The organism is Streptomyces sp. NPDC001532 (genome assembly GCF_040298625.1).
Lineage (GTDB): Bacteria > Actinomycetota > Actinomycetes > Streptomycetales > Streptomycetaceae > Streptomyces.
The window spans coordinates 227,858-285,528 of the sequence record NZ_JBEPAL010000001.1; the positions used below are offsets into that span (position 1 = coordinate 227,858).

Genomic DNA, 57,671 nt, shown 5'->3' on the forward strand with positions numbered 1-57,671 from the left:
GGCGACGGGGTGTGGCTGGTGGACGGGCGGGGGCGGCCGGTGCGGGCGGCGGTGTCCTGGATGGACGGGCGGGCGCACGAACTGCTCGACGGGTGGCTGGCGGACGGCACCTTCGAGACGGTGTTCCGGCGCACCGGCGGCGCCATGTTCCCGGGCAGCCCGGGCCCGCTGCTGGCCTGGCTGGACCGGCACGAACCCGCCGTGCTCGACGCGGCGGCCACCGCCCTGTACTGCAAGGACATGGTCTTCCGGCGGCTGACGGGGGCGGCGGCCGCGACGGATGTGTCGGACGCGTCGATGCCGTTCCTGGACCCGCGCACCCGGACCTACGACAACCGGGTCGTGGAGCTGCTGGGCCTCACCCGCCGGCGGCGGCTGCTGCCGGCGGTGAGCGATCCGGTGGCGACCGCCGAGTCGCTCGGCGAGGGCCTGCCGGCCGGCACCCCGATCGCCGACGGCCCCTACGACCTGCCCGCCTGCGCGCTGGGCGCGGGCGTCACCCGGCCCGGGGACGGCCTGCTGATCGTCGGGACCTGTCTGGCCGGCCTGGTCGTCACCACCGAGGTGGACCTGACCGGCGAACCGGCGGGCCTGTACATCTGCACCGACCGCCCCGGCCACTGGCTGCGCGCGATGCCCGCGATGGCCGGCACGGCCGCCCTGGACTGGGTGCTCGCCACCACCGGCGTCCGGCACGAGGAGGTGGACGGCCTGCTCGCCGACACCCCGCCGGGTGCGCGCGGCGTCCGGGTGCTGCCGTACTTCGCGCCGTCCGGTGAACGGGCGCCCTTCGTGGAGCCCCGGCTGCGCGCCGAACTCAGCGGGGTGTCCCTGGAGACGACCCGTGCCGACCTGGTCCGCGCCACCTGCGAGGGCATCGGCTACGCGGCCCGGCACTGTCTGGAGGCGGCGGGGCTGACCGGTGCGCTCGCGGTGTGCGGCGGCGGCACCCGCTCCTCCGCCTGGACGCGGCTGCTCGCCGACGTCCTCGGCCGGCCGCTGCGGTTCGCCGAGGGCGAGGTGGGCGCGCGGGGCGCGGTGCTCGCGGCGGCCGGGCGGTTCGGGGTGGCGCTGGACGCGGCGGCGTGGTCGGAGCCGACGGCGGTCGTCGAGCCGGACCCGGAGCGGGCCGCGTTCTACGCGAAGGGCTATGAGGAGCATCTGACCCGGCTCGCCGAGGCACGGGCCCGGGCGCGTTCGTGAACGGCACCGCGGACGAGCGTTCGTGAACGGCGTCGGGACGAGCACTCGTGAACAGCATCGCGACGAGAGGGAGACACCGTCATGCCGATAGGGCGCCGATCCGTCCTGTTCGCGGCCGCCGCCACCCCGGCGGCCGCCGCCGTGCCCGCGGCCGCGGCCGACGCCGGGTCGTCCCGGCCGCGCCGGCCGCTGGTCATCGGCCACCGGGGCGCCGCGGGCTGGCGGCCCGAGCACACGGCCGCCTCGTACACGTACGCCGTCCAGACCGGCGCCGACTGGATCGAGCCGGATCTGGTCCCGACCCGGGACCATGTGCTGGTGGTCCGGCACGAGAACGAGATCTCGCAGACCACGGACGTGGCCCGGCATCCGGAGTTCGCGGACCGGCGGACCACGAAGACGGTGGACGGGCGGCCGGTGACCGGCTGGTTCACGGAGGACTTCACGCTCGCGGAGCTGCGGACGCTACGGGCGGTCGAACGCCTCCCGCTGGTCCGCAACCGCAACACGGTCTTCGACGGCCGCGAGCCGGTGCTGACCTTCCAGGAGGTCGTGGACCTCGCGCGGCGGCTGTCGAAGACCTACGGCCGGACGATCGCCGTCTTCCCGGAGACCAAGCACCCGACGTACTTCCGCGGCCTCGGTCTGCCGCTGGAGCCGCAGCTCGCGCGGCTGGTGCGCCGCAACCGGCTGGGTCCGCGGGAGTGTGTCGTGCAGTCCTTCGAGCCGACCAGCCTGCGGCGGATCGCCGAGGAGGACCTGGGCGTGCCGCTGTGGCAGGCGCTGGGCACCACCGGCGGGCCCTGGGACCTGGTCTCGGCCGGGGACGCGACGACGTACCGGGACATGACGACCCCGGCGGGGCTGGCCCGGATCGCCCGGTACGCGCGGTGGATCGGCCCGGACAAGTCCGCGATCGTGCCGGTGCTCCCGGGCGGCGGCACGGGCGCCCCCACCTCGCTGGTGGCGGACGCCCATGCGGCGGGCCTCAAGGTCGGCCCGTACACCTTCCGCGCCGAGAACCAGTACCTGCCGCCGGCCCTGCGCCGGGGCACCGCGGCGACCGACTTCGGCGACGCGTTCGCGGAGTACGCGCTGCACTACGGGCTGGGCGTGGACGCGGTGGTGACGGACTTCCCGGACCTCGCGCGGGCCGCCGCCGGGTAGCGGCCCACTGCCGGTAGACGGTCGGCGGTCGGCGGTCGGTCAGAGGTTGCTGAAGTCCGGGCCCTTGGTGCGGGTGCGCTTGATCTCGTAGAAGCCCGGCACGGAGGCGACGGCGAGGGTGCCGTCCCACAGCCGGGCGGCGTCCTCGCCCTTCGGGGCCGGGGTGACGACCGGGCCGAAGAAGGCGAGCTGCTCGCCGTCGGCGCCGGGCACGGCGATCACCGGGGTGCCGACCTCCTGGCCGACCTTCTCGATGCCCTCCTTGTGCGAGGCGCGCAGCTGCTCCTCGTACGGGGTGTCGTCCCAGTGGTCCAGCAGCGACGCGGGCAGGCCGGCGTCATCCAGGGCGGCGGCGACGGCGTCCTTGCCCGGGCCCATGCCCTGGTTGTGGATGCGGGTGCCGAGCGCGGTGTAGAGGTCACCGAGCACCTCGGGGCCGTGCTCCTCCTGCGCGGCGATGACGACCCGGACGGGGCCCCACGCCGTGGTCTCCAGCATCTCGCGGTACTCCTCGGGCAGCTGGTCGAGCTTGTCCTCGTTCAGCACGGCGAGGCTCATCACATGCCAGCGGACCTCGATGTCGCGGACCTTCTCCACCTCCAGCACCCACCGGGAGGTCATCCAGGCCCAGGGGCACAGCGGGTCGAACCAGAAGTCGACGGGGGTCTTCTCCGACATGTCTCTCCTCGTGAACGGCTGAGCGGCGGGTCGCTCGGGCGGCCCAACGCCCGGAACAACACCGGCGCGTTCCCCGCTCATTCCCCGGTGTGCCGTGTCAGGGGCACATGGGAGGATCGGTCCTGTTCAGCCGTAGTTCTTGACGCACGAAGGAGTGCCGCCCGTGCCCGGTGAGAATCTGTCCCGCGACGAGGCCCGGGAGCGGGCCGCACTGCTGTCGGTCGACGGGTACGAGGTGTCCCTCGACGTGCGCTCCGCCGTCGGCGACCACGCGGGCGACGGCCCGCGCACCTTCCGCTCGGTCACCACGATCCGCTTCCGCTGCGCCGAGCCGGGCGCCCGGAGCTTCGCCGACCTGATCGCGCCGAGCGTCACCGCGGTCTCCCTCAACGGCCGCGACCTCGACCCCGGCGAGGTCTTCGACGGCTCCCGGATCCTGCTGGAGGACCTGGCCGCCGACAACGAGCTGATCGTCGACGCGCAGTGCGCCTACTCCCGCACCGGCGAGGGCCTGCACCGCTTCGTCGACCCCGAGGACGGCGAGATCTACCTCTACACGCAGTACGAGCCGGCCGACTCGCGGCGGGTCTTCGCCAATTTCGAGCAGCCCGACCTCAAGGCCCCGTTCCGCTTCGAGGTGCGCGCGCCCGAGGAGTGGACGGTGTGGAGCAACGGCGTCGGCGAGCGGTCCGACGGCGTGTGGCGGTTCGCGGAGACCAAGCCGATCTCGACGTACATCACCTGTGTGGTCGCGGGGCCGTACCACCATGTGACGGACCGCTACGAGCGGACCTTCGAGGACGGCACCCGTCTGGAGATCCCGCTCGGCGCCCTGTGCCGCAAGGGCCTCGCGCCCTACTTCGACGCCGACGACGTCTTCCTGGTCACCAAGCAGGGCCTGGACTTCTTCCACGACCACTTCGACTTCCCGTACCCGTTCGGCAAGTACGACCAGGCGTTCGTGCCCGAGTACAACCTCGGTGCGATGGAGAACCCGGGCCTGGTGACCTTCCGGGAGGAGTTCATCTTCCGCGGCAAGGTGACGCAGGCGTCGTACGAGGGCCGAGCCAACGTCGTCCTGCACGAGATGGCGCACATGTGGTTCGGCGACCTGGTCACCATGGTGTGGTGGGACGACCTGTGGCTGAAGGAGTCCTTCGCGGACTTCATGGGCACCTTCGCCAACGTCGGCGCGACCCGCTTCACCGACGCCTGGATCACCTTCGCCAACCGCCGCAAGGCCTGGGCCTACCGCGCCGACCAGCTGCCGTCCACGCACCCGATCACGGCCGACATCCGCGACCTCCAGGACGCCAAGCTCAACTTCGACGGCATCACCTACGCCAAGGGCGCCTCCGTCCTCAAGCAGCTGGTGGCGTACGTCGGGCAGGACGCCTTCCTGGAGGGCGCCCGGCGCTACTTCAAGCGGCACGCGTACGGCAACACGCGCCTCGGCGACCTGCTGTCGGTGCTGGAGGAGACCAGCGGCCGGGACATGGCCGCGTGGTCGCGCTCCTGGCTGGAGACGGCCGGGGTCAACTCGCTGACGCCGCAGGTGCTGCTGGCCGCGGACGGCCGGATCGACGAGCTGGCGGTGGTGCAGGAGGCCGCCGAGTCGCACCCGGAGCTCAGGCCGCACCGGGTCGCCGTCGGCCTGTACCGGCGCACCGCGGACGGGGCGCTGGAGCGGTACGCGCGCGCCGAGGCGGACGTCGACGGACCGCGCACGGTGGTGGCGGAGCTGGCGGGCGCCGAGGCGCCGGAGCTGGTCCTGGTCAACGACGACGACCTGACGTACTGCAAGATCCGCTTCGACACGACCTCGCTGGAGACGCTGCGGGCCCACCTCGGGGACCTCACCGATCCGCTGGCGCGCGCCCTGTGCTGGTCGGCGCTGTGGAACCTGACCCGCGACGCGCTGCTGCCGGCCCGTGACTTCGTGGACCTGGTGCTGCGGTTCGCGGGCCGCGAGTCGGACATCGGCGTGCTCCAGATGCTGCACGCCTGGGCGAACTCGGCGCTGGTGCACTACGTGTCGCCGGCCTGGCGCGCGGAGGGCGAGCGGCTGCTGGCGGAGGGCGCCCTGCGGGAGCTGCGGGCGGCGGAGCCGGGCAGCGAGCACCAGCTGGCGTGGGCGCGGTTCTTCGCCGCGACGGCCACCGGCGGCGACGGTCTCCAGCTGCTGAGGGGCCTGCTGGAGGGCACCGAGAAGATCGACGGGCTGGACGTGGACCAGGAGCTGCGCTGGGTGTTCCTGGAGCCGCTGGCGGCGCACGGGGTCGCCGACGAGCAGCTGCTGGCGGCGGAGCTGGCCCGGGACGACACCGCGTCCGGCAAGCGCCACCAGGTGCGCTGCCTCGCGGCGCGTCCGTCGGAGGCGGTGAAGGCGCAGGCGTGGGCGCAGGTGGTGGAGTCCGACGCGCTGTCCAACGCGCTGGTGGAGGCGACCATCGCGGGCTTCGCGCAGCCTTCGCAGCGGCGGCTGCTGGCGCCGTACGCGGAGAAGTACTTCGCGGTGATCGAGCGGGTGTGGGCGGAGCGGTCCATCCAGATCGGCATGGACGTGGTGCGGGGCCTGTTCCCGTCCTTCCAGGACTCGCCACAGACGCTGGCGGCGACGGACGCCTGGCTCGCGGCGCACGAGGACGCCCCGCCGGCGCTGCGCCGTCTCGTGCTGGAGGCGCGGGACGACCTGGCGCGGGCGCTGCGCGGGCAGGAGCGGGACGCGGCTGCGGCACGCTGACCTTCGGCCTGACCGTTGGCCTGAGCTTGGGCCGTAGGTGACCGTTACGAAATTCAGGCAAGAACGACCGTAACCCCTGGTCCAGCCCATTCGGACCAGGGGTTTTCGGCGCCTACTCGGCATCCGAACACCCGTCCTTTAGTGCTGTCTTGTCCGCATTTGTCGACGAACGTGTAACAGCGGTTAAAGGGGGGACCAGGGATGGGAATCCCCGGAGCATGACGCACAACACCCCGCTCTCCCCCCGCCCCCTGCACCACATCGCCGAGGGCACCCGCCGGGTCCTGACGGCCGCTCAGCTCCGCGCCCACGGCGTCTCCCCCGCCGAACTGTCCGAGCAGTGCCGCCCCGGCGGCCCCTGGCAGCAGCTGCTGCCCGGCGTCTACGTCCTGCACCCGGGCCCGCCGACCAGCGAGGAGCGCCTGCACGCGGTGCTCACCTACGCGGCGCGGGAGACGACGGTCGTGGCGGTGCCGTCCCAGCCGGGCGCCGAGGAGCCGCACCGCCCCGTCTACCACGACGCGGTGATCACCGGCCTGGCGGCGCTGACCCTGCACGGCTTCACCACCGCGCCCCCGCTGCCCGCGCTGGAGCGGATCGACGTCCTGGTGCCCCGGCTGCGCCGGCTGCGCACCACCGGCTTCGTGCGCATCCTGCGCACCGCGCACCTCCCCGTCGCGCTGCGCGTCACCGGCCTCCCCGTCGCCCCGGTCCCTCGCGCCCTGGCCGATGCGGTGGCCGAGCTGTCCGACGCGGGCGCGGTGCGCCGGCTGCTCACGGAGGCCGTCCGGGGCGGCCACTGCGACCCGGCGTCGGTGGTCCGCGAGCTGAACCAGGCGAAGCTGCTGAACCGCCCGCACGTGGTGGACGCCGTCGACTCGCTGCTCGCGGAGGGGCGGGCCATCGCGGAGGACCGGCTGTACCGGATGGTGAAGGAGCACGGTCTGCCCGACCCGGTGTGGAACGTCGACCTGCGCCTGCCCGGCGGCCCCCACCTCGGCGGCCTCGACGCCTACTGGCCGGAGCACTCGGTCGCCGTGGAACTGGACACCCGGGCGCCGCGCCAGGACGAGGACGCGATGTGGTCGGAGTACGCCCGCAAGCGCGAGCACCTGGAGCGCCTCGGCATCACGGTCGTCCACATCACTCCGAAGAAGCTCCGCGACTCCCTGGAGCAGCAGGCCACGGTCGTCCGCACGGCCCTGATGGCCTCGGCGGACCGGGACCCGGCCGCCTACGTCGTGGTGCTGCCCCGGTAGTGACGGACCGGTCCGGTATCAGGAGGGGAGAGGAGGGGCCGCCGGGCCCGGGACCCGGCGGCCCCTCCTCCTGTGCTCAGCCCTTCTTCAGCACCAGTTCCGTGTTGCGGTCCCGGGTCCCGCCCGCGAGGTCGGTGCGGGCGCCGGGGGCGTTGAAGGACAGCTCGCGGTAGAGCGCGGCCAGGCCGGTCTGGGAGAGGTCGGAGAAGTCGGTGCGGTGGGGGGCGGCGGACTCGACCATGGTGGTGAAGAGCGAGAGGGTGCCGTCCTTGTTGTCGGCGATCTCGATCACGCGGGCGAGCTGCGGGAAGTCCACGTGGGACGCCGTCGAGACCTCCCAGAAGGAGTGGCCGTCCGCCCCGGTGCGCGGGGTGATCTCGTTGCGGTGGATGTGGCCGTTGATCCAGGCCAGCACATTGCGGTGACCGCCCAGCAGGGCGAGGACGTCGGCCCCGCCGTGCCGGCGTTCGTCCGGGCGGGCCGGGTCGGGGCGGGTGTTGTCCATGGTCGCGCTGGTGTGGTGGCTGAAGACGACGGCGTAGGAGTCGGCGTTCTCCCGCAGGGTGCGGTCCAGCCAGCGCAGCTGCGCGGTGCCGATCGAGCCCTCGTAGTGGCCGCCGGGGTCGGTGGTGTCGAGGCTGATCCCGATGACGTCCTCGGCGATGCGGAAGCTGTAGTACTGGGTGCCCGCCGCCACGTTCGCCGTGGAGTAGCCGTGCCCGACCGGGCCCATCCCCGCGTACGCCGGGTCCAGATGGGCCTCGACGTACTCGGTGGCGGTGTACGGCGCCCGCCGCTCGTCCGGTGTCACGGACCGCAGGTCACGGGCGTGGGCCTTGAGCAGGTCCCGGAACTGCGTGCCGAGCGGGTCCCTGGCGTTCTTGATGGCGTCCTGGAGCTTCTTCGCCTCGGCCGCCGGCAGGGACATCAGCTTCCTGCCGCCGACGGCGAACTCCGCGAGGTAGGGGTCGCCGTGGCCGTAGCAGCCGAGCGGGAGGGAGTCGTGGTTGCCGACGGTCGAGTACCAGGGCAGGTTCAGCCCAGGGCTGCGCACCTCGCGGGTGGCCGCGGCGAGGAAGCCCGCCAGCTGCGGGAAGCCGCGCTGCTTGTCGGCGTCGCGGACGGTGGAGTCGGGCTGCCAGTACTGCTTGAGTCCGCTGCTCTGGACGCCCTCGTAGTGGCGCGGGTCACCGGAGTCGGGGCGGATCCGGCCGCCGCTCAGCACGGTGAGGAACCACTCCAGCTCCGTCCGGGAGTTGTTGTCGGTGTTGTCGCCGGTCGTCATCGCGAAGTGCAGCGGCGCCCCGGTGGCGGGTGCGCCACGCAGCGCGTTGACCCGCTCCACCAGCGACACCGCGCCCTGCACGGTCAGCAGTTCCTGCGGCCGCCAGGCGTGCACATCGGCCGAGCGCAGGAACTCCAGCCGCAGCGGGTGCTGGGCGTCGACCAGATGCAGGTCGGTGAGCTGCACGAACGCGGCGAGCGCGGTGCGCCGTTCGGCGCGGCCGGACTTCGGCGCGGCCAGGTCGGCGCGGACCACCCGCGGCCAGCCCTTGCCGTCACCGAGCCGCCGGTAGCCGGAGGCGGTGCGCGGGGCGGCGACCCCGGCCAGGGTGGTACCGCGGGTGTACGGGGCGAGCGGGGCGAGCGGCGCCGTGCGGGAGACCGCGACCGGCGCCTCCCCCGCGCTCGGGGCCTGGGTGGCGGCCCGGCTGTCGGTGGGGCGCAGGAGGTGGCCGACGCCGGCGGACAGCGAGACGGCTCCGGCGGTGGCGAGGACGGTACGGCGGTTGACCGACAGCTCCTGGGCGGCGGAGCTGGCGACTGAGCGTATGCGCGGCATGGCGCGGTCTCCCCGAGTGCGAACGCGTCGGCAGTGGCCGCGGACGGCCGCTGACGCGAACCCCCCGCTCGCTCTGGATCGTTGGCAGCGGGAATGACCTGCGTGTGAACGCGACGGCAACGCGCAACGCCGATCACCGTACGTGGATCTCGCACCACCCGGCGCGTCCACAGCCGCTCCTTCGCGGGCCGGGAGCGGGTCACTCGGGGTTCACTTTCCGGGGTAACCGGGCACTCGGGCCCGCTCGCCGCAGAAGACGGCGGGGACAGCGGGGACAGCGGCGGGGACGAGTGCGGGGACGGCGACGGGCCCCGGCGGAGGTGGTCCGCCGGGGCCCGTACGGCCGTGCGTGGTGATCAGTCGGTGCCGGACTCCATCGCGGCGCGGTCCAGCAGCGCGTCCTCCTCGGACACCTCGCCGCGGGAGGCGATGGCCTCGGCGCCGCCTTCCGGCAGCTCGGGCATGGTGCCGATCAGCCCGGTGGCGGCGGCCTGGGAGGCGCCGATGGTGGGGCTGCCGCTGCCGATCAGGCCGAGGCCCGCGTACTGCTCCAGCTTGGCGCGCGAGTCGGCGATGTCGAGGTTGCGCATGGTGAGCTGGCCGATCCGGTCGACCGGGCCGAAGGCCGAGTCCTCGGTGCGCTCCATCGACAGCTTGTCCGGGTGGTAGCTGAACGCCGGACCGGTCGTGTCGAGGATCGAGTAGTCCTCACCGCGCCGCAGCCGCAGCGTCACCTCGCCGGTGATCGCGGCGCCGACCCAGCGCTGGAGCGACTCGCGGATCATCAGCGCCTGCGGGTCCAGCCAGCGGCCCTCGTACATCAGCCGGCCGAGGCGGCGGCCCTCGTGGTGGTACTGGGCGAGGGTGTCCTCGTTGTGGATCGCGTTGACCAGGCGCTCGTAGGCGATGTGCAGCAGCGCCATGCCGGGCGCCTCGTAGATGCCGCGGCTCTTCGCCTCGATGATGCGGTTCTCGATCTGGTCGGACATGCCGAGGCCGTGCCGGCCGCCGATCGCGTTGGCCTCCATGACGAGGTCGACCGCGCTGCCGAACTCCTTGCCGTTGATCGTGACCGGGCGGCCCTGGTCGAAGCCGACCGTGACGTCCTCGGTGGCGATCTCCACGGACGGGTCCCAGAACCGGACGCCCATGATCGGGTCGACCGTCTCGACGCCGGTGTCCAGGTGCTCCAGGGTCTTCGCCTCGTGCGTGGCGCCCCAGATGTTGGCGTCGGTGGAGTAGGCCTTCTCGGTGGAGTCCCGGTAGGGCAGCCCGTGCGCGAGCAGCCACTCGGACATCTCCTTGCGGCCGCCCAGCTCCGTGACGAAGTCCGCGTCCAGCCAGGGCTTGTAGATCCGCAGGTGCGGGTTGGCGAGCAGACCGTAGCGGTAGAACCGCTCGATGTCGTTGCCCTTGAAGGTGGAGCCGTCGCCCCAGATCTGCACCCCGTCCTCGAGCATCGCCCGGACCAGCAGGGTGCCGGTCACGGCGCGGCCCAGCGGCGTGGTGTTGAAGTACGCGCGGCCGCCGGACTTGATGTGGAACGCGCCGCAGGCGAGCGCCGCCAGCCCTTCCTCGACCAGCGCGGCCCGGCAGTCGACGAGCCGGGCGATCTCGGCGCCGTAGGCGGCGGCACGGCCGGGCACGGAGGCGATGTCGGGCTCGTCGTACTGGCCGATGTCGGCGGTGTACGTGCACGGGATGGCGCCCTTGTCGCGCATCCAGGCGACGGCGACCGAGGTGTCGAGCCCGCCGGAGAAGGCGATGCCGACGCGCTCGCCGACGGGGAGGGAGGTGAGGACCTTGGACATGGCAAAACTATGCAACATTTCGCATTGTCATGCAACCCCCTGCATTGTCATGCACCATCTCCCTCTTGCTCCCGCTCCCGCCACATCCGCAGCGCGATGTCCACCAGGGACACCCTCACCAGTCCGTCCACCGCGTCCAGGTCGTGCCACGCCGCCATGTCCGTGGAACCGCCGACCTCGAAGGCCAGCTCGCCGCCGACGACCCGGCCGCCGTACACCAGCCGTACGGCGTGCAGGTCGACCGGGCCGTACAGACCCCGGCGCGGTTCCGTGCGGCGCAGGGAGTCCACGCCGAGGAGACCGGCCACCTCGATGCGGTAGCCGGTCTCCTCCAGCAGCTCCCTGCGGACCGCGTCGTACGGGTCCTCGCCGTGCTCCACGCCGCCGCCCGGCAGCACCCACTCACGGCCACCGTCCGGGGCCGGGGAGCGGGCCAGCAGGACCTGACCGTCACGGACACATATGGCGTAGGCCGCCACCCTCAACTTCCGCCGCATCACCCGACGTCAGCGCGCCGGGAGCGGGTTGGCCGGGGAGTACTGCGGTGCGGACCAGCGCAGCGGGAGCGCGGCCGGGGTCTCGACCGTCGCCTCGATCGCGAAGCGGACCGTGCGATCGCCGTCCGCCGAGAACTCCGTGCGCGCCTCCCCCGTCAGCTGGAGCGTGGTGCCCGTCGTCCAGTCCAGGACCAGCAGGCCCGCGCGCGGGTCGGCGGCCAGGTTGCCGAGAGTGAGGAACATCGAGTTGCCCGGATAGTCCCGCCAGCTCAGCAGGTACGGGGAGTCGACCCGGAGGAAGCCGGGGTGGCCGCCGCGATGACTGGCGTCGGCGCCCTCGGGGCGGACGGTGGCGACGAACGCGGTGTCCGCCGCCGCGAGGAACGCCGCCTGCGCGCCGGTCAGCCGGGTGCCCCGGCGCGGCGGCCGCGGCGCGCGGTCCGCCACCACCTCGTACGACTCCCGCTTCTGGAGGTACTTGGGGCAGTTGGCGAAGACCTGCCCCGCCGCCACCGCGAACCCCCGTTCCGTAGGCTCGGCCACGCCGTTGAGGCGCATCCGGCGGCGGGTGCGCGGGTCGAGGGCGATGGTGCCGACCTCGGTGCCGGAGGCCGCCAGCGCGGCGGCGAGCGGGTCGTGGGCGGCCGGCGTGGCCGCGACGGAGACGCGGTGCGGGCCGGTGGCGCGGGCGAAGCCGGGGGTGCCGGTGAGCGCCGAGGCCCACACCCGGCCGGTCGCCGGGTCGGCCGCGCCCACCAGCAGCAGCGGCTGGAGCTCCAGGAAGGCCGCCGCGACCGGTTTGACGCCGGAGCCGATGGAGCGGCCGACGTGGTCGGCGAGGTCCCGCACGCCGACGCGTTCCTGCACGGCGCGCGAGCCCTCGTGATAGACGGCGGTCATCAGAAGAAACCGCAGGTCGGAGCGGACTCGTTGGGCGCCGGTGCGCCCTCGACGCCGGTCGGCGTGAAGATCTCCAGGCGGATGCCGTCCGGGTCGTGGAAGAAGATGCCGCCCGAGGCCGCGCCCTCCCGGTGGGCCACCACGCCGTCGTAGGCGAACTCGGCGCCGTAGGCCCGCAGCGCCTCCTCGTACTCCTTGACACGTTCGACGGAGTCCGCCTCCAGGGCGAGGTGGTGCAGGCCGGCCCGGCCGCCGTCGAACGGCTGCGCAGCCTGCTCCCAGAGGGCCAGGGTCAGGCTCTGGCCGTCACCGAGGAGCGCGAACAGCCGGTCGTCCTCCTTGCCCTCGACGAGCAGCGTGAAGCCCAGGACGTCCCGGTAGAAGGCGAGCGAGCGGCCGAGGTCGGTGACGTTCAGGCCGACGTGGCCGGTGCGCAGGGTGGTGGTCATGGATTCCCCCTTGTGTCGGGCCCGGGCGGGACCGACCCGCCGGGCTAACCGTTGTAGATGACTTTAGGGGTTAGAAACGGCGAGCGTCAACCGCTCACGTACCCTTGACCGGTTAGCAGCGGTGCGAACGAAGGAGCCGCCGGCCCATGCCCCCCACTCCCCACGACCCCCGCCCCCTCACCGGCGAACCCCTCTCCCTGGACCTGCTGAACACCCGCTGGGTGCACGACGGGACCCTGTGCGACCTGCTCGACGGCACGCGGGGACTGGCGGTCTGGCTCGCGGCGAACGGGCTCGGCGAGCGGTTCACCGCCGACGCGGCGACCCTGCGGCACACGCTCCGGGCCCGGGACGCCCTGCTCGCGGCGGTCGACGGAACACCGGCCGGCGGCACCGAGGCCGTCGACGCCGTTCTCGCGCACGGGCGGATCCGGGCGACGCTCACCGCCGCCGGGCCCGGCGAGGAGGCCGAGTTCCAGGACGCCTCCTGGGGGCCGGGCTGGCTCGCCGCCCGGAACTACCTGACACTGCTCTCCACCGCCCCGGACCGCATCCGGCACTGCGCCCACGAGGCGTGCGTCCTGCACTTCTTCGACACCTCGCGCAACGGGACACGGCGCTGGTGCTCGATGGCGGTGTGCGGCAACCGCGCCAAGGCGTCCCGGCATTACGCCCGATCGAGGGACAGCTGAGGAGAGCCCCGGAAAAACGGGCCACTTGCCCTCATTCCGGAGCTGTCCACCCAAATCCCATCGCGGGTTTTCCCCATACATCCATATCGTTTCGGTCAACCGCCCCCAAAAACCGGTCCCTTGGGTAAGGCTGAGCGGTCGTCCGGTATCGCATACCGGACGACAAGCGACACGCTCGTTCCCTCACCTACAAGGGATGCCGATGACCCACACCCCCCAGAGCGACCCGATATCGGGCGCGAGACGCGTGGCCCGCATCGCCGTGGCCGCCGGACTCGTCGCCGCGCTCTCCGCGGCCGCTCCGATACCGATGGCGTTCGCCGCCGATCCGGCCGCCCCCGCCGCGGCCGACCCCGGCGTCAAGTCCGCCCACGACAAGCTGGGCTCCGACGACGCCGACCTGCTCGCCGAGGCCAAGGCCGCCGGCGACAAGAGCGTGACCATGATGGTGGCGACCGCGCCCGGCCAGACCGAGCAGGTCGCGAAGCAGCTGGACTCCGTCGACGGCGGTCTCGTGGGCCGTACGTACGACAAGCTCGGCTACGTCCGCGCCACCGTCCCGACCGGCAAGGCGGACGCGGCCATCGCCGCCGCCGTCGAGCTCTCCTCCGTGCACGGCATCGACCTGCGCGAGGAGATCCCGCTGGACGACCCGACGCCCAGCGCGGACACCGCGAAGAAGGCCGGCTCGGCGGTCGCCGGGAGCTACCCCGCCCCCGACGAGGACACCCCGGCCGAGAACCCGTACAACCCGTCCTTCGAGACCGGTGCCGTCGACTTCGTCGAGGACCACCCGAAGGCGGACGGGCGCGGCATCACCATCGGCATCCTCGACTCCGGTGTCGACCTCGGCCACCCGGCGCTCCAGAAGACGACCACCGGTGAGCGGAAGATCGTCGACTGGGTGACCGCCACCGACCCGGTCTCCGACGGCGACGGCACCTGGCGGCGGATGACCACCTCGGTCGCCGGCCCCGCCTTCTCCATCACCACCGCCAGCCTGGGCACCGAGACCTTCAAGGCCCCGGCCGGCAGCTACCGGTTCAACTACTTCTCCGAGTCCGCCACCACCGGCGGCGACATGGCCGGGGACCTGAACCGGGACGGCGACACCACGGACGTCTGGGGCGTGCTCTACGACGCCGCCGCCGGGACCGTGCGCGTCGACCTGAACGACAACCTCGACTTCGGCGACGACGCGGCGATGAAGCCGTACAAGGACGGCTACCAGGTCGGCTACTTCGGTACCGACAACCCGGCCACCGAGATCGCCGAGCGCATCCCGTTCGTCGTCGAGGTCCGCAAGGACGTCGTCTACAACTCCTCCGGCGCCAAGGCCGACTACGTCAGCATCGGTGTCATCGAGGGCTCGCACGGCACCCACGTGGCCGGCATCACCGCCGCCAACGGCCTGTTCGGCGGCGAGATGAACGGCGCGGCGCCCGGCGCCAAGCTGGTCTCCTCGCGCGCCTGCACCTGGTCCGGCGGCTGCACCAACGTGGCGCTCACCGAGGGCATGATCGACCTCGTGGTCAACCGCGGTGTCGACATCGTCAACATGTCGATCGGCGGTCTGCCGGCGCTCAACGACGGCAACAACGCCCGCTCGGAGCTGTACACCCGGCTCATCGACACCTACGGCGTCCAGCTGGTGATCTCCGCGGGCAACTCCGGCCCCGGCGCCAACACCATCGGCGACCCGGCCCTCTCCGACAAGGTGATCTCGGTCGGCGCGACCATCTCCAAGGAGACCTGGGCCGCCAACTACGGCTCGGCGGTCGAGAAGAAGTACGCCATGATGCCGTTCTCCTCGCGCGGTCCGCGTGAGGACGGCGGCTTCACGCCGACGCTCTCCGCGCCCGGCGCCGCCATCAACACCACCCAGACCTGGTCGCCCGGCGGCCCGGTCGCCGAGGCCGGCTACAGCCTGCCGCCCGGCTACTCCATGCTCCAGGGCACCTCGATGGCCTCGCCGCAGGCGACCGGCGCCTCCGCGCTGCTGCTGTCCGCGGCCAAGCTCAAGGGCATCGAGCTGACGCCGGCGACGCTGCGCACGGCGCTCACCTCGACCGCCGACCACATCGCGGGCACGCAGGCCTACGAAGAGGGCGCGGGCCTGATCAACATCGAGGACGCCTGGGACTCGATCCGGGACGGCGCCACCGCCCACGAGTACAGCGTCAAGGCGCCGGTCGACACCGCGATCGACCAGTTCCTGAAGACGCCGGGCCACGGCGCGGGCCTCTACGACCGCGAGGGCGGCCTGAAGGCCGGCCAGAAGAAGACGTACGAGATCACCCTGACCCGTACGTCCGGCGCCGACAAGGCGATCCGGCACGAACTGCACTTCGAGAACAACGCCGGCGGCACCTTCCGCGTCGTCGGCTCCGACGAGGTCCGCCTGCCGCTGAACCAGCCGGTCACCGTGAAGGTGCAGGCCGCGCCGCAGTCCGCGGGCCTGAAGAGCGCGATCCTCGAGGTCGACGACCCGCGCACCGAGGGCATCGACAAGCAGGTCCTCACCACGGTCGTGGTCGCCGCCCCGCTGAACCACAGCTGGTCGACGTCCGGTTCGGTGCAGCGCAACAGCACCAAGTCGTACTTCGTGACCGTGCCCGAGGGCGCGAAGTCGCTGGAGGTGGCGATCGGCGGCCTCAAGGGCGCCAGCCAGACCCGGTTCATCGCCATCCACCCGTACGGCGTCCCGGTCGACCAGACCGGCACCCCGTACTGCTACAACAACTACCTCGCCGGCAACGGCTGCAAGCCGGACGTGCGTTCGTACGCCGACCCGCAGCCCGGCGTCTGGGAGATCGAGGTCGAGTCGCGCCGTACGTCGCCGCTGCTCGACAACCCGTACAAGCTGGACGTCACCGTCCTCGGCGTGGCCTTCGACCCGGAGACCGTGACCGTGCCCGAGGCCAAGGTCGGCACCCCGGCCACCGCCTCCTGGAAGGTGACCAACAACTACGCCGCGCTCGACGGCAAGCTGGTCGGCGGCCCGCTGGGCTCCTCCAAGGCCACCCGCCCGACCATCGCCGAGGGCGACACCCAGGTCACCACGATCGACGTGCCCGCGGGCGCGGCCTCGCTGGACGTCACCATCGGCAACGTCTCCGACGCCGCCGCGGACCTCGACCTGGTCGTGAAGAACGCGGCCGGCACCGAGGTCGGCAGCTCCGCCGACGGCGACTCCGAGGAGTCGGTCTCCGTGCCGAACCCGGCCGCCGGTACGTACACCGTCGAGGTCGTCGGCTACGCGGTGCCGGCCGGTACCACCGCGTACGACTACCTGGACGTGTTCTTCTCCGCCGCGCTCGGCTCGGTCAGCGTCGACGACTCGGCGCCGGTGAAGCTCGCCACGGGTGCCACGGCGACGGTCTCCGGCAGCGTCACCGCCGCCGCGGCCGCCCCCGAGGGACGCGAGTTCTTCGGTCAGGTCCAGCTGGTCAACGCGCGCGGCACGGTCGCGGGCGTGGGCAGCGTGAAGATCGAGAAGGTCACTCCGTAGTGTCCTGAAGTGTCCTGAGGTGTTCCGACACCACGATGAGGGCGGGCGTCCGACGGGCGCCCGCCCTTCGTCATCCGCAGGCCGAGGACCGCGCCTGCGGCAGCGCCCGGTCGATCGCCCTGCGCTGCGGGGCGATGTCCTCCTCGCCGACGAACCAGAAGTCGGCGGCGGCACCGCGGCGCGGGACGGCGACCAGGACCTGGTCGCCCGCGCGCAGATGCCGGGGGGCGCCGAAGACGGCGTCCTCGCCCTTGACGAAGGTGGCCTTGTCCGCGGCGTCCTCACCGGCCGGGATCCAGGACCGGGTGACGTCCAGGGTGACGCGTTCCTGGCCGGTGCCGGGCACCGGGACGACCTTCGTCACCTTCCCCTCGGCGAGCAGCCGGGTGCAGGAGAGATAGGCGGCGCTGCCGAGCGGGCCGGCCGACTTCTGCGAGCTCTCGACGGCGCTGTCGGCGCTCGACCCGCCCGCCGCGTCGGCGTCCCCCAGGCCGGACCGGGAGACCAGCCAGCCCATGCCCACGAAGACGGCGACGGCGGCGGCCACGGCGAGGCCGGTGCGGGCGACGCGCAGCGGCCGGTGCCGGCGGGGCCGGCGCGCCGGCACGTGCTCCGGGCTCCGGGCGGAGTGCGGGGAGTCGGTGCGGGGGGCGGTGGTGCCGGGGGCGGGTTCGGTGAGCGCGGCGCCGATGATGCCCAACTGCTCGCGCAGCAGCGCCACATCGGCCTCGGCCGACCGGTGCTCGGCCAGGAGGGCGGCGTCGGCGCGGGCCTCGTCGGGCAGCGGCTCGCCGGTGATGACGGCCATCAGCGGATCGTTGCGGTCGTCGCCGCCATGCCCGTCGCGTTCGACGGTCACGTCACACCACCTCGTCCTCGTGCAGCCGGGCGCGCAGGGCCCGTACCGCCGTGTGCAGCCTGCTCTTGACCGTGCCCTCCGGGATGCCCAGTTCCTCGGCTATGGAGCGCACCGGCAGGTCGGCGTAGAAGCGCAGCACGACGACCTGCCGCTGCGGGTCGGGCAGTTCGTCCAGGCCCTGGGCGACGGCGACCGAGAGCACGCTGGTGTCCTCGCCCGACGGGTGCTCCAGCTGCCGCAGCGAGGCCAGCCGTTCACCGATCCGCTCCTGACGGCGTTTGGCGCGGTGCCAGTCGACGGCGAGGTTGGAGGCGACGACCGCCGCCCACGCGGAGACGTCCCGCGGTGCCTCGCGTCCGCTCGCGGCGCGCTCCAGCAACCGCAGACGGACCTGCTGCACCCCGTCCGGCAGGTCCGCCTGCGGTACCCCGCCCAGTGCGAGCACCGCCCGCACCCGGCGTTCCTGGGCCGCGTCCAGTGGGTCGTCGGGACCGCGGTCCGCCCGGTCCGCCCCCTGGCCGCGGCGGGCCATTCTGCGCAGCACAGCCACCCCTCTCCTTGCCGCGTTTCCCCTATGACGCGGCACGGGGCGGAAACGTTCGGCGCGATTTCCGGAATCTCCTCGTCGATCTTTTCCTCACACCGTCCTCACTGTCAGCATGTGCCGCATGACGCACATCACCAAAGGCGCCAACGCGCCTGTCCCGGCCGGAACTCTGCGGGTCGCGGTCGGCCGCGGCGCGGTCCCGGGCACGCCGGCCGTGGACGCCTCGGCACTGCTCCTGGACGCCTTGGGCCGGGTACGGGGCGATGCCGACCTCGTCTTCCACAACCAGCCGCTGCATCCGTCCGGCGCGGTGCGTCACCTGGGCGTCGGGCAGGGCGGCGGCCAGTTCGCCGAGTGGCTGGGACTCGATCTGCGCGACGTCGAACCGGCCGTCCAGCGGGTGGTGATCGCCGGGTCCTGCGCCGACGGGACCTTCGGGCAGGTGCCGGGGCTGTATGTGCAGGCGGTGGCGGAGGACGGCGGCATCGCCGTGCACTACGAGGTGACGGACGCGTCCACCGAGACGGCCTTCGTGCTCGGTGAGTTCTACCGGCGTGACGGGGCGTGGAGGTTCCGCGCGGTGGGACAGGGCTACGACTCCGGGCTGGCGGGGCTGGCGACGGACTTCGGGATCGTGGTGGCGCAGCCGGTGACGCCTGCGGTGTCCGGTGGGCCGGTGGTGTCCGGCGGGCCGGTGGTGAACACCGGGGTGGCGAAGGTGGCGGGTCCGCCGGCCGGAGCGATACCGGGAGCGACAGCCGCAGCGATACCGGCGCCCGCCGCGCCGGCCGTGCCCCCCGCACCCGCGCAGCCGGTCCCGCCCGCCGCCCCCGTGAGGCCGGCCGCACGCACCGCGCGCGCCGAGCCCCTCGGCACCGAGTTCCGCCCCTGGACGCGCAGCGGCCGCGGCGACCGCGTGATCTCGGTGAAACTGCCCGCCGGACCGGTGATCGTGGAAGGGCGGCACGACGACGATGGCCTCTTCTGCGTCGACACCCTCGACGCCGACAAGAAGCTGGAGCGCCTCGTCCACAACAGCGCCCTGTCCCCGTACCGGGGCCGGGCCCTCGCCGTGGTGGGCGAGGACCGCCGGCTGCGGCTGCGGGTGCAGTTCGCCGGAGCGTGGGAGATCACCGTGCGGCCGCTGTCCGCGGCGCGCCCGCTCACCGCCGGTAAGGAGGCGAGCGGCAGCGGCCCGGAGGTGCTGCGCTGGGACGGCCCCGCGGCCGATCTCCGGGCGCGGTTCGACGGCGGGAGGAACGGCGAGCTGTTCTGCGTCAACGCTCACAGCCCCGCCCGGCTGACCGCCCTGCACGACTACGCGCTCCTCGTCAACGAGATCGGCCGGGTCGACAGGACCGCCGCGCTCGCCGGCGGCCCGGTGTTCGTGACCGTGGCCAACGGCGAGGGCGAGTGGCGGCTCGAGGCCACGCCGATTCCCGTCCTCGACGGCTCGGCCGCCCCCGCCGACGGCGTCTACCAGGGGCGCCGGGACACCACGGTCACCCTGGTCAACCCGCGTCCCGGCCTTCCGGCCCTGCTGGAGTACGAGATCCGCGGCGCCGACGACCGGGGCCACGAGGTGACCCTGCTCGACGAGTACGGCGACTCCGACGGCGAGTGGATGAACGGCAGGCGGCACGGCGAGCGCGGCAGCCATCTGATGTTCTCCGCCGGCCAGGCGCGGCGCACCGTGCAGATCCGCCGCGCGGGCGAGTGGCGGCTGCGGCTGCTGCCGATCGAGGAGGCGCCGCTGCTGAAGGGCCCCGTGGAGGGCACCGGCAGTGCCCTGCTGCGCTACCAGGGGCCCCCTACGCTGCTCAGCCTGGGCCGGACGACCGAGCAGGCCGGGCACCTCGCCGCCCACGCGCTGAACCATCCGCGCGGTCAGCGCACCACGATCGCCGACACGGACACCCGCCGCCGTCCCGTCGTCGGCCCCGTCTGGGTCGATCCGGAGGGCTCCTGCTTCGTGCGGATCCAGGCGGGCGACGGGGTCGGCTGGCGCGTCGAGCCGGTGCCGCTCGACGAGGCACCGGAGATCGGCGGGCGGAGCAGGCGGGTGACGGGCCGCGGATTCGGAGTCGTACGTCACACCGGGCCGGAAACCGAGATGCTGCTCACCCACGACTACGACATCCTGTCCGACCTGATCCATCTCTTCGAGCTGGACGAAAACCTGTTCCCGGTGCGTCATATCGGGAGATCCCGCGGCCGGCACCGCGTCCCGAGCGGATTCCTCCAGGTCCGCGGTTTCGGCGAGTGGGGGCTGGAGCGGCGTGGCTGACCAGGAGTGACCGTCCACGCTTCGGGCAAAGGATTGGACACACCCGCCGGTCTCCCCCGCATGATGGAAGGGCCCCGCCCAGCCCGGCCGGGTGCACGCACGTCACGCAAAGGAGTCGCCGTGAGGGTCGGAATCGTCGGAGCCACCGGACAGGTCGGCACGGTCATGCGCAGGATCCTGGCCGAGCGGGACTTCCCGGTCGACGAGCTGCGCCTGTTCGCCTCGGCCCGCTCCGCGGGGACGGTCCTCGACGGCGTCACGGTGGAGGACGCCTCGACGGCCGACTACACCGGTCTGGACATCGTGCTGTTCTCGGCGGGCGGCGCCACCTCCAAGGCGCTGGCGGAGAAGGTCGCCTCGCAGGGCCCTGTCGTGATCGACAACTCGTCCGCCTGGCGCCGCGACCCCGAGGTCCCGCTGGTGGTCTCCGAGGTCAACCCGCACGCCGTAGCCAACCGGCCCAAGGGCATCATCGCCAACCCGAACTGCACCACCATGGCCGCCATGCCGGTGCTGAAGCCGCTGCACGAGGAGGCGGGCCTGGAGGCCCTGGTGGTCGCCACCTACCAGGCCGTCTCGGGCTCCGGCCTCGCGGGCGTCGACGAGCTGTTCGAGCAGGTCCAGAAGGTCGGCGAGGACGCGCCGAAGCTCACCCACGACGGCTCGGCCGCCGAGTTCCCGGCGCCGAACAAGTACGTCGCCCCGATCGCGTACAACGTGCTGCCGCTGGCCGGCTCGATCGTGGACGACGGCCTCAACGAGACGGACGAGGAGCAGAAGCTCCGCAACGAGTCCCGCAAGATCCTGGAGATCCCCGAGCTGAAGGTCTCCGGCACCTGTGTCCGGGTCCCGGTCTTCAGCGGCCACTCCCTCCAGGTCAACGCCCGCTTCGCCCGCCCGATCAGCGTGGAGCGCGCCAAGGAGCTGCTGGCCGGTGCCCCCGGTGTGGCGCTCACCGAGGTGCCGACGCCGCTCCAGGCGGCCGGCCAGGACCCCTCGTACGTCGGCCGGATCCGCGGCGACGAGACGGTGGCCAACGGTCTCGCCTTCTTCGTCTCCAACGACAACCTGCGCAAGGGCGCGGCCCTGAACGCGGTGCAGATCGCGGAGCTGGTGGCGGCGGAGCTGACCGCCAAGAAGTCGCAGTAAGGACGCAGTGACGCCATCGCGGCGCGAGGGGGCGGCCACCGGGTTCCGGGGCCGCCCCCTCGGCGGTGGGCGCGGTCGGGCGCGGTCGCGGGTCAGGAGACCTCCTGCACCACCCGTATCCCGAATCCGTACGACCCCAGCGCCTCGGCGATCCCGATGAACAGCAGGCTGTAGTGCTCCTGCCCGCGGGCCGTGGCGATACCGCCGAGGTCGAGCAGCGCGTCCTCGGGCCAGCCCAGGTCGCGCAGCAGTCCGGAGACCGTGCGCTTGGCCTCGGCGTCCTCGCCGGACAGGAAGAGGGTGGACGGGCCCTGGACCGAATCCGGGGCGATCATCAGCTTGCGGTCGACGGTGCACAGCGTCTTGACGACCCGGGTCGCGGGGAACGTCCGCTGGATCTCCTCGCCCAGGCTCTCGCCGGGATGGGACAGCGAGCCGTCCTCGGTGAAGCCGACGGCCACGTCCAGCAGGACCTTCCCGGCCAGGGCGTCCGCCCCCACGGAGGTCAGCACGTCCACGGACGCGGTGCCGGGCGTCGCGTTGACCACGACCGGGGCGTGGGCGACGGCCGAGGCGAGGTCCGTCACCGGTGCCCCCTCCAGCGCCGGGCGCGAGCGTGCCTCCTCGGGCTGCCGCGAACCGAGAACGACGTCATGACCGGCCCGCAGCCAGCCCCTGGCGAGTGCGCAACCCACATGGCCGGTCCCCAAGATGGCGATCTTCATGCCTCGACGGTACGGCGGCGTATCCGTGGTCCGCGTCCGACCGCGGAGGGGTTCGCCGTACACCGTCGGACCTAGGGCGTGCCCGGAACGGAAGAAGGGCACCCGGCGGAGACCGGGTGCCCTTCGGTACGTGCGAGACGGGGCCGCCGCTACTGCGCGGCGGCCGCCGCCGCGTCCGCCGTCTGCGCCTTCAGGGCGCGCTCGACGCCCGCGCGGGACTCCGAGACCAGGCGGCGCAGGGCCGCGTTCGGCTCGGCGGCCGTCAGCCAGGCGTCCGTCTTGTCCAGGGTCTCCTGGGAGACCTGGACCGACGGGTACAGGCCGACGGCGATCTGCTGGGCCATCTCGTGGGAGCGGGACTCCCAGACGCCCTTGACCGCGTCGAAGAACCGGTCGGTGTAGGTCGCCAGCAGCTCGCGCTGGTCGGTCTGGACGAAGCCGGCGATGACCGCCTCCTGGACCGCGTTCGGCAGCTTGTCGGACTCCACGACCGACGCCCAGGCCTCCGCCTTCGCCTCGGCCGTCGGACGGGCGGCACGGGCGGTCGCCGCGTGGCGCTCGCCGGCCGCCGTCTTGTCCCGCTCGTACTCGGCGGCGATCTCCGCCTCGTCGAAGCGGCCCACCGCGGCCAGCCGCTCGACGAGCGCCCAGCGCAGCTCGGTGTCCACGGCCAGGCCCTCGATCGTCTGCGAGCCGTCGAGCAGCGCCTCCAGCAGGTCCAGCTGCTCCGGGGTGCGGGCGGTCGCCGCGAAGGCGCGCGCCCAGGCCAGCTGGTGGTCGCTGCCCGCCTCGGCGGACCGCAGGTGCGCCAGCGTGGCGTCGGTCCAGCGGGTGAGCAGGGCCTCGCGGCCGGCCGGGTCGGCGTACAGGTCGATGGCGAGCTTGACCTGGCGGTGCAGCGACTGCACCACGCCGATGTCGGACTCCTTGCCGATGCCGGACAGCACCAGCGACAGGTAGTCGCGGGTGGCGAGCTCGGCGTCGCGGGTCATGTCCCAGGCCGAGGCCCAGCACAGGGCGCGCGGCAGCGAGGAGGCGAAGTCGCCGAGGTGCTCGGTGACGAAGGCGAGGGACTGCTCGTCCAGGCGGACCTTGGCGTACGACAGGTCGTCGTCGTTGAGCAGGACCACCGCCGGCCGCGGCCGGCCGGCCAGCTGCGGCACGGCCGTCAGCTCGCCGTCGACGTCCAGCTCGATACGCCCGTGCTCCTCGTCGCGCACCAGCTTGCCGGTGGCCTCGTCAAGGTCGTACAGGCCGACGGCGATGCGGTGCGGGCGCAGGGTGGGCTCGCCCTTGGCGCCGGCGGGCAGCGCCGGCGCCTCCTGGCGGATGGCGAAGGAGGTGATGACGCCGTCGGCGTCGGTCTCGATCTCCGGGCGCAGGACGTTGATGCCGGCCGTCTCCAGCCATGCCTTCGACCAGGTCTTCAGGTCGCGGCCGGAGGTCTCCTCCAGGGCGCCCAGCAGGTCGGACAGGCGGGTGTTGCCGAAGGCGTGCGCCTTGAAGTAGGCCTGCACGCCGCGGAAGAACTCGTCCTCGCCGACGTAGGCGACGAGCTGCTTGAGGACGCTGGCGCCCTTGGCGTAGGTGATGCCGTCGAAGTTGACCAGCACGTCGTCCAGGTCGCGGATGTCCGCCATGATCGGGTGGGTGGACGGCAGCTGGTCCTGGCGGTAGGCCCACGTCTTCATCGAGTTGGCGAAGGTGGTCCAGGAGTGCGGCCAGCGCGAGCCGGGCGCGGCGGCCTGGCAGGCGATCGACGTGTAGGTGGCGAACGACTCGTTCAGCCACAGGTCGTTCCACCACTCCATGGTGACGAGGTCGCCGAACCACATGTGGGCCAGCTCGTGGAGGATGGTCTCGGCGCGCAGCTCGTACGCGGCGTCCGTGACCTTCGACCGGAAGACGTACTGGTCGCGGATGGTGACCGCGCCCGCGTTCTCCATGGCGCCGGCGTTGAACTCCGGCACGAAGAGCTGGTCGTACTTCTTGAACGGGTACGCGTAGTCGAACTTCTCCTGGAACCAGTCGAAGCCCTGCCGGGTCACCTCGAAGATGGCGTCCGAGTCGAGGAACTCGGCCAGCGAGGGACGGCAGTAGATGCCGAGCGGGACGCTCTGGCCGTCCTTCTCGTAGACGCTGTGCACCGAGTGGTACGGGCCGACGATCAGCGCGGTGATGTACGACGAGATGCGCGGCGTCGGCTCGAACTCCCAGACGTTGTCCTTGGGCTCCGGCGTCGGCGAGTTGGAGATCACCGTCCAGCCCTCCGGCGCGCGCACGGTGAACTGGAACGTCGCCTTCAGGTCGGGCTGTTCGAAGGAGGCGAAGACGCGGCGGGCGTCCGGCACCTCGAACTGGGTGTAGAGGTAGGCCTGGTCGTCGACCGGGTCGACGAACCGGTGCAGGCCTTCACCCGTGTTGGTGTACGCGCAGTCCGCGACGACGCGGAGGATGTTGCGGCCCCGCAGCAGACCGGGCAGCGCGATCCGGGAGTCCTCGAAGACCTCGGCGGGGTCGAGCGGGTCACCGTTGAGGGCCACCTCGTGGACCGCCGGCGCCACCAGGTCGATGAACGACTCGGCGCCGTCCTCGGTGACGTCGAAGCGCACCGTGGTCACGGACCGGTAGGTGCCGCCCTCCTGCGCGCCGGAGAGGTCGAGATCGATCTCGTACGAGTCAACGGTGAGCAGCTTCGCCCGCTGCTGCGCCTCTTCGCGAGTCAGGTTTGTGCCAGGCACGCGGTCATCTCCTCGTTATGTGTGGGTTGCGCCATCCTTCCACGGGACCTGCACACAGCGCGATGTCCGTTTCCCGCCGGTGGGCGGGCCGCCCGCGCGTGAGGCTGGGCTCATGACGACCCACACCGCACAGCCCCTCCCGCCCACGGCCCTGAAGGAGCTGCGTTCCGCCGACGACGCGGGGCGGGTGCCGGTTCCCTTCACCGACGACGAGGGCGGCGCGCCGCTGCGCTGCTGTCTGCGCCGCAGCCGGCCCGGCGAGTCGATCGCCCTGGTCTCGTACGCCCCGCTGCGCCGCTGGGCGGCCGCCACGGGCGCCGATCCCGGGGCCTACGACGAGCAGGGCCCGGTCTTCGTCCACGCGGCCGACTGCCCCGGCCCGGCCGACGGCACCGGCCTGCCCTTCACCAACGCGCCCCGCGTGGTCCGCCGCTACGCGGCCGACGGCCGCATCCTCGGCGGCCGGCTGGTCACGGACCCCTCCCCCGACGCCTTCGAGGCCGCCTTCGCGGAGGCCTTCGCCGATCCGGCGGTCGCGCTGGTGCACGTACGGGCGCTGGAGTACGGCTGCTTCCTGTACGAGGTGCGGCGGGACATCTCCTAGGGCGTGTCTGACAATTCGCGTCGACGCCCGGCAGATGCGGGCGGGTGATCGCGGTGGAGCTACCGTCGCAGCGCCGAACCTGTCAGGTCCATCGAATCCTTTCGACGGTTCTTTTCAGCGGAACTGAACGATGCGCCCGGCACCGCGGTCACCGTCGTCACGGTCGTCACCGGCTTGGGCGTCGTCCGCGGCGTGTACTGCCCGGCCACCGTCGCGCCGAACGCCAGCGCCATGCCCGCCAGCTGCACCGGCGTCAGCGTCTGCCCGAGGGCGGCCCAGCCGACGACGGCCGCGGTGAGCGGGGAGAGCGGGCCGAGGAAGGTGACCTGGGTGGCGGTGAGCCGGCCGATGCCGTGGAACCAGAGCCAGTAGGCGACGGCGGTGTTGGCGAGCGCGAGGTAGAGGTAGCCGCCGATCGCCGGGCCGTCCAGCGCGGGCGGCGCGCCCTCGACGAGGAACGCCACCGGGGCGATGATCAGCCCGCCCGCGGTCAGCTGCCAGCCGGTCAGCGCCAGCGGGCCGACGCCGTCCGGCCGTCCCCAGCGCTTGGTCAGGACGGTGCCGGCGGACATGGACGCGGTGGAGCCGAGGGCCGACAGCACCCCGACCGCGTCCAGCGCCCCGGCCGCCTTCAGTACGACGAGACTGACGCCGAACGCGGCGGCTGTCCCGGCGAGCACGGACCGGGTGGTGGGCCGCCCGCCGAGCAGGAGCGCGGACAGTCCGATGACGAACAGCGGCCCGACCGAGCCGACGACCGCGGCCATGCCGCCCGGCAGGCGGTACGCGGAGAGGAACAGCAGCGGGAAGAACGCGCCGATGTTGAGCGCCCCGAGCACCGCGGCCTTGCCCCACCAGATGCCGCGCGGCAGCACGCGGGCGAGGGCGAGCAGCAGCAGTCCGGCGGGCAGGGCCCGCATCAGACCGGTGAACAAAGGGCGGTCGGGCGGCAGGAACTCGCTGGTGACGGCGTAGGTGGTGCCCCAGGAGACGGGGGCGAGAGCGGTGAGCAGGACGGTCGCGGGCCGCTTCATGGCCGGTCCCTTCGGCACGACGACAGTGAACACTTGCTTGCAAATAGCTTAGCGCTAAGCAAGTTTCCGTCAAGCTACTTTCTTGCGGCCGAGTGAGCGGCAGCGGATACTCCTGGCATGACGCAGAGCCCTCACAGCAGGACCGGCGGCGACGCGGTCGACGCGATCGTCGACCAGTGGGCCGCGGTGCGCCCCGACCTCGACACCCGGGCGATGGAGGTCTTCGGCCGCATCCACCGGCTCTCGCGCGCGATGGCCGACCGCGCGGAGAAGACCTACGCCCGCTTCGGCATCTCCCGCGGCGAGTTCGACGTCCTGGCGACCCTGCGCCGGGCCGGCGAGCCGTACACCCTCTCCCCTCGCCAGCTCTCCGCGACCCTGATGCTCACCACCGGGGGCATGACCGGCCGTCTGGACAAGCTGGAGCGCGCGGGCCTGCTGCGCCGCTCCCCCGACCCGCACGACCGCCGCGGCCTCCAGGTCACCCTCACCGACGAGGGCCTGGCCCTGATCGAGGAGGCGGTCGGCGCGGGCCTCGCCACCCAGACGGAGGCCCTGACCGCTCTCACGGAGGAGCAGGCCCGCCAGTTGGCGGACCTGCTGCGGGAACTGCTGGCCGGGACTTCGGGCTCCGACCGCTAGACGCCGGGAGGGCGCCCCGACCGGGTGGGAGGACAGCACGAGGGCGCCGGCCTCGCCCCCGTACGGCGGATGCGCGTACGTGGGGCGGGCCGGCGCCCTCGGTGCTCTGGGTGAGTGGGGGTCAGGCCTTCGTGTCGGCCGTGGCCCTCGTCCTGATGTTCTTGGTGGTCACCCGGTGCTTCTCCTGCGACTTGTCCAGGACGATCACCAGACCGGCGATGACCGCGAACAGCGCGAGCGGCAGGATCACGTAGAGGCCCAGCGTCTCGATGACGCTCAGGCCCGTGCCGGGGTCGTCACCGTCGTCGCGGCTCAGCGCGCTGGCGGGAGACGACATGAGCAGCATCATCAGCGTCGTACCGGCGGCCAGGGCGCCGGCGCGCAGGGCGTTCTTCTTGTCCACGGTCCCCAACGTAGCGAACGCCGCTCGGGGGCGCGCGCCCGGGGGTGCCGTAGGGGCCTTTGGCCGCCGCCCTCTCACCGCCCCGCCTCCGCCCGCAGCACCTCGATCAGGGCCCGCAGCCGCGCGGAGGCGGCCAGGTCCTCCAGCGTCACCGCCCGCCCCTCGGCGTCGGCGACCGGCAGCCGCCAGTTCGGGTACTCGTCCCAGGTGCCCGGCAGGTTCTGCGGGCGGCGGTCGCCGATGCCGTCCGGGAGCCAGACGCCCACCATGCGGGCCGGGGTGCGCAGCAGGAAGCGGTGGACGGCTTGGACCTCGGCCTCCTCGGAGGAGGTGTCGCCGCCCCCGCCGGTGCCGTGCAGCAGGCCGAGCCGGGACAGCAGGCCCAGCCACTCCCCGGTGTCCGCGGCGGCCTCGGCGCGCTCGTCGGCCGGCGGGCGGGTCAGCAGGCCCAGCCGGTCGCGCAGGTCGACGTGTTCGCCGGTGAGCCGGGCGGCGGTGGGCGGCAGATCGTGGGTGGTGGCGGTGGCGAGGCAGTCGGCGCGCCAGGCCTCGGGCGGCAGCGGCGCGGCGTCGCCGTCCCAGTCGCGTTCGAACCACAGCACGGAGGTGCCGAGCACCCCGCGCTCGCGCAGCCGCTCGCGCACGCCGGGCTCGACGGTGCCGAGGTCCTCGCCGATCACCACCGCGCCCGCCCGCGAGGCCTCCAGCACCAGCACGGCGAGCATGGCCTCGGCGTCGTAGCGGACGTAGGTGCCCTCGGTGGGCGGCAGGCCCTCGGGGACCCACCAGAGCCGGAACAGGCCCATGACGTGGTCGATGCGCAGGGCGCCGGCGTAGCGGAACAGGCCGCGCAGCAGCGAGCGGTAGGGGGCGTAGCCGGAGGCGGCGAGGCGGTCGGGGCGCCAGGGCGGCAGACCCCAGTCCTGGCCGCGGGCGTTGAAGGCGTCCGGCGGGGCGCCGACGGACATCCCGGCGGCGAAGTACTCCTGCTGGGCCCAGGCGTCGGCGCCGACGGGGTGCACGCCGACCGCGAGGTCGTGCACGATCCCGATCGGCATGCCCGCCTCGCGCGCGGTGCGCTGGGCGGCGGTGAGCTGGGTGTCGGTGAGCCAGGCGAGGCGGGAGTGGAGGTCGACGCGGTCCATGAGGTCGCCGCGGGCGCGGGCGGTCTCCGGGGAGCGGGGGTCGCGCAGGCCGGCGGGCCACTGCCGCCAGTCGGAGCCGTACACCTCGGCGAGCGCGCACCAGGTGGCGTGGTCCTCCAGGGCCTGGCCCTGTTCGGCGAGGAAGTCGCTGTAGGCGGCCTGCCGGCCGGGTCCGAGCGGTACCGCGCTCAGCAGTTCCAGCGCCTCCCGCTTGACCTCCCACACCGCGTCCCGGTCGATCAGCGCGCCCTTGTCGAGGACGGCCTCGCGCAGCCGTCCGGCCCGCTCCAGCAGGGCCCGCAGCCGCTCGCCGTCGGGGCCGCAGGCGGCGTACGCGAACTCGGGGACGTCCTCGATCCGCAGGTGGACGGGGTCGGGGAAGCGGCGGGAGGAGGGGCGGTAGGGGGAGGGGTCGGTGGGGGTGCCGGGGACGGCCGCGTGCAGCGGGTTGACCTGGATGAACCCGGCGCCCAGGGCGCGGCCCGCCCAGGCGGTCAGTTCGCCGAGGTCGCCGAGGTCGCCCATGCCCCAGGAGCGCCGGGAGAGCAACGAGTAGAGCTGGACCAGCAGGCCGTAGGAGCGTCCGGGCGGGGTGGGCAGCCGGGCCGGGGCGATGACCAGGTGGGCGTCGGCGGTGCGGCCGTCGGGCGCGGTGGCGGTCAGCCGGTGGACGCCGGGCGGCAGGTGCTCGGCGGCGGCGTGGGTCTCGCCCTGCTCGGTCTCGATCCGCAGCCGGGTGCCGGCGGGCAGCGCGGCGAGCGCGTCCGGCACGGCGCCGCCGCCCCAGCTCACCACGGTCGGCGGCAGCAGTAGCCCGGCCAGTTCCCGGCGGCGGGCGGTGAGCGCTTCGCGGACCGCGCGCGGGCTGCCCGCGTCGACGCCGAGCGCGCCGAGGGCGCGGACGACGGCGATGGCGGAGGCGGCGACGGTGCGGTCGGGGGCCGGGCGGTAGGAGGTGGCCACGCCGTGCAGTTCGGCGAGCCGGGTCAGCTCCTCGCCGGGGAGGTCGGCTTCGGCGGCTGCGGCCGGGCGGGGAGCTGTCATCTACGGCCTCGCGAAGTCGGTGTCCGGGGCGGCGAGCGGCGGTTCGCTGGTCAGGGGCTCGGCGTCGGGCAGCGGGGGTTCGCTGGTCAGGGGGGTCTGGGCGCAGGAGCTCTCGGCGCTGAACATGCACAGGTGCGGTTCGGTGCGGGGGTCCGCGCAAGGGTCGTCGCGGAACTGCTCGGGCAGGTGGGCGGAGGACTCCGCCGGGCGTTTGGACAGGGCCGAGAGGAGCAGGTGTGCCGATGCGGCCACGGTGGCCTCCTTGTCGGTTGCGGTCTCGGACGCCGAGGACGGCGCCGAGCGGGTAACCGCAGCCCTACCCAGTGAGCGCGTTCGCAGACGCCCCGGATGGCGGACACCACACTTCTCGTCACATTCCACGCCCACCCACCCTTTCAGATTCCGGCAATCCGTACATTTCATCCACGCCCGTTGACACCCTCACCTACGGATGGTGGGCTCGATGCCCCGTGCCGGAGCCGTGCGAGTGACGAGAACGGGAACAACGGGAACGGGAACGCCTGGAGCACCGACGTCGAGGAGGGGGCCCGTGCAGCTGCGGCGTGGAAGGAGCGCGGTCGCGCTCGCGTTCGCCGTCGTCGCCGGAACCCTGGGCGGAGCCCCGGCCGCCGTCGCGGCCCCGCCCGCTCCCGGTCCGGCCGCCGAGCGGACACCGGACGCGGCCTCCGCCGAGCTCTCCGTCTGGCCCCGCCCCCAGTCCCTGCGCGCCACCGGCGTCCCGGCCGCGGTCACCGACGAGGTCGCCCTGGTCACCGACGGGACGGCCGGCTCGTCCGACCTGGAGGCGCTGCGCGCGGTGCTGCGGGAGGCGGGGGCGCGCCGGATCGCGGCGCTCTCCGCGGGCGCCCCCCTGCCCGCGGGCGCCCTGGTGGTGCGCGTCGGCGCGGAGCGGGCCCGTCCGGGCGACCGGCGGGCGCTGCCGTCCGGCGGGTACCGGCTCGCCGTCGGCCCGGACGGCGTCACCCTCTCCGGCGCGGGCGAGGACGGCCTCTTCCACGCCGTGCAGACGCTGCGCCAGCTGGTGCGCCCGGGCGGCACGCTCGCGGGCGCGGTCGTCCGCGACTGGCCCGGCACCGCCGTACGCGGCACCGCCGAGGGCTTCTACGGCACCCCGTGGACGCAGCAGGAGCGGCTGGCCCAGCTGGACTTCATGGGCCGCACCAAGCAGAACCGCTATCTGTACGCCCCCGGTGACGACCTCTACCGCCAGGCCCGCTGGCGGGAGCCCTACCCGCAGCGGCTGCGCGCCGAGTTCCGGGAGCTGGCGGAGCGGGCGCGCCGCAACCATGTGACGCTCGGCTGGGCGGTGGCGCCGGGGCAGGCGATGTGCTTCTCGTCGGACGCGGACGTGACGGCGCTGAACCGGAAGCTGGACGCCATGTGGGCGCTGGGCTTCCGGTCCTTCCAGCTCCAGTTCCAGGACGTCAGCTACAGCGAGTGGCACTGCGAGGCGGACGCGGAGCGGTTCGGCTCCGGGCCGGAGGCGGCGGCGCGGGCGCACGCGCGCGTGGCCGACGCGGTCGCCCGCCACCTGGCTAAACGCCACCCGGGCGGCGCGGCGCTCGCGTTGATGCCGACCGAGTACTACCAGGACGGCACCACCGCCTACCGGCGGGAGCTGGCGGGCGCGCTGGACGCGCGGGTGGCGGTGGCGTGGACCGGCGTCGGAGTGGTGCCGCGGACCATCACCGGCCGGGAACTGGCCACCGCGCGGGAGGTGTTCCGGCATCCGCTGGTCACCATGGACAACTACCCGGTCAACGACTACGCGCCCGGCCGGGTCTTCCTCGGCCCGTACACCGGCCGGGAGCCGGCCGTCGCCACCGGTTCCGCCGCGCTGCTCACCAACGCGATGGAGCAGGCCACGGCCTCCCGCATCCCGCTGTTCACGGCCGCCGACTACGCCTGGAACCCGCGCGCCTACCGCCCCCAGGAGTCCTGGCGGGCCGCGATCGACGATCTGGCGGGCGGCGACGAGAGCCGCCGGGCCGCGCTCGCGGCGCTCGCCGGGAACGACGCGTCCTCGGTGCTCGGCGGGCCGGAATCGGCGTATCTGCGGCCCCTGATCGAGGAGTTCTGGCGGACCCGTCCGCAGGCCGGCGCGGACACCGGCGCGGACGCCGAGCACCGGCTGCGCGCCGCCTTCACGGTGCTGCGGCAGACCCCGGACCGGCTGGCGGGCACCTCCCTGGCCGCGGAGGTCGCCCCCTGGACCGAGCAGCTGTCCCGGTACGGCGAGGCCGGCACGGCCGCGCTGGAGATGCTGCGCGCCCAGCGGGCGGGCGATCCGGCGGCGGCCTGGACGGCGTACCGCGCCCTCGGCGCCCTGCGCACCCGTCTCGCCTCGGCTCGGGTCACGGTCGGCGAGGGGGTGCTGGATCCGTTCCTGGCGCGGGCGCGGCGGGCGTACGAGACCTGGGCGGGCCTGGCGGACGAGCCCGCCGCGCGGCCCGGCGACCCGGACGGCGGCCGCACCCTGCGCTTCCCGCGCACCCGCGAGCTGAGCGCGGTGACGGCCCTGACGGAGCCGGGGACCGGCGGCACGGTCGAGGCCCAGGTGCCCGGCGAGGGCTGGCGGTCCCTCGGCGCGCTGGACCGGTCGGGGGCCACGGAACTCCCGGCCCGGGTGCGCGCCGACGCCCTGCGCGTCAGCGGCCCGGAGCCCTCCCGGGTGCGGCACCTGGTGCCCTGGTTCGCCGACTCCCCCGCCGTCTCCCTGACGACCGGGCGCGACACGGTGGACGCGGATATCGGCGCGGCCCGGCGCGTGACGGTCCGGCTGGCCTCGCTGCGGCCGGGGGAGGTGCGGGGGCGGCTCACCGCGAAGGCACCGAAGGGCGTCGAGGTCCGTGTGCCCGAGGGCCCGTTGGCCCTCCCGCGCGGCACGGCGGTCCAGGTGCCGGTCGAGGTGCGGGTCCCGCGCGGGACGCCCGCCCGTTCGTACGACGTCACGCTCGCCTTCGGCGGCCTGACCCGCACGCTCACCGTCCGCGCGGTGCCGCCCACCGGCGGCCCCGATCTGGCGCGCGGCGGCACCGCGCGGTCCTCCGGCGACGAGACGCCCGACTTCCCTGCGGCCGCCGCCAACGACGGCGATCTGGGCACGCGCTGGTCGTCACCGGTGGCGGACGACGCCTGGTGGCAGGTGGAGCTGGCCCGTCCGGCCCGGCTTGGCCGGGTGGTGCTGCGCTGGCAGGACGCCTACGCGTCGGCGTACCGCGTCCAGGTCTCCGCGGACGGCCGCCACTGGCGCACGGCCGCGACCGTGCGCGACGGCCGCGGGGGTCGTGAGGAACTGCGCATGGACGAGCGGGACGTGCGGTACCTGCGGGTGCGCGGCGAGGAGCGGGGCACGCAGTACGGGTACTCGCTGTGGTCGGTGGAGGCGTACGCGGTCCGCGACTGAGTCCTGACGGCAGGGCGGTCGAAAACTTCTCGGCGCCAGCTATTCACTCAGTACATATACCGAGTACATAATGATCTCCATGAGCACCCGCCACATCCTGCTCGGGCTGCTCGCCGCAGGTCCCAGCCATGGCTACGACCTCAAGCGACGGCACGACGAACGCTTCCCGCAGGCCCGTCCGCTGGCCTACGGGCAGGTGTACACGACCCTGCAACGGCTGGTCCGCGACGGACTCGCCGAGGTCGACGGCACCGACGCCGACGGCGGCCCCGAGCGCACCCTGTACCGCTCCACCGCCCGGGGCGCGGACGAACTCGCCCACTGGGCCGGGGAGATCACCCCGCCCGCGCCCTTCGTCGCGAACGAGATCTTCGCCAAGGTCGTCGTCGCGATCCTCGCGGGCGGCGACCCCGAGCGCTATCTGCTCGACCAGCGCGCCGCGCACATGGCGCGGATGCGCGAGCTGACGACCGTGAAGACCGCCCCGGGCGCCGACCTGTCGACGGTCCTGTCCGCCGACTACGCCCTCACCCACCTCGACGCCGACCTGCGCTGGATGACCACCACCGCGGCCCGGCTGACGTCCCTGACCGCGGAGGTAGACCACAGATGACGCCCGACAACGGCACCGCACCGCTGCTCGCGGCCCGCGGCCTGGTCAAGGCGCACGGCAGGACGCAAGCGCTGCGCGGCGCGTCCGTCGAGCTGGCGGCCGGCGAGATCCTGGCCGTCACCGGCCCGAGCGGCAGCGGGAAGTCCACGCTGCTGCACTGCCTGGCGGGCATCGTCCGGCCCGACGCGGGCGCGGTGACCTACGGCGGCGAGCGCGTCGACCAGCTGCCGGAGGCCCGGCTGAGCGAGCTGCGCCGCACCGAGTTCGGTGTGGTGTTCCAGTTCGGGCAGCTCATCCCGGAACTGACGGCGGTGGACAACGTGGCGCTGCCGCTGCTGCTGGCCGGCCACGGCCGCCGGCAGGCGCACGCGGCGGCCGGCGAGTGGCTGGAGCGGTTCGGGGTGCGGGGCCAGGAGGAGTTGCGGCCCGGCGAGCTGAGCGGCGGTCAGGCGCAGCGGGTGGCGCTGGCGCGGGCCCTGGTGACCGGGCCGAAGGTGGTCTTCGCCGACGAGCCGACCGGGGCGCTGGACTCGCTCGCCGGGGAGCAGGTGATGACCGCGCTGGCGCACGCCGCCCGCGAGTCCGCCACCTCCGTGCTGCTCATCACGCATGACGCGCGGGTGGCGGCGTACGCCGACCGCGAAGTGTCGCTGCGCGACGGCGCGCTGCTCGCCGAGGGCGCGGACGTGCGGGAGGTGCGCCGATGAGGACCGATCTGCGGCTGGCCCGGCTGCTGGTGTCCGGCTCGGACCGGCGCGAGTGGTGGCGGATCGCGCTCACCGCGTTCGGCGCGCTGCTCGCGACCGGGTTCGCGCTGGTCGCGGTGGTCCTGACCGCGCTGCGCGGCCACCATTCGCTCGGTTTCGCCCACGGCCTGCTGGACCAGCCCGGGGAGCGGCAGGGCGCGGTGCTGACCCTGCTGCTCCTGCTGGTGCCGGTGTTCGGCTTCCTCGGCCAGTGCGCCCGGATCGGCGCGGTGCACCGGGACCGGCGGCTGGCCGGTCTGCGGCTCGCCGGCGCCACGCCCCGGCAGGTGCGGCGGATCGCGGCCGCCGAGGCGGGGCTGGCCTGTCTGGCGGGCTCGGCGGTCGCCACCGTCTTCTCGGTGCTGCTGCTGGTGACGAACTGGAGCGTGCCGTCCGGCTGGGCCTGGGCCGGGATCGCCGTCGTCGCGGCCGGTGTGCCGGTGGTCGGCGCGGCGGTGAGCGTGCTGGCACTGCGCCGGGTGGTGGCCTCACCGCTGGGACTGGTGCGCCGGGTGCGGCCGCAGCCGCGGCCCGGGCTGATGTTCCTGCTGGCGGTGGCGCTGTTCGCCGGGGCGTCCGTGCTGTCGTACCTCACCCTGTCGAGCCGCGGCACGCACCGCGGTGTGGCCCTCGGCCCGCTGCTGGTCTTCTCGCTGCTGGTGGTGATCGGCACGGCCGCGCTGTGGCTGGTCGGCGCGACCGCCAGGCTGACCGGCCGGCTGCTGGCGGCCCGCACCGAGCGGCCGGCGGTGCTGATCGCGGCCGAGCGGCTGCGCGACGACCCGTGGGCGGCGGCCCGCGGCCACGCGGCCGTGCTGCTGGTGACGATCGTGGCGACCGCGTTCGTGGGCGTGCGGCAGGTGCTGCTGGAGATCCTCGCCTCGGACAAGCACCTGGGCGAGTCGCGGGGCTTCTACACGGCCGGCATCGATCTGACGGCCGCCGCGATCGGCGTCGCCCTGCTGATCACCCTGTTCGGGCTGGCCGTCGGCACCGCCGAGTCCCTGGCCGGCCGTCGTCGGGGCCTGGCCGCGCAGACGGCCGCCGGGGTGCCGCGGGCGGTGCTCGGCCGGGCGCTGCTGCTTCAGACCGCGCTGCCGCTGGCGCCCGCGGTGCTGCTGGCGGGTCTCGGCGGGATGCTGGTCGGCACCGGGTACGCCGCGCTCACCGACGACGGCGGCAGCCGCTCGGTACCGTGGGTGGCCCTGCTGGTGCCGGTCGCCGTGTACGCCGCCTGTCTGCTGGCCGCGGCGACCTCGCTGCCGCTGCTGCGCAGGTCGGCGCACCCCGGCGAGCTGCGCTACGCGTAGCCGCGAGGGGCGGGGCGGGCAGCCCTGCGGGACCGGGGTGGACGGGGGTCTCCCCGGTCCCCGCGAGGACCGTCGCTCCGCTGCTCCGGCCGGCTGTGCGAAAGCCCGGACCGTCAGGCGGAGATGCCGTCGATCCGGGCCAGAGCGTCGTCCGCGCCGTACGGCTGGAGGTAGGGCAGCCAGCGCGGATCCCGGTGCCCGGTCCCGATGATGCGCCAGGCCAGGCCGGTGGGCGGGGCGGGTTTGTGCCGCAGTCGCCAGCCCAGTTCCACCAGGTGACGGTCGGCCTTGACGTGATTGCAGCGGCGGCAGGAAGCCACCACGTTGTCCCAGACGTGCTTGCCTCCGCGCGAGCGCGGGATGACGTGGTCGACGCTGGTTGCGACGCCACCGCAGTACATGCACCGGCCCCCGTCGCGGGCGAACAGCGCCCGGCGGGTCAGAGGAACGGGCCCCCGGTAGGGAACCCGTACGAATCGCTTGAGCCGGACCACGCTGGGTGCGGGGACTGTGACGGTCGCGCTGTGCAGATAGGCGCCGGACTCCTCAAGGCACACGGCCTTGTTCTCCAGGACGAGGATGAGCGCGCGGCGGAGCGGTACGACGCCGAGGGGCTCGTACGACGCGTTGAGGACCAGGACATGCGGCACGGATGCCTCCTTGTACGCCGGCGGCGCGTGGCTCGCGCCGGGACGATCTGCAGTCAGTCTCCCCTCATGCCTGGTGAACGCGCCACCATGTCCCGGTAACGGGCTGGGAGTGTTTTCGACCACATCTGATTCATCCCCCGGTGGGGGACCTGTTCAAGCCCAGGTGAGTACGGTCTCTCCTTCGCGAACCACGCGGGTGCACACACAATGCCCCGTTAGTGTGGTGGTTCTGCCCGTCCGGTGACCTTTCCGTGACCTGAACCACTTCGCCGGCGACAGACCGCTGCACCTGGAGGTTCCCGCCGTGTCCTTGTCCGCCGTCCTACCGGCCGCCGGCTCCTCGCCGTCGCCCTCCCCGTCCGAGACGACGGTGCCGTCGGTGCCCTCGCTCCAGGACGCCCAGGAGAGCGCGTCCAACGCCGCCGGCTGGGTCGAGGAGAACTGGTCCACCTGGCTGGCGATCGGCCTGCGGGTGCTGCTGATCCTGGTGATCGCGGCGGTGCTGAGAGTCGTGGTCAGGCGGGCGATCACCAAGCTGATAGACCGGATGAACCGCACCGTGCAGTCGGTGGACGGCACGGCGATCGGCGGCCTGCTGGTGAACGTCGAGCGCCGCAGGCAGCGCTCGCAGGCGATCGGCTCGGTGCTGCGCTCGGTGGCGAGCTTCCTGATTCTGGGCACCGGCGCCCTGATGATCCTGGCCACCTTCGAGATCAACCTCGCGCCGCTGCTGGCGTCCGCGGGTGTCGCGGGTGTGGCGATCGGTTTCGGCGCCCGCAACCTGGTCACCGACTTCCTGTCCGGCGTGTTCATGATCCTGGAGGACCAGTACGGCGTCGGTGACTCGATCGACGCGGGCGTCGCCTCCGGCGAGGTGATCGAGGTCGGCCTGCGCGTGACGAAGCTGCGCGGCGACAACGGCGAGATCTGGTACGTGCGCAACGGCGAGGTCAAGCGGGTCGGCAACCTCTCCCAGGGCTGGGCCACCGCGGGCGTCGACGTGACGGTCCGTCCGTCGGAGGACCTGGACCACGTGAAGGCGGTGCTCACCGCGGTCGGCGACGCGATGAGCAAGGAGGAGCCCTGGAACGAGCTGCTGTGGGGCCCGATCGAGATCCTGGGCCTGGACAGCGTCCTGCTGGACTCGATGGTGGTGCGCCTGTCGGCGAAGACCATGCCGGGCAAGGCCCTCACCATCGAGCGCGAGCTGCGCTGGCGGGTCAAGCGGGCCCTCGACGCCGAGGGCATCCGGATCGTGGGCGGCCTTCCGGCGCAGTCGGACACCGAGGCCGACGCCGACCCGACCGCGGGCATGGCGGCCCCCTCGGTCTACGCCAACACCGCCTCCCCGCAGTCCGCGGCGGCCTCCCCCATCACGCCGCCGCTGACCAAGTAGGCCGCACCGCACCAGACTCCACCGGCGCCCCCGCGAGGTGACGACTCCGTCGCCCGCGGGGGCGCCGTCGTCTCTTGACGGCTCCCGCGCGGCGGACTAGCTTCCCCGAGAAATGTCAGGAAACTTTCCTGACAGCGGCCGCGGGCACCCTCGAAAGGCAGGTGTCGACTCGCATGCCAGGACCTCCCGGCACACCGGGCACTCCCCGCGTGCTGCGCGCCATGAACGACCGCGCCGCCCTGGACCTGCTCCTGGAGCACGGCACCCTCTCGCGCACCCGGATCGGCAGGCTCACCGGCCTGTCCAAGCCGACCGCCTCACAGCTCCTCGCCCGCCTGGAGGCCGCCGGACTGGTCCTGATGACCGGCACCACCGAGGGCCGCCCCGGGCCCGGCGCCCAGCTCTACGCCATCAACCCGGCCGCCGCCCACGCCGCCGGCCTCGACGTCACCCCCGAGCGCATCCGCGCGGCCGTCGCCGACCTCACCGGCCGCACGGTCGGCACCCACGAGGTCGCCACCCCCGGCCGCCGCTCCGACCGGCCCGTCGTACGCCAGGTCACCGACGCCCTCGACGGTGCCGTGAAGGCGGCGGGCCTGACCCGCGACGACGTCCACCGGCTGGTCATCGCCACCCCCGGCGCCTTCGACCCCCACACCGGCCGGCTGCGCTACGCCTCCCACCTGCCCGGCTGGCACTCCCCCACCCTGCTCGACGAACTCGCCGCCGCGCTGCCGATGCCGGTCGAGTACGAGAACGACGTCAACCTCGTCGCGATCGCCGAGCAGCGGCTCGGAGCGGCCCGCGGCCACGAGGACTTCGTCCTGCTGTGGAACCAGGAGGGCCTCGGCGCCGCCCTGGTCCTCGGTGGCCGGCTGCACCGCGGCTGGACCGGCGGCGCCGGCGAGGTCGGCTTCCTGCCGGTGCCGGGCACCCCGCTGGTGCGCCAGGTCGGCAAGGCCAACAGCGGCGGCTACCAGGAACTGGCCGGCGCCCGGGCGGTCCTCGGGCTGGCCCGCGACCTCGGTCTGACGGACCTTCCGACGGGGCCGTACGCCGAGGTCGCGGCGGCCCTGCTGGCCCGCGCCGCACAGGCCGACGACGCCCCGCACCGACGGCTGCTGCGGACCTACGCGACCCGTCTCGCCACCGGTCTGGCCTCGCTGGTCTCCGTCCTGGACCCGGAGCTGGTGGTGCTCAGCGGCACCGCGCTGGCCGCCGGCGGCGAGCCGCTGCGCGCCCTGGTCCAGGCCGAACTGGCCGAGCTGGCCGCGCCCCGGCCGCGGCTCGTGCTCGGCGACGTCACCGCACACCCCGTGCTCCGCGGCGCGCTGGAGAGCGCGCTCGCGGCCACCCGCGACGAGGTCTTCGACACCTCGCGCTGAAGGGTCAGGACGAATGAAACTCACCGTGGTAGGCGGCGGTTCGACCTACACGCCCGAACTGATCGACGGCTTCGCCCGCCTCCGGGACACCCTCCCCGTCGACGAACTGGTCCTGGTCGACCCCGCGACGGACCGCCTCGACCTGGTGGCGGGCCTGGCCCGCCGGATCTTCGCCCGCCAGGGCCATCCCGGGCGGATCGTCACCACCACCGACCTCGACTCGGGCGTGGACGGCGCGGACGCGGTGCTGATCCAGCTGCGCGTCGGCGGCCAGGCGGCCCGCGAACAGGACGAGACCTGGCCCCTGGAGTGCGGGTGCGTCGGCCAGGAGACCACCGGCGCGGGCGGCCTCGCCAAGGCGCTGCGCACGGTGCCGGTGGTCCTGGACATCGCCGAGCGGGTCCGCCGCGCCAGCCCCGACGCCTGGATCATCGACTTCACCAACCCGGTCGGCATCGTCACCCGCGCCCTGCTCCAGGCCGGGCACAAGGCGGTCGGCCTGTGCAACGTGGCGATCGGCCTCCAGCGCAAGTTCGCCGCGCTGCTGGACGTCGCGCCCGCCTCCGTCCACCTCGACCACGTCGGCCTCAACCACCTCACCTGGGAGACCGCCGTCCGCCTCGGCGGCCCCGAGGGCGAGGACGCGCTGCCCCGCCTGCTCGCCGAGCACGGCGACACCGTCGCCGCGGACCTGCGGCTGCCGCGCGCCCTCCTGGACCGCCTCGGCGTGGTCCCGTCGTACTACCTGCGCTACTACTACGCCCACGACGAGGTGGTCCGGGAGCTGCGCACCAAGCCCTCCCGCGCGGCGGAGGTCGCCGAGATGGAGCGGCAGCTGCTGAGGCTGTACGCCGACCCGGCCCTCGACTCCAAGCCGGAGCTGCTGGCCCGGCGCGGCGGCGCCTTCTACTCGGAGGCGGCGGTGGACCTGGCGGCGGCCCTGCTGGGCGGCGGTGGCAGCCCCTACCAGGTGGTCAACGTCCGCAACGAGGGCACGCTGCCCTTCCTGCCCGACGACGCGGTGATCGAGGTCCCGGCGGCGGTGCGCACCCCCGGCGGCCCGGCCCCGCTGCCCGTGGCACCGGTGGACCCGCTGCACGCGGGCCTCATCGCCCATGTGACGGCGTACGAGGACCTGGCGCTGCGCGCCGCGCTGCACGGCGGCCGGGACCGCGTCTTCGACGCGCTCCTCGCCCATCCCCTCATCGGCCAGTACGCGTACGCCGACACCCTCACCGACCGGCTGATCGCACACAACCGGGAGCACCTGGCGTGGGCCTGACCGCACAAGTCCTCGCCGTCGACGCGGGCAACAGCAAGACCGAGGTGGCGGTGGTCGCCGCCGACGGCACCGTCCTGGCCACGGCCCGCGGCGGGGGCTTCCGTCCGCCGGCCGTGGGCCTGGACGCGGCGATGGCGGCGCTCGCCGACCCGGTGGGCCGCGCCCTCGACTCCGCCGGCGCCGACTCCGTCGCCCATGTGTCGGCCTGCCTCGCCAACGCCGACCTCCCGGTCGAGGAGGAGACCCTGACCGCCGCCGTCCGCGCCCAGGGCTGGGGCGCGACCGCCGAGGTCCGCAACGACACCTTCGCCGTCCTGCGGGCCGGCGTCACCGAGCCGCGCGGGGTCGCCGTGGTCTGCGGCGCCGGCATCAACTGCGTCGGCATGCGCCCCGACGGCCGCACCGCCCGCTTCCCGGCGCTCGGACGCCTCTCCGGCGACTGGGGCGGCGGCTGGGGCCTGGCGGAGGAGGCGATGTTCCACGCGGCCCGCGCCGAGGACGGGCGCGGCGGACCCACACAGCTGGCCTCGGCCCTCCCCGCCCACTTCGGGCTGCCCTCCATGTACGCCCTGATCGAGGCGCTGCACCTGGGCCGCGTCCCCGACGCCCGGCGCCACGAACTGGCGCCCGTCCTCTTCGCCACGGCCGACGGCGGCGACCCCGTCGCCCGCTCCCTCGTCGACCGCCTCGCCGAGGAGATCGTCACCATGGCGGTGGTCGCCCTCACCCGCCTCGACCTCCTCGCCGAGCGGACGCCCGTGGTGCTGGGCGGCGGCATCCTCGCCGCGCGGCACGCCCGACTGGAGCGCGGCATCGCGGACCTGCTGGCCTCCCGCGCCCCCGAGGCGGTCCCGCACGTGGTCACGGCCGGCCCGGTCCTGGGCGCGGCCCTCCTCGGCCTGGACCGCGTCGCGGCCGCCCCGGAGGCACACCGGCGGCTGCGCGCTCACTTCGACGAGACACCCCCTAGGGTCCGCCGCGGGCAGGCGTGCACGGCCGGCGCGGGGCGGCCGCTGTGCGCCCCGAGCGGAACCGAACCGCCCCCACCGGCGTATTCATGAGCGGGGAGAGGTGCCACGCGCGCTGCGATCCGATCAAGATCCAGTGAAGGCCGGTGCGGATGCCGGTCCCGGCAGCGATACTTGCGGCGACAGATGACCACGGGGGAGGTCAAGGGTGACATACACGCCCACGGGCAGCGCGGCACCGCCACAGCCGCCGCAGGCACCCCGCCGCACCGCCTTCGCCGAGGGCGTGGACCGCGTGCGCGCGGCCGCCACCACGGAACCCGGCCGGCTGCGCATCATCGGTGCCGTACTGGCCCTCCTCGTCGTCGCCTTCGGCGCCGTCACCGCCTGGCAGACCACGGACCGCGCGGCCGCCGCCGACGACGTCCTGAACAAGAGCCGGCCGCTCAGCTCCGCCGCCGCCGACATCTACCGCTCCCTCGCCGACGCCGACACCGCCGCCTCCAGCGGCTTCCTCGCCGGCGGCCAGGAGACCAAGGCCAGCAGGGACCGGTACGAGAAGGACATCCGCACCGCCGCCGCCAAGCTGATCCACGCGGCCAACAACTCCGATCCCCACTCGCCCGCCGCGCGGACCATCGCCGAACTGAACCGGCTCCTGCCCGAGTACAAGGGCCTCATCGAACGGGCCCGCGCCAACAACCGCCAGGGCTACCCGCTGGGCGGCGCCTATCTGCGGTACGCGAACGACAAGATGCAGACGGAGATGCTCCCGGCCGCCGAGGCCCTCTACACCTCCGAGAACCAGCGTCTGCGCAGCGACTACGCGAGCGCCACGCCCTACCCGTGGGCCGCCATCGCCCTCGGTGTCACCGCGCTCGCCGCGCTCGCCTGGGCCCAGCACCGCAACTACCGGCGCACCCACCGCGTCCTCAACCAGGGCCTGGTCGCCGCCACCGCGACCACCACCGTCGTGCTGCTCTGGCTCGTCATCGGCCACACCGTCGCCCGCGCCGGCCTGCACGACTCCTACGACCACGGCGTGCGCTCCCTCGACGTCCTGCACGACGCCCGTATCGCCTCCCTCAAGGCCCGGGGCAACGAGAACCTCACCCTGGTCAACCGCGGCGCCGAGACCGTCGAGACGGCGCCCGGGAAGTTCGCCGACAAGTTCGACGTGGCGTACGAGGCCTCGATGAAGGACCTCGCGACGGGGCTCAAGGCGGCCGCCGCGCTGGCCGACGACCCGGCCGGCGAGAAGCCCGTGAAGACCGCCGCCGACAGCATGGACGTGTGGCAGGACCGCCACCGCGAGGCCCGCGACGCCGACGACGCGGGCGACTACCAGGCGGCCCTCGACAAGATCATCGGCGCTCGGGACGACAAGCCGACCGGCGAGTGCTTCGACAGCGTCGACGACAGTCTCCAGACCGCGATCGCGCACGAGGAGCGGGAGTTCGCGCGGGCGGCCGGCGACGGCCTGGACGCGATGACCGGGCTGGCCGTCGGCGCCGCCGCGCTCGCCGTGCTGGGCGCGGCGGGCGCGCTGCTGGGCATCGGCCGCAGGCTGTCGGAGTACCGGTGAAAGGGGGCGTGACGATGTACGCACGACGTGTGCGGGCCGGCCTGAAGGGCTGGGGCGGCGTGGGCGCGATGGCGTTCCTCTGCGCCCTGGCGGTGGCCTTCGCCCTGCTGCTGCCGCGCACCCAGGCCCCCGGCGACGGCAGCACCGGCGTGGGCGGCCGGAAAGTGGCCGACGGCTCCCCCGCGAAGGCCGACACCTGCGAGGACCCGCAGGACCGGAGCCTGCCGCCGGGCACCGCCGAGGGCTCGGCGATCGCGGCCGTCAAGAAGCGCGGCTACCTCTCGGTCGGCGTCGACCAGAACAGCTACCGCTGGGGCTACCGCGACCCCAACAGTGACGCCGAGACCGTCCAGTTGGAGGGCTTCGACATCGATCTGGCCCGCCGGATAGCCGAGGAGCTGCTCGGCTCCCCGGACCTCATCCGCTTCAAGGCCATCCCCACCAACCAGCGCGTCCCGGCGATCCAGAGCGGTCAGGTCGACATGGTGGTGCGCACCATGACCATCACCTGCACCCGCCTGAAGGACGTCGCCTTCTCCGCCCCGTACTTCCTCACCGGCCAGCAGGTCCTCGCCCCCGACTCCTCCGGGATCACCGGCTACGACGACACCCTCGCCGGCCGCAGGATCTGCTCGGCGACGGGCTCGACGGCGTACGAGAAGCTGGACGCCGACCGCAAGGCCGGCGAACTGCCCGCCTCCGCCGACATCTCCACCACCGTCCCCAACCAGCTGGACTGCCTGGTGCGGCTCCAGCTCGGCCAGGTGGACGCGGTGGTGACCGACAGCGCGCTCGCCGCCAGCCAGGCCGCTCAGGATCCCACGGTGGAGCTGAAGGGCGACCGCTTCACCACCGAGTACTACGGCGTGGCGATGAAGAAGGACGCCGACGATCTGGTACGCCGGGTCAACCGGATACTGGAGGACTACCGCGAGGACGGCGGTTGGAAGGCGTCGTACGACAAGTGGCTCTCGCCGACGCTGGGTAAGGACTCGGAGTCGGCGACCCCGCCGACGCCGCGCTACAAGTGACCGCTACTGACTCAGACCCAGCAACGAGAGGTGATCGATGGGCGTCACGGGAGCCTCCGGTCCGGTGATGGACAGGGACGAGGTGGACCGTGCGCTGGCGCGGCTCGGCGCGGAGCACGAGGCGATCGAGACCTCGCTGCTGGCCCTCCAGGACCACGCGGGCCGCCGGCTCCTCGAAGGCGCCGAGCTGACCGGGACCACCAAGGAGCGGTGGGCGGCCACGGAGGCGTCGATCACCCTGCTGTGGACCTACTTCGACGCCTACACCGACGCCCTGCGCGGCGCCCGCGACATCCGCACCCGCCGCCGCTGGTCCAGCCGCGAGGACCTGGTGGAGCTGACCGAGCTGCTGCGCGGCGACGCGGTCACCGTCGCCGGGAGCGCCGCGGTGACGGCCGCCGCGCCGACCCTGGACGGCGGCGCCGGCCGGCTCAGCCGGCGCTTCACGCTGGCGGAACTCGTCGACCGGATGAACGAGCTGTACGCGTCCTCGCTCGACATGGTGATCGCCGCCGACGCGGTCTGGTCCGCGCTGCCCGCCCGGATCGATCTGCTGGCCGCCGAGCTGCAGCGCACCCGCAAGCTCGCCCACTCCGTCGGCGTCCGCCCCGGCGAGCACCCCTCGGGCGACGACCTGGAGCGCATCACCCGCACCCTGACCAGGCTCCGCGAAGAGGTGGTCTCCGACCCGCTGGCGTTCTGGAAGCCCGCCGAGGGCTCCTCCGCCCCGGGCGGCGGCCGGCCCGACACCACGGTGTACGACCGCGAGGCCCGCGCCCTGGAGGAGGTACGGCGTGAGATCGACGCCGTCCTGACGGTCCGTCAGGACGCCGAGCAGCGGCTCATCCGGCTGCGGGACGTGCTGTCCCGCGCGGACCGCACCCTCGCCGAGGCCCGCACCGCGCGCGGCGAGGTGCTGGCGAAGATCGCCGCGACCGAGGTGCCCGTCGTCAGCGGCCCGCCGACCGCGCTCCAGGAGCAGCTGGCCACCGCCGCCGAGTACCGCCGGCAGGCGCGCTGGCACCGTCTCTCGCCGCTACTGGAGTCGCTGGAGCAGAAGGCGGAGGACGAACTGCTGCGCGCCCGCGAGTCGTTGACCGCCGTCACGGCTCCGCTGGCGGTCCGTGCCGAACTGCGCGGCCGGCTCGACGCGTACAAGGCGAAGGTCGCCCGGCACGGCCTGGCGGAGGACCCGCTGCTGGTGGAGCGGTACGACGCGGCCCGCCGCATGCTGTGGAGCGCGCCCTGCGATCTGCGCGTCGCCGAGCAGGCGGTGCTGCGCTACCAGCAGGCGGCGGCCGAACTGCTCGCCGCGCCGCGGGTGCCGGGGCCGGGCGGGCCGGAGGATCACAGGGGGGAGTCCGCGAGATGAGTGAGACACCGCGCGCCTGTCAGCGCCCGGACTGCGGCGGGACGTACGAGGACGTCGGCGGCGGCGAGCTGTACTGCGACACCTGCGGCCTCGCCCCGGTGGTCTCGGCCACCGGCATGGTCGGCTCGCCGCCCACCGGGGTGACCGGCGGCGGCAAGGACTCGGCGGGCAGCGGCAGCACCCGCACCGGCAGCTCGCGCACGTCGTCGCAGTCGTCGAAGTCCCGGCGCTCGGTGTCGGGGCGGCTCTCGCGCTCCCTCTCCGGCCGGGCCACCAGCCGCTCGGTGTCGGTGCGCAGCTCCGGCTCCACCTCCTCCTCCAGCGGCCGGGGCCGGCTCGGCGCGGGCCTGGTGCAGGTGCCGGACGTGCCGCGGCCCGATCCGCGGGCGATGGTGCTGGCGAACCCGGAGGTGCCGGAGCGCAAGCGGTTCTGCTCCCGCTCGGACTGCGGGGCGCCGGTGGGCCGCGCGCGCGGCGACCGGCCCGGCCGCACCGAGGGCTTCTGCACCAAGTGCGGCCACCCGTACTCCTTCGTGCCGAAGCTGCGGTCCGGCGACATCGTGCACGGCCAGTACGAGGTGGCGGGCTGTCTGGCGCACGGCGGTCTCGGCTGGATCTACCTCGCGGTGGACCGCGCGGTCTCGGACCGCTGGGTGGTGCTCAAGGGTCTGCTGGACACCGGCGACCAGGACGCGATGGCGGCGGCGATCTCCGAGCGCCGGTTCCTCGCGGAGATCGAGCACTCCAACATCGTGCGGATCTACAACTTCGTCGAGCACCTGGACCAGCGCACCGGTTCGCTGGACGGGTACATCGTGATGGAGTACGTCGGCGGCAAGTCCCTGAAGGAGATCGCCAACGCCCGCCGCACCCCGGAGGGTCGGCGCGATCCGCTGCCGGTGGAGCAGGCCTGCGCGTACGGCATCGAAGCCCTGGAGGCCCTCGGCCATCTGCACAGCCGCAATCTGTTGTACTGCGACTTCAAGGTCGACAACGCCATCCAGACCGAGGACCAGCTCAAACTGATCGACATGGGCGCCGTGCGCCGCATGGACGACGACGAGTCGGCGATCTACGGCACCGTCGGCTACCAGGCGCCGGAGGTCGCCGAGGTCGGCCCGTCGGTGGCGAGCGACCTGTACACGGTCGGCCGCACCCTCGCCGTGCTCACCTTCGACTTCGCGGGCTACACCAACCTCTACGTCGACTCCCTGCCGGACCCCGACACCATCGACGTCTTCCGGCGGTACGAGTCCTTCTACCGCCTGCTGGTGCGCGCCACCGACCCCGACCCGGCCCGCAGGTTCGCCTCCGCGCAGGAGATGGCGGAGCAGCTGACCGGGGTCCTGCGGGAGGTCGTCTCGCTCCGGACGGGACGGGCCCGGCCGGCGCTGTCGACCCTGTTCGGTCCCGAACTGCGGGTCACCGACTCCGAGTTGTTCCCGAAGCTCGACGGGGAGGTGTCACGGCTCGGGGCACGGGTGGTCCGGCCGCGGCGGAGCCCGGAGCTCACCACCGCCGCACCCGCCGCACCGCTGGCCGTGCAGGGCGCCGCCGTTGCGGCTCCGGGGCTGGTGAAGCCGGTGCCGACCGGTGCCGCCGCGCTCGCGCTGCCGATCCCGCGGGTCGACCCGGCCGACCCCAACGCCGGTTTCCTGGCCGGTCTGCTGACGTCCGCGCCGGCCGAACTGATCGCCGCCCTCACCGCCGTACCGGCGCAGTCCACGGAGACCGGGCTGCGGCAGGTCCGCGCCTGGCTGGAGAGCGGTGACGCGGGGGCCGCGCTGAACGTCCTCGCGGCGCTGGAGGCGGAACGGCCCGACGACTGGCGGGTGGTCTGGTACCGGGGCGTCGCCGCGCTGGTGACCGGCGACCACGAGGGCGCCGCGCTCGCCTTCGACGCGATCTACGACGCCTTCCCGGGCGAGGCCGCCCCCAAGCTCGCCCTCGGCCTGTGCGCGGAGGTGCTGGGCCAGTTGGACAACGCCGCCGAGTACTACCACCTGGTGTGGTCGACCGACCCGAGCTGTGTGAGCGCCGCCTTCGGCCTGGCCCGCGTCCAGCTCGCCACCGGCAACCGGCGGGGCGCCGTGCGGACGTTGGAGTCGGTGCCGGAGTCGTCCATCCACTACACGGCGGCCCGGGTGGCCGCCGTCCGCGCCCGGCTGCGGCAGCGCACCGCCGTCGCCTCCGACGTACCCTTCCTGGAGGATCTGACCGCGGCAGCCGGTCAGGTCGAGGCCCTCGACGCGTACGGACTGGATCCGACGCGGCGCGAGCAGTTGGCCACGGAAGTGCTCGGTTGTGCCCTGGACTGGATACTCTCCGGTGGCCAGGGTTCCGTCCCTCCCGCCGCCGGAGGACGGACGCTGCTCGGCAGCGGCCTGGACGAACGGGGCCTGCGTTTCGGCCTGGAGCGTTCGTACCGCACGCTGGCCCGGCTGGCGCGGGGCGGCGAGGAGAGGATCGACCTGGTGGAACGTGCCAATCGTTACCGCCCCCGGACGTGGGTGTAGTTGATGTCGCAGATGCCGCCCCGGCAGGCCGCCCTGACGCAGTGCCCGAGCTGCGCCGAACCGCTGGAACCGGGTGACCGTTACTGCGGTGCGTGCGGGTACGACCTGTCGGCCGTGCCGCCCCAGCCGCAGCAGAGCCCGACACCCGCTGCGAGCGCCCCGAGACCACCGGCCGCGCACGGCCCGTCGTCCCCGACGGCGCACGGCCCGTCGTCCCCGACCGCGGACGGCCATGCGTCCCCGGTCGTCGGCGGTGCGACGCCGTCCGGCACGGGTGGGCCGGTGTCCGGTGTCAACGGCTCGGTGCCGCCGCCTCCCGCCGCGCCCCCGGCCGCGCCCGCCGCCTGGCCGGCCACGGCCGCGGCACCCGACGGCGCGCCGGGCGGTGCCGTCCCGCCGCAGGCCGCCCCGCCGTCCCCGCCGTCCCCGACTGCGCACGACGCCCACGCGGCCGCCGGTCCGGCCGGTGCCGAGGCCTCCGGTGTCCGCTTCGACCGGCGCGTCGGCGAACCCGACGACTACCCGCTCCAGGCCCCCGACCCGCGAGTCGCCGAACCCGCGCCCGCGCCGACCACGCCCGCCGCACCGGCCGCCGACCCGGCGAAGCTGTGCGTCGCCTGCCGTGCCGGCCGGGTCGACGGCGACGGCTACTGCGAGAACTGCGGCCACGCCCAGCCCCGCGAACGCGACCACATGGAACAGGAGTGCGGCCCGGTCGCCGCCGTCAGCGACCGCGGTCTGCGCCACCACCGCAACGAGGACGCGTTCACCGTCGCCACCGCCGCACTTCCCGACGGCTCCCCCGCCGTCGTCGCCATCGTCTGCGACGGCGTCTCCTCGGCGACCCGGCCCGACGACGCCTCGCTCGCCGCCTCGCAGGCCGCCGGCGCCACACTCATCGCCGCCCTGCCGCTCGGCACCCACCCCCAGCAGGCCATGCACGAGGCGATCGTCGCCGCCTCGCACGCCGTCAACTCCCTGGCCGAGGAACCCGCCACCGCCCGCGAGCACGCCCCGCACCAGAACGCCCCGGCCTGCACCCTGGTCGGTGCGATCGTCACCGGTGAGCTGCTGGTGGTCGGCTGGGTCGGCGACAGCCGCGCCTACTGGGTCCCGCTGGACCGCACCGCCCCGGCGGCCCGGCTCACCGAGGACGACTCCTGGGCCGCGCAGATGGTCGCCGCCGGCCTGATGAGCGAGGCGGAGGCGTACGCCGACGAGCGCGCCCACGCGATCACCGGCTGGCTCGGCGCGGACGCCTACGAACTGGAACCGCACACCGCCTCCTTCAAGCCGGACCGGCCCGGTGTGGTGGTGGTGTGCACGGACGGCCTGTGGAACTACGCCGAGGCGGCCGAGCAGATGGCCGACGTCCTGCCGCTCGACGCCGCCGTACGCCCGCTGCACAGCGCCCAGGTCCTGGTCGGCCACGCGCTGGACGGTGGGGGCCACGACAACGTAACAGTGGCCGTCCTGCCGTTCCCGGCCCCGCCGCAACGGGCAGGATCCGCCTGAGGCCGTCGCGAGGCGGTCGGTGAGACGGGGAAGCCTCGGCGGGCCGGAGGGGACCGGTCCGTCGTAGTCGTCACCCCGCTCCGGCGGGGGTTCAAGGGGGATGCGAGTACGCATGGCCAATTTCTCGAAATCGAACGTGCCACAGTTCTCGGTCGACGTGTACCAGAACGAGTACCTGCCGGAGGGCGGCCGGGAGGTCAACGCGATCGTCACGGTGACCGCGACCGGCGGCGGCACCGTCGGCAGCGCCGTGACCGCGCCGCACCTGTACTCACCCGGCGAGGGCCCGTCCGCGGCCGTGGCGATCATGGTCGACTGCTCGGGCTCGATGGACTACCCGCCGACCAAGATGCGCAACGCCCGGGACGCCACCGCCGCCGCGATCGACACCCTGCGCGACGGGGTGCACTTCGCGGTGATCGGCGGCACCCATGTGGCCAAGGAGGTCTATCCCGGCGGCGGTCGCCTCGCGGTCGCCGACCCCACCACCCGGGAGCAGGCCAAGTACGCGCTGCGCAAGCTCAGCGCGGGCGGCGGCACGGCGATCGGCACCTGGCTGCGGCTCGCCGACCGCCTGCTGTCCTCCGCGGACGTCGCCATCCGCCACGGGATCCTGCTCACCGACGGCCGCAATGAACACGAGTCACCCGAGGACCTGAAGGCCGCCCTGGACTCCTGCGCCGGCCGTTTCACCTGTGACGCGCGCGGTGTCGGCACCGACTGGGAAGTGAAAGAAGTCACAGGGATCGCCTCCGCCCTGCTCGGCACCGCCGACATAGTCGCCGACCCGGCCGCTCTCGCCGCCGACTTCACGCGGATGATGGAGACGGCGATGGGCAAGGAGGTCGCGGACGTCGCGCTGCGGCTGTGGACCCCGGTCGGCACCACCATCAAGTTCGTCAAGCAAGTCGCGCCGACCGTCGAGGACTTGACCGACCGCCGCACCGAGGCGAGCCCGCGCGCCGGCGACTACCCCACCGGTTCCTGGGGAGACGAGTCCCGTGACTACCACCTCTGCGTCGGGGTCCCGGCCGCGCACATCGGCCAGGAGATGCTGGCGGCCCGGGTCTCCCTGGTGATCCCGCAGCCCGACGGTACGGCCCAGAACCTCGGCGCCCAGGGTCTCGTACGGGCGGTGTGGACCGACGACATGGCCGCGTCGACGTCGATCAACCCTCAGGTCGCCCACTACACCGGCCAAGCCGAACTGGCACAGGTCATCCAACAAGGCCTCGATCTCCGCAAATCGGGTGACATCGATGGAGCAACGGCCAAACTGGGCCGCGCCGTTCAGCTCGCCGGCGCCTCCGGAAACGCGGATACTGCGAAACTCCTTGCGAAGGTGGTGGACGTGGTCGATGCCGCGACAGGTACTGTGCGACTGAAGGCGAAGGTCGCGGAGGCCGACGAGATGACTCTCGAAACTCGGTCCACAAAGACTGTTCGTGTAAAGAAGTGACATAAAGAGCAACGAGCCCGACCCCTCAGGGGTTGGAGAAATCCGGTCATAGCGGCCGGAAAAGGAGAGGGGGAAGCGCCGACATGCCGACCTGCCCGAACGGACACCAGTCGGGTTCCGACGACTGGTGCGAGGTCTGCGGTCACCGCATGGCCGGTGCCGTGCCCCCGCCTCCGCCGCCGCCTCCCGGTGGTGGCGGCTACGGTTTCCCGCCGCCTCCCGGACCGGGCGGCGCGCCGAGCGCCCAGCCCGAGCTCTGCCCGCAGTGCCGCACGCCCCGCGAGGGCGGTGCGCCGTTCTGCGAGGAGTGCCGCTGGAACTTCCTCACCAACACCGCGACGTCGTACACCCCGGCCGCCCCGCGCCCGCCGGCGCCCGGCCCCGGCGCGCACTTCCAGCGCCCGCCCGGCCCGCCGTCGTACGGCGGCACGGACCAGTACGAGTACCAGGGCTCCCGCCCCTCGCAGGTGAACCGCCCCGCCGAGCCGATCCCTCCGGGCCCGCACTTCGGCGAGCCGGGCGGCCCCGGCGGCCCCGCGGGTGGCCCCGCCGGTGGACCTGGGATGCCGCCCGGGCCGGGTGGTCCCGGTGGCCCGGGCGGTCCCGGCGCGCCTGGCGGGCACGGCGGGCCTGGCGGGCACGGCGGGCCCGGCGGGCACGGCGGGCCTGGCGGGCACGCCGGGCCTGGCGGCCCTGGTTCCTTCGGTGGGCCTGGTGGACCCGGCGGCCCCGGTGGACCTGGCGGTCCCTTCGGCAATGAGCGTCCCGGTGGCCCGGGCGGTCCGGGTGGTCCCGGTGGTCCGGGTGGCCCCTTCGGCAACGAGCGTCCTGGTGGTCCGGGCGGCCCCGGTGGTCCCGGCGGCTTCCCCGCCCCCGGCGGCCCCGGCGGTCCCGGTGCGCCTTCCGGCCCCGGCGGTCCCGGCGGCCCCAATGGTCCCAATGGCCCCTACGGCAACGAGCGTCCCGGTGTGCCCGGCCAGCCCGGCCCGCCGCCCGGCTTCGGCGCCGATCCCTCCCGTCCCGTCCCGCCCCCGCCGGGTCCGCCCGGTGGCCCCGGTGGTCCGGGTGGTCCGGGTGGTCCGGGCGGTCCCGGTGCGACGGGTGGCGCTCCGCAGGCGTTCCACCAGCCCGGCCCGGGTGGTCCCGGTGGCTTCGGCGGTTCGCCCGCCCCGCCCGCGTTCCCGCAGGAGCAGGGTCGCCCGCAGCCCGGCGGCCCCTCCTTCGGCGGCGGTGAGGACGACTGGGTGATCTCCCCGCCGTCCGGCGGCGCCCCCGGCGGCTACGGCTACCCGCACCCCGGTGCGACCCAGGCCCCGCCGCCCCGCCCCGCCCCGCAGGGCCCGGTGACCTGGACCGCGACCATCGGTCCGGACCGCGAGTACTTCATGGCGATGATGCAGCGCTCCGGCCCCGAGGCCGCGGGCCTGAACCTGCCCGCGTACTCGCCGGAGCAGCAGCGCACCCTCACCGGCAACCAGATCACCATCGGCCGCCGCCGCCATTCCACCGGCGACACCCCCGACATCGACCTGTCGGTACCGCCGGAGGACCCGGGCGTCTCGCACCAGCACGCGGTGCTGGTGCAGCAGCCGGACGGCAACTGGGCGGTCGTCGACCAGAACTCGACGAACGGCACCACGGTCAACGGGGCCGAGGAGCCGATCCAGCCGTTCGTGCCGGTGCCGCTCCAGGACGGCGACCGGGTGCACGTCGGCGCCTGGACGACGATCACCGTCCGGCGCGGCTGAGTCGGCGGACCCGGCCCGCTCGGCCGGTTCAGCCCGGAAGGGGCCAGGCGTACGGCCCCTCCGGGTCGTCCAGCCACGCCCACTCGCCCGCGCCGGTGACCGTGATGCCGTAGCGCTCGCGCTCCGGCCGGCCCTCGCGCTCCCACAGCGCGTACGCCTCCTGGGGATCGAGGCTGCCGCGGGTGAGCGCGACCAGGAAGCGGAACCGGTCGTCGTCCCGGCCCCGGCGCGGCACCGCGCCCAGCGCGGCCGGCTCGGGCCCGCCCCGGACGTCGCCGCGCAGCGGCACGAAGTAGGCGGCGCTGTCCAGGAAGGGGCCTTCGGCCTGGTCCGGGCCCTGGACCGTCAGGGTCACCAGTCCGGTGGCGAGCGGGGTGAGGACACGGCCGCCGGGGCGGCACTGGGCGAGCCAGGCGCGCGGGATCGACGGCAGTGCGCAGGTGGCGATGATCCGGTCGAACGGCGCGCGCTCCGGCACTCCGCGGGCGCCGTCGCCGGTGACGACGACCGGGTGGTATCCGGCGGTGTCCAGATGGCGCCGGGCGGACTCGGTGATCTCCGGTTCCAGGTCGACGGTGGTGACGAGGTCGCCGTCGCCGAGCCGGTGCGCGAGCAGCGCCGCGTTGTATCCGGTGCCCGCGCCGATCTCCAGGACCCGGTCGCCGTCCTCGACCCGCAGCTCGGCCAGCATCAGGGCCATCAGGGAGGGCTGGCTGCTGGAGGAGAGCAGTTCCCCGTCGCGCAGCCGGGTGGCCAGCGGGATGTCCTCGTAGGCCCCGCGCATCCAGCGCTCCCGCGCCTCCGGGTCAGGGTGCTCGCACCAGCGCCGCTCGTAGCCGTCCGGAGCCCCCTCGGCGCCCACGTAGTAGTACGGCACGAACAGATGCCGTGGCACCGCCGCGAACACCTCCCGCCACACCGGGTCCGCGGCCCAGGCGCCGCTCGCGTCGATCTCCCGCACCAGCGCGGCCCGGGCGGAGGCGGCGACGTCTTCCAGATCCCTCTCGGGAGGGTGCGCACCCATATGTCCACTGTGCTGCGGTTCACAGCCCGGTGCCAGCACGGGTGGGAGTGGTCGCGGTGCTTCATGAACACCGTGTTGCCGGGTGGCCTCGCCCAAGGTGCCCGGGCCGATACTGGCGGGACGGATCCGGGGCGGGGGCAGTGGTGGAGTGGTGGCTGGGGCTGGGCGGACTGGCCGCGGGACTGCTGACAGCGGTGGTGACCGCCCCGGTCGGCGTGTCGGGAGCGGTGTTCCTCCTCCCTGTCCAGCTGAGCGTCTTCGCGGTGCCCAGCCCAGCGGTCACACCGACGAACCTGCTCTTCAACGTCGTTGCCGGGCCCGGCTCGCTGTGGCGCCACCGGGCCACCGGCGCCCTGCGCGGCCCCCTCACCCGGCGTCTGCTGCTCGGCACCCTCCCGGGTGTGGTCGTCGGGGCGGCCGTCCGGGTCTTCGCCCTCCCCGGCCCCACGGTCTTCCGGCTCCTCATCGCCGGTTTCCTGCTCCCGCTCGGCCTGTGGCTGTGCGCCCGCACCCTTCGTCCGTCTCATCGCCTGACCGCCGCCGGACCCTCCGGCAGGACGGTCACCGCCCTCGCCTTCGCCGTGGGCGTCGTCGGCGGGATCTACGGCATCGGCGGCGGCTCCCTTCTCGGCCCGGTCCTCGTCGGCCGGGGCATGCCTGTCGCCCGCGTCGCCCCGGCCGCACTCGCCGCCACCTTCGCGACCTCCCTCGTCGGAGCCGCCACCTTCGGTCTGCTCTCCCTGACCGGACGCGGCGACATCGCACCGGACTGGTACCTGGGTCTGGCCTGCGGCCTCGGCGGACTCATCGGCGGCTACCTCGGTGCCCTCGTCCAGCCCCGCATTCCCGAAACCGCGCTGCGCCTCCTCCTGGGCACGCTCGCCGCCGCCATCGGCGCCCTCTACGCCGTCCAGATCCTCGCCTGAGAGGGGCTGGACCCGCGGCGTGGGAGGTCAGCCGCAGCAGTCGCGTCCGGGACGGCAACCGCACGCGTCCGTCCCGTCGGACGGCGCCGCCGCGGGGGCGCGGCAGCCCTTGCCCTGCCAGGTGTCGCGGCCCTCCTTCACCGCGAGTGCGGCGATGACGAGTGCGGCGATGACGAGTGCGGCGAGGGGGGCCGGCCCGGGACCGGCCGAGGCGGACCTAGGCTGGTTCGCAGATCATGCGGTACCGGCCCGGCCGGAAGTGAGAGGAGCTGGTGCCATGAGCCGCCACGAGCGGGAGCTGGCCGAAGCCCAGCGCGAGCACTGGCAGCACACCTACGACTCCCACCCCGGCATGTACGGGCAGGACCCCAGCGCGGCCGCACGCCACGCGGCCACCGTCTTCCGGGCGGCGGCGGGCCGGCGACTGCTGGAACTGGGCGCGGGTCACGGCCGTGACGCCCTGTTCCTCGCCCGCGAGGGCTTCACCGTCCAGGCCACCGACTTCTCCGCCACCGGCCTGGCACAGCTTCGGCAGGCGGCCCGCGACCGGACGTCGCCGAGCGGGTCACCACCCTGGTGCACGACGTGCGCGAGCCGCTGCCCCTGGCGGACGCGTCGGTCGACGGTGTCTTCGCCCACATGCTGCTGTGCATGGCGCTGTCGACCGAGGAGATCCACGCGGTGGCCGCGGAGGTCCGCCGCGTGCTGCGGCCGGGCGGCTCCTTCGTCTACACCGTCCGGCACACCGGTGACGCGCACCACGGGAGCGGCACCCCGCACGGTGACGACATCTACGAGCACGGCGGCTTCGCGGTGCACTTCTTCCCCCGCCACCTGGTCGACGCGCTCGCCGACGGCTGGACCCTCGTCGAGGTCCACGCCTTCGAGGAGGGCGAGCTGCCCCAGCGTCTGTGGCGCGTCACCCAGACTCTGCCCCGATGAGAACCGCACCGCCCGCGTGGCCGGGAAGGGGCGGGGTCCTAAGCCTCGAGTCCTCGGTCGTGCCGTCTGAGACCATGGGGGACGTGAATGAGATTCGGCGTGGCACGCTTCAGGAGCAGACCTTCTACGAGCAGGTCGGCGGGGAGGAGACCTTCCGTCGGCTCGTCCACCGTTTCTACGAGGGAGTCGCCGAGGACCCGCTCCTGCGGCCGATGTATCCCGAGGAGGACCTGGGCCCGGCGGAGGAGCGTCTGACGCTCTTCCTGATCCAGTACTGGGGCGGTCCCACGACGTACAGCGAGAACCGCGGCCACCCCCGGCTGCGGATGCGGCACGCCCCCTTCACCGTGGACCGCGCGGCGCACGACGCCTGGCTGAAGCACATGCGGGTCGCCGTGGAGGAGCTCGGGCTGTCCGAGGAGCACGAGCACACGCTGTGGAACTACCTGACGTACGCGGCGGCGTCGATGGTGAACACCGCGGGCTGAGCGGCCCGCCGGAGGGACGCGCGGGGTGTCGCGGGCGCGGCGCCGTCAGCGGACGCTGACGCCCAACGCCCCGAGCCCCGCCCGTCGTACGGCGATCGACCCGTACGGCGTCCGCAGTCGCAGCCAGGCCCCGCAGGAGAGCAGCGCCGGCTCCCGCGCGCCCGGGACCGGCCGCAGGAAGCCCAGTGACTGCGCCGCGTGCACGGCGCGCACCGGCAGCCTGGTCGCTCCGACGGTCCGGGTCCAGATCTCCGCGCCGATCCGGTCCAGCTCGGCCCGGGTGCGCGCCTCGGGCGCCAACTCCTGGGTCCGGGTACGGAATTCGGCGACCCCTGCGGCGACCATCGCGCGCAGCGCGTCCGTCTCCGGCAGTCCGGGCTCCGGCCGCCAGCCGCCGCGCGGCGGGAGCACACCCGCCCACGGCGGCCCGGTGACCGCGCCGGGCACCGCGGCCGTGGCCGCGGTCTCGTCGACGGACTCCAGGAGCTCTCCGGCGGAGACGGTGACGTCCAGCGTCACGTCGAGCCCGTTCTCGTACGGCTTGGCCAGGCGTACCGCGCGGATCGCCAGCACCTCGAAGGACGGCGGCCGTCCGAAGACGGCGAGGGCGGTGCCCGCCGCCTGGAGGCGCACCGCGGCTCCGCGGTCGTAGCGGAGCAGCCGGGTGAGGAAGGCGGCGAGATCCGCCGCCTCCCCCTCGTCGGCGAGGTGGAGCACCGTCATGCGGCGACGGCCTCCCCCTCGGCGTCCTTGTCCCCGGCGTTCTTGTCCTCGGCGTCGTCGGTGTACTGCTGGAGGAACTCGCGCTCCTCCGCGGTGATCCGGCGCGGTCGCTGCTGTTCGAAGTCGAACGGCACGATCACCGTGGACGCCCGGACGTAGATCTGGTCGCCGTCCTTCACCTCGTAGGTGAGGGTGAAGGACGCCGCCCTTATCTCGGTGACCCACAGCTCGATGTCCACGGGCGCGTGACGGTGGACGAGCTGGCGCTTGTAGTCGATCTCATGGCGCGCCACCACGGACCCCTGCTTGAACTCCTTGTCCGGGCGGAACAGGAAGTCGATACGGGCTTCCTCCAGGTAGCGGAGGAACACCACGTTGTTGACGTGGCCGTACGCGTCCATGTCCGCCCAGCGCAGCGGGCAGCGGTAGATGTGCCGCAAGATCGATCAGCCCCGGGTCAGCTTCTTGTAGGTGGCGCGGTGCGGACGCGCCGCGTCGGCGCCGAGCCGCTCGATCTTGTTCTTCTCGTACGACTCGAAGTTGCCCTCGAACCAGAACCACTTGGAGTCGCCCTCGTAGGCGAGGATGTGCGTGGCGACCCGGTCGAGGAACCAGCGGTCGTGGGAGACGAC

Annotated in this window: 47 protein-coding genes and 1 pseudogene (2 of these 48 running past the window's edge); 28 read left to right on the top strand and 20 right to left on the bottom strand. The window is 73.7% G+C overall.

The genetic code is table 11. The features are described 5' to 3' along the window. Positions 1 to 1,203: the 3' portion of an FGGY family carbohydrate kinase gene (locus ABT232_RS01020; RefSeq protein ID WP_351834018.1), read on the top strand. Its footprint begins 222 nt before the window's first position; only the last 1,203 of its 1,425 coding nucleotides appear in the window; its start codon lies beyond the left edge, outside the window; the stop codon is at positions 1,201 to 1,203. Positions 1,204 to 1,284: 81 nt separating this feature from the next. Beyond that, a complete protein-coding gene (locus ABT232_RS01025; protein WP_351834020.1) occupies positions 1,285 to 2,370 on the top strand; it encodes a glycerophosphodiester phosphodiesterase family protein in 1,086 nt (361 codons plus the stop codon). A gap of 39 nt (positions 2,371 to 2,409) precedes the next feature. Here the strand turns inward: ABT232_RS01025 and ABT232_RS01030 are convergent, their stop codons facing one another. Continuing rightward, positions 2,410 to 3,048, bottom strand: a complete 639-nt coding sequence (locus tag ABT232_RS01030) for a DsbA family protein (RefSeq protein ID WP_351834023.1) — start codon at positions 3,046 to 3,048, stop codon at positions 2,410 to 2,412. A gap of 163 nt (positions 3,049 to 3,211) precedes the next feature. Here ABT232_RS01030 and pepN (ABT232_RS01035) point away from each other — a divergent pair, with 163 nt between their 5' ends. Then, on the top strand, positions 3,212 to 5,791 hold the full coding sequence (gene pepN, locus ABT232_RS01035) for an aminopeptidase N (protein ID WP_351834026.1): 2,580 nt from the start codon (positions 3,212 to 3,214) through the stop codon (positions 5,789 to 5,791). 218 nt (positions 5,792 to 6,009) lie between these two features. Continuing rightward, the gene (locus tag ABT232_RS01040) at positions 6,010 to 7,050 is read left to right on the top strand and encodes a hypothetical protein (protein ID WP_351834028.1); all 1,041 of its coding nucleotides are present in this window, start codon (positions 6,010 to 6,012) and stop codon (positions 7,048 to 7,050) included. Between the two features lie 76 nt (positions 7,051 to 7,126). On the opposite strand, the gene ABT232_RS01045 is transcribed toward ABT232_RS01040, so the two are convergent. The 5 genes from ABT232_RS01045 to ABT232_RS01065 all read right to left on the bottom strand — a co-directional run bounded on the left by ABT232_RS01045 (position 7,127) and on the right by ABT232_RS01065 (position 12,550). Beyond that, complete coding sequence (locus ABT232_RS01045) at positions 7,127 to 8,893, bottom strand: TIGR03767 family metallophosphoesterase (RefSeq protein WP_351834030.1); 1,767 nt, start codon at positions 8,891 to 8,893, stop codon at positions 7,127 to 7,129. Positions 8,894 to 9,249: 356 nt separating this feature from the next. After that, positions 9,250 to 10,704: an argininosuccinate synthase gene (argG, locus tag ABT232_RS01050; RefSeq protein ID WP_351834032.1), complete on the bottom strand. Its 1,455-nt coding sequence runs from the start codon at positions 10,702 to 10,704 to the stop codon at positions 9,250 to 9,252. A gap of 47 nt (positions 10,705 to 10,751) precedes the next feature. Next, the gene (locus ABT232_RS01055; protein ID WP_351834035.1) at positions 10,752 to 11,201 is read right to left on the bottom strand and encodes an NUDIX hydrolase; all 450 of its coding nucleotides are present in this window, start codon (positions 11,199 to 11,201) and stop codon (positions 10,752 to 10,754) included. A 9-nt stretch (positions 11,202 to 11,210) separates the two neighbouring features. Further along, entirely contained in the window at positions 11,211 to 12,101 is an 891-nt protein-coding gene (locus tag ABT232_RS01060; RefSeq protein WP_351834038.1) for a pyridoxamine 5'-phosphate oxidase family protein, read from the bottom strand. Then, on the bottom strand, positions 12,101 to 12,550 hold the full coding sequence (locus ABT232_RS01065) for a VOC family protein (RefSeq protein WP_351834040.1): 450 nt from the start codon (positions 12,548 to 12,550) through the stop codon (positions 12,101 to 12,103). Before ABT232_RS01065 ends, ABT232_RS01060 begins: the two co-directional genes overlap by 1 nt. A 146-nt stretch (positions 12,551 to 12,696) precedes the next feature. On the opposite strand from ABT232_RS01065, the gene ABT232_RS01070 reads away from it, so the two are divergent. Together ABT232_RS01070 and ABT232_RS01075 are read left to right on the top strand one after the other, a co-directional pair. Continuing rightward, complete coding sequence (locus tag ABT232_RS01070; RefSeq protein ID WP_351834042.1) at positions 12,697 to 13,242, top strand: CGNR zinc finger domain-containing protein; 546 nt, start codon at positions 12,697 to 12,699, stop codon at positions 13,240 to 13,242. A gap of 202 nt (positions 13,243 to 13,444) precedes the next feature. Continuing rightward, the gene (locus ABT232_RS01075; protein ID WP_351834044.1) at positions 13,445 to 16,753 is read left to right on the top strand and encodes a S8 family serine peptidase; all 3,309 of its coding nucleotides are present in this window, start codon (positions 13,445 to 13,447) and stop codon (positions 16,751 to 16,753) included. Between the two features lie 70 nt (positions 16,754 to 16,823). Here the strand turns inward: ABT232_RS01075 and ABT232_RS01080 are convergent, their stop codons facing one another. Then, entirely contained in the window at positions 16,824 to 17,612 is a 789-nt protein-coding gene (locus tag ABT232_RS01080; protein ID WP_351834046.1) for a hypothetical protein, read from the bottom strand. 1 nt (position 17,613) lies between these two features. After that, a complete protein-coding gene (locus tag ABT232_RS01085; RefSeq protein WP_351834049.1) occupies positions 17,614 to 18,162 on the bottom strand; it encodes an RNA polymerase sigma factor in 549 nt (182 codons plus the stop codon). 118 nt (positions 18,163 to 18,280) lie between these two features. Between ABT232_RS01085 and ABT232_RS01090 the strand changes: the two genes are divergently transcribed. Beyond that, the gene (locus ABT232_RS01090) at positions 18,281 to 20,446 is read left to right on the top strand and encodes a TerD family protein (RefSeq protein WP_351834051.1); all 2,166 of its coding nucleotides are present in this window, start codon (positions 18,281 to 18,283) and stop codon (positions 20,444 to 20,446) included. A gap of 120 nt (positions 20,447 to 20,566) precedes the next feature. Continuing rightward, on the top strand, positions 20,567 to 21,595 hold the full coding sequence (locus tag ABT232_RS01095; RefSeq protein ID WP_351834054.1) for an aspartate-semialdehyde dehydrogenase: 1,029 nt from the start codon (positions 20,567 to 20,569) through the stop codon (positions 21,593 to 21,595). 92 nt (positions 21,596 to 21,687) lie between these two features. Here the strand turns inward: ABT232_RS01095 and ABT232_RS01100 are convergent, their stop codons facing one another. Together ABT232_RS01100 and pepN (ABT232_RS01105) are read right to left on the bottom strand one after the other, a co-directional pair. Next, positions 21,688 to 22,320: an NADPH-dependent F420 reductase gene (locus tag ABT232_RS01100; protein WP_351834057.1), complete on the bottom strand. Its 633-nt coding sequence runs from the start codon at positions 22,318 to 22,320 to the stop codon at positions 21,688 to 21,690. A 149-nt stretch (positions 22,321 to 22,469) separates the two neighbouring features. After that, positions 22,470 to 25,061, bottom strand: coding sequence for an aminopeptidase N (gene pepN, locus ABT232_RS01105; RefSeq protein WP_351834060.1), 2,592 nt, complete (start codon positions 25,059 to 25,061; stop codon positions 22,470 to 22,472). 112 nt (positions 25,062 to 25,173) lie between these two features. Between pepN (ABT232_RS01105) and ABT232_RS01110 the strand changes: the two genes are divergently transcribed. Next, positions 25,174 to 25,665: a DUF1203 domain-containing protein gene (locus tag ABT232_RS01110; RefSeq protein WP_351834063.1), complete on the top strand. Its 492-nt coding sequence runs from the start codon at positions 25,174 to 25,176 to the stop codon at positions 25,663 to 25,665. 59 nt (positions 25,666 to 25,724) lie between these two features. On the opposite strand, the gene ABT232_RS01115 is transcribed toward ABT232_RS01110, so the two are convergent. Next, positions 25,725 to 26,699: an EamA family transporter gene (locus ABT232_RS01115; RefSeq protein WP_351834064.1), complete on the bottom strand. Its 975-nt coding sequence runs from the start codon at positions 26,697 to 26,699 to the stop codon at positions 25,725 to 25,727. A gap of 117 nt (positions 26,700 to 26,816) precedes the next feature. Between ABT232_RS01115 and ABT232_RS01120 the strand changes: the two genes are divergently transcribed. Beyond that, on the top strand, positions 26,817 to 27,341 hold the full coding sequence (locus ABT232_RS01120) for a MarR family winged helix-turn-helix transcriptional regulator (protein ID WP_351834067.1): 525 nt from the start codon (positions 26,817 to 26,819) through the stop codon (positions 27,339 to 27,341). A gap of 121 nt (positions 27,342 to 27,462) precedes the next feature. Here ABT232_RS01120 and ABT232_RS01125 read toward each other — a convergent pair whose 3' ends face one another. The 3 genes from ABT232_RS01125 to ABT232_RS01135 form a co-directional block, all read right to left on the bottom strand. Then, entirely contained in the window at positions 27,463 to 27,744 is a 282-nt protein-coding gene (locus tag ABT232_RS01125; protein ID WP_351834070.1) for a hypothetical protein, read from the bottom strand. A gap of 74 nt (positions 27,745 to 27,818) precedes the next feature. Beyond that, positions 27,819 to 29,933, bottom strand: a complete 2,115-nt coding sequence (gene malQ, locus ABT232_RS01130; RefSeq protein WP_351834072.1) for a 4-alpha-glucanotransferase — start codon at positions 29,931 to 29,933, stop codon at positions 27,819 to 27,821. Beyond that, a complete protein-coding gene (locus ABT232_RS01135) occupies positions 29,934 to 30,185 on the bottom strand; it encodes a hypothetical protein (protein ID WP_351834075.1) in 252 nt (83 codons plus the stop codon). 298 nt (positions 30,186 to 30,483) lie between these two features. Here ABT232_RS01135 and ABT232_RS01140 point away from each other — a divergent pair, with 298 nt between their 5' ends. The 4 genes from ABT232_RS01140 (at position 30,484) to ABT232_RS01155 (ending at position 36,029) form a co-directional block, all read left to right on the top strand. Next, positions 30,484 to 33,360, top strand: a complete 2,877-nt coding sequence (locus tag ABT232_RS01140) for a glycoside hydrolase family 84 protein (RefSeq protein ID WP_351834076.1) — start codon at positions 30,484 to 30,486, stop codon at positions 33,358 to 33,360. 79 nt (positions 33,361 to 33,439) lie between these two features. Next, a complete protein-coding gene (locus ABT232_RS01145; protein WP_351834078.1) occupies positions 33,440 to 33,973 on the top strand; it encodes a PadR family transcriptional regulator in 534 nt (177 codons plus the stop codon). Further along, complete coding sequence (locus tag ABT232_RS01150) at positions 33,970 to 34,680, top strand: ABC transporter ATP-binding protein (protein WP_351834081.1); 711 nt, start codon at positions 33,970 to 33,972, stop codon at positions 34,678 to 34,680. Before ABT232_RS01145 ends, ABT232_RS01150 begins: the two co-directional genes overlap by 4 nt. Further along, a complete protein-coding gene (locus ABT232_RS01155) occupies positions 34,677 to 36,029 on the top strand; it encodes an FtsX-like permease family protein (RefSeq protein ID WP_351834084.1) in 1,353 nt (450 codons plus the stop codon). The genes ABT232_RS01150 and ABT232_RS01155 overlap by 4 nt, the downstream gene beginning before the upstream one ends. Positions 36,030 to 36,142: 113 nt before the next feature. Here ABT232_RS01155 and ABT232_RS01160 read toward each other — a convergent pair whose 3' ends face one another. Continuing rightward, positions 36,143 to 36,679: an HNH endonuclease gene (locus ABT232_RS01160; RefSeq protein ID WP_218517110.1), complete on the bottom strand. Its 537-nt coding sequence runs from the start codon at positions 36,677 to 36,679 to the stop codon at positions 36,143 to 36,145. Between the two features lie 304 nt (positions 36,680 to 36,983). Between ABT232_RS01160 and ABT232_RS01165 the strand changes: the two genes are divergently transcribed. The 11 genes from ABT232_RS01165 (at position 36,984) to ABT232_RS01215 (ending at position 52,936) form a co-directional block, all read left to right on the top strand. Further along, positions 36,984 to 38,075 (top strand): mechanosensitive ion channel family protein, encoded by a 1,092-nt coding sequence (locus ABT232_RS01165; RefSeq protein WP_351834087.1) that lies wholly within the window; start codon positions 36,984 to 36,986, stop codon positions 38,073 to 38,075. A gap of 173 nt (positions 38,076 to 38,248) precedes the next feature. Continuing rightward, a complete protein-coding gene (locus ABT232_RS01170) occupies positions 38,249 to 39,460 on the top strand; it encodes an ROK family transcriptional regulator (RefSeq protein WP_351834089.1) in 1,212 nt (403 codons plus the stop codon). Positions 39,461 to 39,473: 13 nt separating this feature from the next. Then, positions 39,474 to 40,742: a 6-phospho-beta-glucosidase gene (locus ABT232_RS01175; protein WP_351834092.1), complete on the top strand. Its 1,269-nt coding sequence runs from the start codon at positions 39,474 to 39,476 to the stop codon at positions 40,740 to 40,742. Next, the gene (locus tag ABT232_RS01180; protein WP_351834094.1) at positions 40,733 to 41,803 is read left to right on the top strand and encodes an N-acetylglucosamine kinase; all 1,071 of its coding nucleotides are present in this window, start codon (positions 40,733 to 40,735) and stop codon (positions 41,801 to 41,803) included. The genes ABT232_RS01175 and ABT232_RS01180 overlap by 10 nt, the downstream gene beginning before the upstream one ends. A gap of 115 nt (positions 41,804 to 41,918) precedes the next feature. Next, a complete protein-coding gene (locus tag ABT232_RS01185) occupies positions 41,919 to 43,295 on the top strand; it encodes a GlnX family signal transduction membrane protein (RefSeq protein WP_351834097.1) in 1,377 nt (458 codons plus the stop codon). Positions 43,296 to 43,309: 14 nt separating this feature from the next. Further along, positions 43,310 to 44,326, top strand: a complete 1,017-nt coding sequence (locus ABT232_RS01190) for a glutamate ABC transporter substrate-binding protein (protein WP_351834100.1) — start codon at positions 43,310 to 43,312, stop codon at positions 44,324 to 44,326. Positions 44,327 to 44,363: 37 nt separating this feature from the next. Next, on the top strand, positions 44,364 to 45,698 hold the full coding sequence (locus ABT232_RS01195; protein WP_351834102.1) for a coiled-coil domain-containing protein: 1,335 nt from the start codon (positions 44,364 to 44,366) through the stop codon (positions 45,696 to 45,698). After that, positions 45,695 to 48,214 carry a serine/threonine-protein kinase gene (locus ABT232_RS01200; RefSeq protein ID WP_351834105.1) on the top strand — a complete coding sequence of 840 codons (2,520 nt, stop codon included), beginning with the start codon at positions 45,695 to 45,697 and terminating at the stop codon, positions 48,212 to 48,214. The genes ABT232_RS01195 and ABT232_RS01200 overlap by 4 nt, the downstream gene beginning before the upstream one ends. Before the next feature lie 3 nt (positions 48,215 to 48,217). Next, the gene (locus ABT232_RS01205; RefSeq protein ID WP_351834107.1) at positions 48,218 to 49,729 is read left to right on the top strand and encodes a PP2C family protein-serine/threonine phosphatase; all 1,512 of its coding nucleotides are present in this window, start codon (positions 48,218 to 48,220) and stop codon (positions 49,727 to 49,729) included. Positions 49,730 to 49,841: 112 nt separating this feature from the next. Then, positions 49,842 to 51,188, top strand: a complete 1,347-nt coding sequence (locus tag ABT232_RS01210; protein ID WP_351834110.1) for a vWA domain-containing protein — start codon at positions 49,842 to 49,844, stop codon at positions 51,186 to 51,188. Positions 51,189 to 51,271: 83 nt separating this feature from the next. Continuing rightward, complete coding sequence (locus ABT232_RS01215) at positions 51,272 to 52,936, top strand: FHA domain-containing protein (RefSeq protein ID WP_351834112.1); 1,665 nt, start codon at positions 51,272 to 51,274, stop codon at positions 52,934 to 52,936. A 28-nt stretch (positions 52,937 to 52,964) separates the two neighbouring features. On the opposite strand, the gene ABT232_RS01220 is transcribed toward ABT232_RS01215, so the two are convergent. Next, positions 52,965 to 53,960 (bottom strand): methyltransferase domain-containing protein, encoded by a 996-nt coding sequence (locus ABT232_RS01220; protein ID WP_351834113.1) that lies wholly within the window; start codon positions 53,958 to 53,960, stop codon positions 52,965 to 52,967. A gap of 143 nt (positions 53,961 to 54,103) precedes the next feature. Here ABT232_RS01220 and ABT232_RS01225 point away from each other — a divergent pair, with 143 nt between their 5' ends. Next, positions 54,104 to 54,886: a TSUP family transporter gene (locus tag ABT232_RS01225; RefSeq protein WP_351834115.1), complete on the top strand. Its 783-nt coding sequence runs from the start codon at positions 54,104 to 54,106 to the stop codon at positions 54,884 to 54,886. A gap of 27 nt (positions 54,887 to 54,913) precedes the next feature. On the opposite strand, the pseudogene ABT232_RS01230 reads toward ABT232_RS01225, so the two are convergent. Beyond that, positions 54,914 to 55,057, bottom strand: a pseudogene (locus tag ABT232_RS01230) (cation transporter); the annotation flags it as partial. 414 nt (positions 55,058 to 55,471) lie between these two features. Between ABT232_RS01230 and ABT232_RS01235 the strand changes: the two are divergent. Beyond that, positions 55,472 to 55,828, top strand: coding sequence for a methyltransferase domain-containing protein (locus ABT232_RS01235; RefSeq protein WP_351834118.1), 357 nt, complete (start codon positions 55,472 to 55,474; stop codon positions 55,826 to 55,828). Between the two features lie 74 nt (positions 55,829 to 55,902). Next, positions 55,903 to 56,316: a globin gene (locus ABT232_RS01240; RefSeq protein ID WP_351834120.1), complete on the top strand. Its 414-nt coding sequence runs from the start codon at positions 55,903 to 55,905 to the stop codon at positions 56,314 to 56,316. Positions 56,317 to 56,361: 45 nt separating this feature from the next. On the opposite strand, the gene ABT232_RS01245 is transcribed toward ABT232_RS01240, so the two are convergent. The 3 genes in view from ABT232_RS01245 to ettA are tightly spaced (at most 6 nt apart) and all read right to left on the bottom strand, a layout consistent with a single transcriptional unit that may run on beyond the window. Further along, complete coding sequence (locus ABT232_RS01245; protein ID WP_351834123.1) at positions 56,362 to 57,039, bottom strand: DUF8010 domain-containing protein; 678 nt, start codon at positions 57,037 to 57,039, stop codon at positions 56,362 to 56,364. Further along, positions 57,036 to 57,479, bottom strand: coding sequence for an acyl-CoA thioesterase (locus ABT232_RS01250; RefSeq protein WP_351834125.1), 444 nt, complete (start codon positions 57,477 to 57,479; stop codon positions 57,036 to 57,038). Before ABT232_RS01250 ends, ABT232_RS01245 begins: the two co-directional genes overlap by 4 nt. Before the next feature lie 6 nt (positions 57,480 to 57,485). Beyond that, positions 57,486 to 57,671 carry the final stretch of an energy-dependent translational throttle protein EttA gene (gene ettA, locus ABT232_RS01255; protein WP_351834128.1) on the bottom strand. The gene runs 1,479 nt beyond the window's last position, so the window shows 186 of its 1,665 coding nt (coding positions 1,480-1,665); the start codon falls outside the window, past its right edge; the stop codon is at positions 57,486 to 57,488.

Excerpts from the sequence above, each read along its gene's own strand:
- ABT232_RS01025 (WP_351834020.1), top strand. The coding sequence starts at position 1,285 with ATGCCGATAGGGCGCCGATCCGTCCTGTTCGCGGCCGCCGCCACCCCG.
- ABT232_RS01030 (WP_351834023.1), bottom strand. The coding sequence starts at position 3,048 with ATGTCGGAGAAGACCCCCGTCGACTTCTGGTTCGACCCGCTGTGCCCC.
- ABT232_RS01040 (WP_351834028.1), top strand. The coding sequence starts at position 6,010 with ATGACGCACAACACCCCGCTCTCCCCCCGCCCCCTGCACCACATCGCC.
- ABT232_RS01045 (WP_351834030.1), bottom strand. The coding sequence starts at position 8,893 with ATGCCGCGCATACGCTCAGTCGCCAGCTCCGCCGCCCAGGAGCTGTCG.
- argG (WP_351834032.1), bottom strand. The coding sequence starts at position 10,704 with ATGTCCAAGGTCCTCACCTCCCTCCCCGTCGGCGAGCGCGTCGGCATC.
- ABT232_RS01055 (WP_351834035.1), bottom strand. The coding sequence starts at position 11,201 with ATGCGGCGGAAGTTGAGGGTGGCGGCCTACGCCATATGTGTCCGTGAC.
- ABT232_RS01060 (WP_351834038.1), bottom strand. The coding sequence starts at position 12,101 with ATGACCGCCGTCTATCACGAGGGCTCGCGCGCCGTGCAGGAACGCGTC.
- ABT232_RS01065 (WP_351834040.1), bottom strand. The coding sequence starts at position 12,550 with ATGACCACCACCCTGCGCACCGGCCACGTCGGCCTGAACGTCACCGAC.
- ABT232_RS01070 (WP_351834042.1), top strand. The coding sequence starts at position 12,697 with ATGCCCCCCACTCCCCACGACCCCCGCCCCCTCACCGGCGAACCCCTC.
- ABT232_RS01075 (WP_351834044.1), top strand. The coding sequence starts at position 13,445 with ATGACCCACACCCCCCAGAGCGACCCGATATCGGGCGCGAGACGCGTG.
- ABT232_RS01090 (WP_351834051.1), top strand. The coding sequence starts at position 18,281 with ATGACGCACATCACCAAAGGCGCCAACGCGCCTGTCCCGGCCGGAACT.
- ABT232_RS01100 (WP_351834057.1), bottom strand. The coding sequence starts at position 22,320 with ATGAAGATCGCCATCTTGGGGACCGGCCATGTGGGTTGCGCACTCGCC.
- ABT232_RS01110 (WP_351834063.1), top strand. The coding sequence starts at position 25,174 with ATGACGACCCACACCGCACAGCCCCTCCCGCCCACGGCCCTGAAGGAG.
- ABT232_RS01115 (WP_351834064.1), bottom strand. The coding sequence starts at position 26,699 with ATGAAGCGGCCCGCGACCGTCCTGCTCACCGCTCTCGCCCCCGTCTCC.
- ABT232_RS01120 (WP_351834067.1), top strand. The coding sequence starts at position 26,817 with ATGACGCAGAGCCCTCACAGCAGGACCGGCGGCGACGCGGTCGACGCG.
- malQ (WP_351834072.1), bottom strand. The coding sequence starts at position 29,933 with ATGACAGCTCCCCGCCCGGCCGCAGCCGCCGAAGCCGACCTCCCCGGC.
- ABT232_RS01145 (WP_351834078.1), top strand. The coding sequence starts at position 33,440 with ATGAGCACCCGCCACATCCTGCTCGGGCTGCTCGCCGCAGGTCCCAGC.
- ABT232_RS01150 (WP_351834081.1), top strand. The coding sequence starts at position 33,970 with ATGACGCCCGACAACGGCACCGCACCGCTGCTCGCGGCCCGCGGCCTG.
- ABT232_RS01155 (WP_351834084.1), top strand. The coding sequence starts at position 34,677 with ATGAGGACCGATCTGCGGCTGGCCCGGCTGCTGGTGTCCGGCTCGGAC.
- ABT232_RS01170 (WP_351834089.1), top strand. The coding sequence starts at position 38,249 with ATGCCAGGACCTCCCGGCACACCGGGCACTCCCCGCGTGCTGCGCGCC.
- ABT232_RS01175 (WP_351834092.1), top strand. The coding sequence starts at position 39,474 with ATGAAACTCACCGTGGTAGGCGGCGGTTCGACCTACACGCCCGAACTG.
- ABT232_RS01190 (WP_351834100.1), top strand. The coding sequence starts at position 43,310 with ATGTACGCACGACGTGTGCGGGCCGGCCTGAAGGGCTGGGGCGGCGTG.
- ABT232_RS01195 (WP_351834102.1), top strand. The coding sequence starts at position 44,364 with ATGGGCGTCACGGGAGCCTCCGGTCCGGTGATGGACAGGGACGAGGTG.
- ABT232_RS01200 (WP_351834105.1), top strand. The coding sequence starts at position 45,695 with ATGAGTGAGACACCGCGCGCCTGTCAGCGCCCGGACTGCGGCGGGACG.
- ABT232_RS01205 (WP_351834107.1), top strand. The coding sequence starts at position 48,218 with ATGTCGCAGATGCCGCCCCGGCAGGCCGCCCTGACGCAGTGCCCGAGC.
- ABT232_RS01210 (WP_351834110.1), top strand. The coding sequence starts at position 49,842 with ATGGCCAATTTCTCGAAATCGAACGTGCCACAGTTCTCGGTCGACGTG.
- ABT232_RS01215 (WP_351834112.1), top strand. The coding sequence starts at position 51,272 with ATGCCGACCTGCCCGAACGGACACCAGTCGGGTTCCGACGACTGGTGC.
- ABT232_RS01220 (WP_351834113.1), bottom strand. The coding sequence starts at position 53,960 with ATGGGTGCGCACCCTCCCGAGAGGGATCTGGAAGACGTCGCCGCCTCC.
- ABT232_RS01240 (WP_351834120.1), top strand. The coding sequence starts at position 55,903 with ATGGGGGACGTGAATGAGATTCGGCGTGGCACGCTTCAGGAGCAGACC.
- ABT232_RS01245 (WP_351834123.1), bottom strand. The coding sequence starts at position 57,039 with ATGACGGTGCTCCACCTCGCCGACGAGGGGGAGGCGGCGGATCTCGCC.